44 protein-coding genes (1 of these 44 running past the window's edge) are annotated in these 57,671 nt (G+C 72.7%); 22 read left to right on the top strand and 22 right to left on the bottom strand.

Features of this window, described 5'->3' with window-relative positions:
• A protein-coding gene (locus ACFPZN_RS01545) for a hypothetical protein (RefSeq protein ID WP_378279326.1) crosses the window boundary here: on the bottom strand, positions 1-155 show its 5' end (the start). The gene continues 850 nt to the left of window position 1, outside the view; the window shows 155 of its 1,005 coding nt (coding positions 1-155); its start codon is at positions 153-155; its stop codon lies beyond the left edge, outside the window.
• A gap of 528 nt (positions 156-683) precedes the next feature.
• On the opposite strand from ACFPZN_RS01545, the gene ACFPZN_RS01540 reads away from it, so the two are divergent.
• From ACFPZN_RS01540 to ACFPZN_RS01520, 5 genes are all read left to right on the top strand, one after another.
• Positions 684-8,228: a SpvB/TcaC N-terminal domain-containing protein gene (locus tag ACFPZN_RS01540; protein WP_378279324.1), complete on the top strand. Its 7,545-nt coding sequence runs from the start codon at positions 684-686 to the stop codon at positions 8,226-8,228.
• An 18-nt stretch (positions 8,229-8,246) separates the two neighbouring features.
• Positions 8,247-14,870 carry a neuraminidase-like domain-containing protein gene (locus tag ACFPZN_RS01535; protein ID WP_378279322.1) on the top strand — a complete coding sequence of 2,208 codons (6,624 nt, stop codon included), beginning with the start codon at positions 8,247-8,249 and terminating at the stop codon, positions 14,868-14,870.
• Complete coding sequence (locus ACFPZN_RS01530; RefSeq protein WP_378279320.1) at positions 14,770-17,994, top strand: Tc toxin subunit A-related protein; 3,225 nt, start codon at positions 14,770-14,772, stop codon at positions 17,992-17,994. The genes ACFPZN_RS01535 and ACFPZN_RS01530 overlap by 101 nt, the downstream gene beginning before the upstream one ends.
• A gap of 76 nt (positions 17,995-18,070) precedes the next feature.
• Entirely contained in the window at positions 18,071-20,287 is a 2,217-nt protein-coding gene (locus tag ACFPZN_RS01525) for a hypothetical protein (protein WP_378279319.1), read from the top strand.
• A gap of 111 nt (positions 20,288-20,398) precedes the next feature.
• On the top strand, positions 20,399-21,868 hold the full coding sequence (locus ACFPZN_RS01520; RefSeq protein ID WP_378279318.1) for a tetratricopeptide repeat protein: 1,470 nt from the start codon (positions 20,399-20,401) through the stop codon (positions 21,866-21,868).
• A 51-nt stretch (positions 21,869-21,919) separates the two neighbouring features.
• Here the strand turns inward: ACFPZN_RS01520 and ACFPZN_RS01515 are convergent, their stop codons facing one another.
• Entirely contained in the window at positions 21,920-22,585 is a 666-nt protein-coding gene (locus ACFPZN_RS01515) for an NADPH-dependent F420 reductase (protein ID WP_378279316.1), read from the bottom strand.
• Between the two features lie 92 nt (positions 22,586-22,677).
• Here ACFPZN_RS01515 and ACFPZN_RS01510 point away from each other — a divergent pair, with 92 nt between their 5' ends.
• Positions 22,678-23,061, top strand: coding sequence for a winged helix-turn-helix transcriptional regulator (locus ACFPZN_RS01510; RefSeq protein WP_378279314.1), 384 nt, complete (start codon positions 22,678-22,680; stop codon positions 23,059-23,061).
• Here ACFPZN_RS01510 and ACFPZN_RS01505 read toward each other — a convergent pair.
• Entirely contained in the window at positions 23,051-24,226 is a 1,176-nt protein-coding gene (locus ACFPZN_RS01505; RefSeq protein WP_378279312.1) for a cytochrome P450, read from the bottom strand. The genes ACFPZN_RS01510 and ACFPZN_RS01505 overlap by 11 nt on opposite strands.
• 124 nt (positions 24,227-24,350) lie before the next feature.
• Here ACFPZN_RS01505 and ACFPZN_RS01500 point away from each other — a divergent pair, with 124 nt between their 5' ends.
• The 4 genes from ACFPZN_RS01500 to ACFPZN_RS01485 all read left to right on the top strand — a co-directional run bounded on the left by ACFPZN_RS01500 (position 24,351) and on the right by ACFPZN_RS01485 (position 28,151).
• Positions 24,351-25,166 (top strand): aminoglycoside 3'-phosphotransferase, encoded by an 816-nt coding sequence (locus ACFPZN_RS01500; RefSeq protein WP_378279310.1) that lies wholly within the window; start codon positions 24,351-24,353, stop codon positions 25,164-25,166.
• Positions 25,167-25,298: 132 nt separating this feature from the next.
• The gene (locus ACFPZN_RS01495; protein ID WP_378279309.1) at positions 25,299-26,957 is read left to right on the top strand and encodes an MFS transporter; all 1,659 of its coding nucleotides are present in this window, start codon (positions 25,299-25,301) and stop codon (positions 26,955-26,957) included.
• Positions 26,958-27,034: 77 nt separating this feature from the next.
• Positions 27,035-27,289, top strand: coding sequence for a tautomerase family protein (locus ACFPZN_RS01490; RefSeq protein ID WP_378279307.1), 255 nt, complete (start codon positions 27,035-27,037; stop codon positions 27,287-27,289).
• A 19-nt stretch (positions 27,290-27,308) separates the two neighbouring features.
• Positions 27,309-28,151 carry an alpha/beta hydrolase gene (locus ACFPZN_RS01485; RefSeq protein WP_378279305.1) on the top strand — a complete coding sequence of 281 codons (843 nt, stop codon included), beginning with the start codon at positions 27,309-27,311 and terminating at the stop codon, positions 28,149-28,151.
• Positions 28,152-28,222: 71 nt separating this feature from the next.
• Here the strand turns inward: ACFPZN_RS01485 and ACFPZN_RS01480 are convergent, their stop codons facing one another.
• A complete protein-coding gene (locus ACFPZN_RS01480; RefSeq protein ID WP_378279303.1) occupies positions 28,223-29,017 on the bottom strand; it encodes an SDR family NAD(P)-dependent oxidoreductase in 795 nt (264 codons plus the stop codon).
• 132 nt (positions 29,018-29,149) lie between these two features.
• Between ACFPZN_RS01480 and ACFPZN_RS01475 the strand changes: the two genes are divergently transcribed.
• Positions 29,150-29,968, top strand: coding sequence for an enoyl-CoA hydratase/isomerase family protein (locus ACFPZN_RS01475; RefSeq protein ID WP_378279301.1), 819 nt, complete (start codon positions 29,150-29,152; stop codon positions 29,966-29,968).
• A gap of 37 nt (positions 29,969-30,005) precedes the next feature.
• Here the strand turns inward: ACFPZN_RS01475 and ACFPZN_RS01470 are convergent, their stop codons facing one another.
• Both ACFPZN_RS01470 and ACFPZN_RS01465 read right to left on the bottom strand, forming a co-directional pair.
• A complete protein-coding gene (locus ACFPZN_RS01470; protein WP_378279299.1) occupies positions 30,006-30,785 on the bottom strand; it encodes a 2-keto-4-pentenoate hydratase in 780 nt (259 codons plus the stop codon).
• Positions 30,786-30,848: 63 nt separating this feature from the next.
• Positions 30,849-31,622: a 2-keto-4-pentenoate hydratase gene (locus ACFPZN_RS01465; protein WP_378279297.1), complete on the bottom strand. Its 774-nt coding sequence runs from the start codon at positions 31,620-31,622 to the stop codon at positions 30,849-30,851.
• Between the two features lie 232 nt (positions 31,623-31,854).
• On the opposite strand from ACFPZN_RS01465, the gene ACFPZN_RS01460 reads away from it, so the two are divergent.
• Genes ACFPZN_RS01460 through ACFPZN_RS01435 form a run of 6 tightly spaced genes read left to right on the top strand, consistent with a single transcriptional unit; the run spans position 31,855 to position 38,252 of the window.
• Positions 31,855-33,294 carry an aldehyde dehydrogenase gene (locus ACFPZN_RS01460; RefSeq protein WP_378279295.1) on the top strand — a complete coding sequence of 480 codons (1,440 nt, stop codon included), beginning with the start codon at positions 31,855-31,857 and terminating at the stop codon, positions 33,292-33,294.
• 51 nt (positions 33,295-33,345) lie between these two features.
• Entirely contained in the window at positions 33,346-33,759 is a 414-nt protein-coding gene (locus tag ACFPZN_RS01455) for a RidA family protein (protein ID WP_378279293.1), read from the top strand.
• A 5-nt stretch (positions 33,760-33,764) separates the two neighbouring features.
• Positions 33,765-35,429 carry an amidohydrolase gene (locus tag ACFPZN_RS01450; RefSeq protein ID WP_378279291.1) on the top strand — a complete coding sequence of 555 codons (1,665 nt, stop codon included), beginning with the start codon at positions 33,765-33,767 and terminating at the stop codon, positions 35,427-35,429.
• A gap of 20 nt (positions 35,430-35,449) precedes the next feature.
• Positions 35,450-35,971 carry a 3-hydroxyanthranilate 3,4-dioxygenase gene (locus ACFPZN_RS01445; protein ID WP_378279289.1) on the top strand — a complete coding sequence of 174 codons (522 nt, stop codon included), beginning with the start codon at positions 35,450-35,452 and terminating at the stop codon, positions 35,969-35,971.
• Positions 35,968-37,239, top strand: a complete 1,272-nt coding sequence (locus ACFPZN_RS01440) for an AMP-binding protein (protein ID WP_378279287.1) — start codon at positions 35,968-35,970, stop codon at positions 37,237-37,239. The genes ACFPZN_RS01445 and ACFPZN_RS01440 overlap by 4 nt, the downstream gene beginning before the upstream one ends.
• Positions 37,236-38,252, top strand: a complete 1,017-nt coding sequence (locus ACFPZN_RS01435) for an amidohydrolase family protein (protein WP_378279285.1) — start codon at positions 37,236-37,238, stop codon at positions 38,250-38,252. Before ACFPZN_RS01440 ends, ACFPZN_RS01435 begins: the two co-directional genes overlap by 4 nt.
• Here the strand turns inward: ACFPZN_RS01435 and ACFPZN_RS01430 are convergent.
• The 4 genes from ACFPZN_RS01430 to ACFPZN_RS01415 are packed head-to-tail and all read right to left on the bottom strand — an operon-like array spanning position 38,211 to position 42,699.
• Positions 38,211-39,026, bottom strand: coding sequence for an IclR family transcriptional regulator (locus ACFPZN_RS01430; protein WP_378279283.1), 816 nt, complete (start codon positions 39,024-39,026; stop codon positions 38,211-38,213). The genes ACFPZN_RS01435 and ACFPZN_RS01430 overlap by 42 nt on opposite strands.
• Positions 39,019-40,503: an MFS transporter gene (locus tag ACFPZN_RS01425; RefSeq protein WP_378279281.1), complete on the bottom strand. Its 1,485-nt coding sequence runs from the start codon at positions 40,501-40,503 to the stop codon at positions 39,019-39,021. Before ACFPZN_RS01425 ends, ACFPZN_RS01430 begins: the two co-directional genes overlap by 8 nt.
• 4 nt (positions 40,504-40,507) lie before the next feature.
• Positions 40,508-41,497: an NADPH:quinone oxidoreductase family protein gene (locus ACFPZN_RS01420; protein WP_378279279.1), complete on the bottom strand. Its 990-nt coding sequence runs from the start codon at positions 41,495-41,497 to the stop codon at positions 40,508-40,510.
• Complete coding sequence (locus tag ACFPZN_RS01415) at positions 41,494-42,699, bottom strand: CaiB/BaiF CoA transferase family protein (protein ID WP_378279277.1); 1,206 nt, start codon at positions 42,697-42,699, stop codon at positions 41,494-41,496. The genes ACFPZN_RS01420 and ACFPZN_RS01415 overlap by 4 nt, the downstream gene beginning before the upstream one ends.
• Before the next feature lie 139 nt (positions 42,700-42,838).
• Here ACFPZN_RS01415 and ACFPZN_RS01410 point away from each other — a divergent pair, with 139 nt between their 5' ends.
• Positions 42,839-43,717: an alpha/beta fold hydrolase gene (locus tag ACFPZN_RS01410; protein WP_378279275.1), complete on the top strand. Its 879-nt coding sequence runs from the start codon at positions 42,839-42,841 to the stop codon at positions 43,715-43,717.
• Here the strand turns inward: ACFPZN_RS01410 and ACFPZN_RS01405 are convergent.
• Together ACFPZN_RS01405 and ACFPZN_RS01400 are read right to left on the bottom strand one after the other, a co-directional pair.
• Positions 43,686-44,171 carry an HIT family protein gene (locus ACFPZN_RS01405; RefSeq protein ID WP_378279273.1) on the bottom strand — a complete coding sequence of 162 codons (486 nt, stop codon included), beginning with the start codon at positions 44,169-44,171 and terminating at the stop codon, positions 43,686-43,688. The genes ACFPZN_RS01410 and ACFPZN_RS01405 overlap by 32 nt on opposite strands.
• 8 nt (positions 44,172-44,179) lie before the next feature.
• On the bottom strand, positions 44,180-44,842 hold the full coding sequence (locus ACFPZN_RS01400; RefSeq protein ID WP_378279271.1) for a TetR/AcrR family transcriptional regulator: 663 nt from the start codon (positions 44,840-44,842) through the stop codon (positions 44,180-44,182).
• Between the two features lie 173 nt (positions 44,843-45,015).
• On the opposite strand from ACFPZN_RS01400, the gene ACFPZN_RS01395 reads away from it, so the two are divergent.
• Together ACFPZN_RS01395 and ACFPZN_RS01390 are read left to right on the top strand one after the other, a co-directional pair.
• Positions 45,016-46,164, top strand: a complete 1,149-nt coding sequence (locus ACFPZN_RS01395) for a sulfotransferase family protein (protein WP_378279269.1) — start codon at positions 45,016-45,018, stop codon at positions 46,162-46,164.
• A gap of 11 nt (positions 46,165-46,175) precedes the next feature.
• Positions 46,176-47,213 (top strand): hypothetical protein, encoded by a 1,038-nt coding sequence (locus ACFPZN_RS01390; RefSeq protein WP_378279267.1) that lies wholly within the window; start codon positions 46,176-46,178, stop codon positions 47,211-47,213.
• 119 nt (positions 47,214-47,332) lie between these two features.
• Here the strand turns inward: ACFPZN_RS01390 and ACFPZN_RS01385 are convergent, their stop codons facing one another.
• The 7 genes from ACFPZN_RS01385 to ACFPZN_RS01355 are packed head-to-tail and all read right to left on the bottom strand — an operon-like array spanning position 47,333 to position 54,227.
• Positions 47,333-48,400, bottom strand: a complete 1,068-nt coding sequence (locus ACFPZN_RS01385) for an ABC transporter substrate-binding protein (protein ID WP_378279266.1) — start codon at positions 48,398-48,400, stop codon at positions 47,333-47,335.
• 34 nt (positions 48,401-48,434) lie between these two features.
• Positions 48,435-49,274, bottom strand: a complete 840-nt coding sequence (locus tag ACFPZN_RS01380; RefSeq protein WP_378279264.1) for an ABC transporter permease — start codon at positions 49,272-49,274, stop codon at positions 48,435-48,437.
• Complete coding sequence (locus tag ACFPZN_RS01375) at positions 49,271-50,074, bottom strand: ABC transporter ATP-binding protein (RefSeq protein WP_378279262.1); 804 nt, start codon at positions 50,072-50,074, stop codon at positions 49,271-49,273. Before ACFPZN_RS01375 ends, ACFPZN_RS01380 begins: the two co-directional genes overlap by 4 nt.
• A gap of 1 nt (position 50,075) precedes the next feature.
• Positions 50,076-51,089, bottom strand: coding sequence for a dipeptidase (locus ACFPZN_RS01370; protein ID WP_378279260.1), 1,014 nt, complete (start codon positions 51,087-51,089; stop codon positions 50,076-50,078).
• Between the two features lie 17 nt (positions 51,090-51,106).
• Positions 51,107-51,772, bottom strand: a complete 666-nt coding sequence (locus ACFPZN_RS01365) for a hypothetical protein (protein ID WP_378279259.1) — start codon at positions 51,770-51,772, stop codon at positions 51,107-51,109.
• Entirely contained in the window at positions 51,772-52,509 is a 738-nt protein-coding gene (locus ACFPZN_RS01360) for an IclR family transcriptional regulator (RefSeq protein WP_378279257.1), read from the bottom strand. The genes ACFPZN_RS01365 and ACFPZN_RS01360 overlap by 1 nt, the downstream gene beginning before the upstream one ends.
• The gene (locus ACFPZN_RS01355) at positions 52,506-54,227 is read right to left on the bottom strand and encodes a hypothetical protein (RefSeq protein WP_378279255.1); all 1,722 of its coding nucleotides are present in this window, start codon (positions 54,225-54,227) and stop codon (positions 52,506-52,508) included. The genes ACFPZN_RS01360 and ACFPZN_RS01355 overlap by 4 nt, the downstream gene beginning before the upstream one ends.
• Positions 54,228-54,389: 162 nt before the next feature.
• Between ACFPZN_RS01355 and ACFPZN_RS01350 the strand changes: the two genes are divergently transcribed.
• The gene (locus ACFPZN_RS01350) at positions 54,390-54,938 is read left to right on the top strand and encodes a GbsR/MarR family transcriptional regulator (protein WP_378279253.1); all 549 of its coding nucleotides are present in this window, start codon (positions 54,390-54,392) and stop codon (positions 54,936-54,938) included.
• Complete coding sequence (locus ACFPZN_RS01345; RefSeq protein ID WP_378279252.1) at positions 54,935-55,279, top strand: hypothetical protein; 345 nt, start codon at positions 54,935-54,937, stop codon at positions 55,277-55,279. The genes ACFPZN_RS01350 and ACFPZN_RS01345 overlap by 4 nt, the downstream gene beginning before the upstream one ends.
• Before the next feature lie 15 nt (positions 55,280-55,294).
• Here the strand turns inward: ACFPZN_RS01345 and ACFPZN_RS01340 are convergent, their stop codons facing one another.
• Genes ACFPZN_RS01340 through ACFPZN_RS01330 form a run of 3 tightly spaced genes read right to left on the bottom strand, consistent with a single transcriptional unit; the run spans position 55,295 to position 57,485 of the window.
• The gene (locus ACFPZN_RS01340; RefSeq protein WP_378279250.1) at positions 55,295-55,972 is read right to left on the bottom strand and encodes a haloacid dehalogenase type II; all 678 of its coding nucleotides are present in this window, start codon (positions 55,970-55,972) and stop codon (positions 55,295-55,297) included.
• Positions 55,973-56,013: 41 nt separating this feature from the next.
• Positions 56,014-56,586 carry a CGNR zinc finger domain-containing protein gene (locus ACFPZN_RS01335; RefSeq protein WP_378279247.1) on the bottom strand — a complete coding sequence of 191 codons (573 nt, stop codon included), beginning with the start codon at positions 56,584-56,586 and terminating at the stop codon, positions 56,014-56,016.
• 41 nt (positions 56,587-56,627) lie between these two features.
• Positions 56,628-57,485: an AraC family transcriptional regulator gene (locus ACFPZN_RS01330; RefSeq protein ID WP_378279245.1), complete on the bottom strand. Its 858-nt coding sequence runs from the start codon at positions 57,483-57,485 to the stop codon at positions 56,628-56,630.
• Positions 57,486-57,671: the final 186 nt, after the last annotated feature.

Here is a 57,671-nt window from a genome sequence, read left to right as displayed (position 1 = left end):
AGGCCGCCCATGGCGATCGCGAAGTTCGACTTTCCCAAGGGCGTGCGCGTTGGCCGCGCGTCCGGCGGCTTGCCGGCCGCCATGGCGAGCGGGGCCGCCATCACCAGCGACGCGGCCAGGCCGAAGGCCGCGAGCGTCGTGCTGAAAGAACGCATGATTCGTTCTTCCTCCGGTTCGGATCCTCGTGAGGCAGGCAAGCCTGCACGGGGACGCCGGACTCCGGCTCGTCCACCACGCGGTGCCTTACGGCCACGAGGACGAGGTTCGGCCGCCCCATGCCGAAACGATGGGCCCTCCTTGGGGCGGTCCCGCGGTACGCGCCGGCTCGACCGGCCCCGCCGGAAGGCCGGATGACCGCAGCCCTCTTGCGATAAATGTCCGGAAATCAGGTGGCCACATGGTGTCATATCCGGTCGGCGGCTTTACAGGGCAGGTAAAGCGGCCCATAGTGAGCGGCAGGGCGGTCGGGGATTGGGGTTGAGATCATCAACGCACACCTTCCTCATGTGAAAGACGGCCGGGCCGAAAGTCCCGCATACGCGGAAATATCCGCGCCACCTGCGCTGTCCTCGCCCGCGCAGTACCCGCCCGAACAGCACTCGCCCGCACAATCGCCGACCATTTCGCTCCCCAAGGGCGGGGGCGCCATTCGTGGCATCGGCGAGAAATTCGCGGCCAATCCGGTGACCGGGGCGGGGGCGGCGACCGTTCCCATCGCCACCAGCCCGGGTCGTTCCGGCCTCGGACCGCGACTCTCCCTCTCCTATGACTCGGGGGCGGGAAACGGCCCGTTCGGCTTCGGCTGGTCGCTCGGCCTCCCGCAGATCTCCCGCCAGACGGACAAGGGGCTGCCGCAGTACCGTGACGCCGAGGAGTCGGACGTCTTCCTGCTCTCCGGCACCGAAGACCTCGTCCCGGTGCTCGATTCGGACGGTGGCCGTTTCGCGGACGAGACCACCGCGCCGGGGCACGCCGTTCATCGGTACCGTCCGCGCGTCGAAGGGCTCTGGGCCCGTATCGAGCGCTGGACCCGCAACTCCGACGGCGACGTGCATTGGCGCACGTTCACCAAGGACAACGTCCTCAGCGTTTACGGAAAGGACCGGCGGTCCCGTATCGCCGACCCGGCGGACCCGCACCGGATCTTCGCGTGGTTGATCTGTGAAACCCGCGACGACAAGGGCGACGGCGTCGTCTACGAGTACAAGCAAGACGACGGCGTCGGCGTGGACCCGGCCCATTCCCACGAGGGCAACCGCGGCGCTCTCGACGATCCGCGCCGGACGACCAACCGCTATGTCAAGCGCATCCGCTACGGCAATCGGAGGTCACTGCTCGACGATTCCGGCGGCCGCCCGGACGTGCTCACCGACGGCCAGGTCGAGAACGCCGGGTGGATGTTCGAGGTGGTCTTCGACTACGGCGAGCACGACGCCGTCCGCCCGACACCGGGCGACAGCGGTCCATGGGGCCATCGCGAAGACGCGTTCTCCTCCTACCGCGCCGGCTTCGAAGTGCGCACCAGCCGCCTTTGCCGGCGCGTGCTGATGTTCCATCATTTCGAGCACGAGGACGGCGTCGGCGACGACTGCCTCGTGCGCTCCACCGACCTCTCCTTCTCCCCTGAACGGACTCCCGCGAGCGCGCGCGAGCCCGTGTACGCCTTTCTGCGCGCCGTCACCCAGACCGGCTATCAGCGAAAGGGCGAAGGGTACCTCCGGCGCAGCATGCCGGCGGTCGAGTACGAATACACCCAGGCCGTCGTGCAGCACACGGTGCACGACGTCGACCCCTCGGATCTGGAGAATCTGCCGATCGGGCTGGACGGCTCGGTCTACCAGTGGACCGACCTGCACGGCGAGGGCATCCCCGGAGTCTTCAGTGAGCAGGGCGACGCCTGGTTCTACAAGGCCAACCTCAGCCCGATCAGCTCACGGCAGGTCGAACTCGCGCCGATGGAACGTGCGGCGAGCAAGCCCAACGTCGCCATGGCCACGGGACAGGCGCAGTTCATGGACCTGGCCGGTGACGGCCGGCCCGACGTGGTGGTACTGGACGGTCCCATGGCCGGCTGGTACGAACACGACGGCGATCGGGGGTGGGATCCCTTCCGCCCGTTCGCGTTTCGCCTCAACCGCGATACGCGCGATCCCAACCTGAGGTTCGTCGACCTGACCGGCGACGGCAATGCCGATGTGCTGATCACCGAGGACGACGCCTTCGTCTGGCACGATTCCCTGGGCGAGCAGGGCTTCGGCCCGGCCCGCCGGGTCCCCCGGGCGCTCGACGAGGAAACGGGTCCGCGCCTGGTCTTCGCCGATGGCACCCAGTCCATCTATCTGGGCGACATGTCCGGCGACGGCCTCACCGATCTGGTGCGCATCCGCGAGGGCGAGGTCTGCTACTGGCCGAACCTCGGCTACGGCCGCTTCGGCGCCAAGGTCACCATGGACAACGCGCCCCGTTTCGACCGTCCGGACCAGTTCGACCACGCCCGTATCAGAGTGGGCGACATCGACGGCAGCGGCACCACCGACATCGTCTACCTGGGCGGCGACGGTGTGCGGCTCTACTTCAACCAGTCCGGGAACGGCTGGAGCGAGCCCCGGTCTTTGGACGCGTTTCCGCAGGTGGACAATCTCGCCGCGGTCACGCTCGCCGACCTTCTCGGCAACGGCACCGCCTGCCTGGTGTGGTCGTCGCGCCTGCCGGGCGATACGCGGCGCCGCATGCGCTATGTCAATCTCATGGGCGAGCACAAGCCGCATCTGCTCGTCGGGACGGTCAACAACCTCGGCGCCCGGACACGGATCGACTACACCTCGTCCGTCAAGTTCTATCTCCAGGACAAGTACGCGGGTAAGCCGTGGATCACCAAGCTTCCGTTTCCGGTGCACGTGGTCGAACGGATCGAGACCACCGACGCCGTCAGCGGCAATCGCTTCGTCACCCGCTACGCCTACCATCACGGCCATTTCGACGGGGTCGAACGCGAGTTCCACGGCTTCGGCATGGTCGAGAAATGGGACACCGAGAAGTTCGGGTTCCGCTCGGGCAGCAACGAGGACCCCGCCACCGATCTGCCGCCGGTGCTCACCCGCACCTGGTTCCATACCGGCGCCCATGTCGATACCGACCGGATGAGCGGCCATTTCGCCGGCGAGTACTACCGGGAGGACGCCCCTGCCCCCGGCGCCTCCGGACCGGGCACGGCAGAGCAGGCCGCCATGCTGCTCGCCGACACCCTGCTGCCCGACACCGTGCTCCGGCCGGACGGATCCCGGTCTCCGTGGCCGCTGAGCGCGGAGGAGGAGCGGGAAGCGTGCCGGGCGCTGCGCGGTTCGGTGCTGCGGGAGGAGATCTACGCCCTCGACGGCACCGAGGCGGCCGACCGGCCGTATCTCGTCAGCGAGCGCAACCACACCGTGGAACTGCTGCAGCCGCGCGTCGCCGGCAACCGGCATGCCGTCTTCTTCACCCACCCCCGGGAAAGCGTCGAGTTCCATTACGAGCGAGCCCTGTACGGACCGGACGGCGACCGGTTCGCCGACCCCCGGGTCACCCACGCCGTGACGCTGGACGTGGACGTGTTCGGGAACGTGCGGCGCGCGGTGTCGATCGCCTACGGCCGCCGGGTCGCCGACCCTGATCCGGTCCTCACCGACGACGACCGCGCGAAGCAGCGGCGCCCCCTGCTCACCTGCACCGAGACCGACTACACCAACCCGGTCCACACGCCGGGCGCGCACCGCGTCCCGCTGCCGTGCGCGAGCCGGACCTACGAGCTGCTCCAGATGACGCCGGCGGCACCGGGCCTCGGCGAGACCGGCCGTCCGGTCACCCCGCTGTTCACCTTCGACGAGCTGCGCACACGCCTGGACGAGGCCGCGGCGCCCGGCCGGGAACTGCCGTACGAGGACGTGGACCACGCGGGCATCACCGCCTCCGGTCCGCACCGGCGGCTGATCGAGCACGTGCGCACCCGGTACCGCGCGGACGATCTGACCGGTCTGCTGGGCGCCGGCGAGGTCCAGCCGCGGGCGCTGCCCGGCGAGTCTTACCGCCTGGCCTACACCCCCGGCCTGCTCACCGGCGTGTACCACCGTGACGGGCAGGAGCTGCTGCCCGCCGATCCCGCCGACCTGTTGAACGGTGAAGGCGGGTACGTCCGGCTCGACGGCGACCCGGGCTGGTGGATCCCGTCCGGCCGCGTCTTCCACCACCCGGACGGACCCGCGACGCCCGATCAGGAGCAGCCGTTCGCCGCGCAAGAGCTGTCCTTCGCCCGCGAGCACTTCTTCCTCCCGCACCGGTTCGTCGACGCCTTCGGTGAGGCCACCGTGGTGGGCTACGACGCCCACAGCCTGCAGGTCGCCCGCACCCGCGACCCGGTGGGCAACACCGTCCGCGCCGAACACGACTACCGGGTCCTCGCCCCGCGGCGGGTCACCGACGCGAACGGCAACCGCGGCGAGGCCGCGTTCGACTGCCTGGGGATGGTCGCCGCGACCGCCGTCATGGGGAAGGCCGCGCAGAATCTGGGCGACTCCCTGGCCGCGTTCGCCGCCGACCCGGAGTTCACCGACCCCGATCTGCCGGCGCTGCAGGCCTTCGTGGCCGATCCGCACGGCCGGTCGGCCGCATTGCTCGACTCCGCGAGCACCCGGGTGGTGTACGACCTGCACCGTTTCGCGCGCTGCGGGCAGCCGCCGTTCGCCGCGGTGCTGACCAGGGAGGTCCACGCCGACCAGCCCGCACCCCCCGGCGGGGTGCGCATCCAGGTCGTCATCGTCTACTCCGACGGTTTCGGACGGCAGGTGCAGACCAAGATCCCGGCCGAGCCGGGCGACGCGCCGGTGCGTGACGCCGACCTCCCAGTGGAGGCGGGCGATCCGCCGCGGCCCACCGGCGACGTCCGGCCCGGCCCGTTGCGGGACGGCGGCGCCGTGACCCCGGTCGCCCGCAGGTGGGTGGGCCAGGGCCGCACCGTCTACGACAACAAGGGCAACCCGGTCCGCCAGTACGAACCGTTCTTCTCCTCCACCCATCTGTGCGAGGAGGAGAGGGAGCTGACCGACACCGGGGTCTCACCGCTGTTCTGCCACGACCCGGTGGGGCGTGTCGTCGTCACGCTGCGGCCCGACGACACCTACGAGAAGGTCGTCTTCGACCCGTGGCGGCAGGCGAACTGGGACGCCAATGACACCGTACGGCTCGATCCCCGGACCGACCCGGACATCGCCGCCCTCGTCCGCGGCCACTTCGCCGACCGTCCCGCCACCTGGCAGACCTGGTTCGACCAGCGCATCGGCGGAGCGCACGGGACGACACCGGCCGACCGGGCGGCCGCCCGGAACGCCGCCGAGAAGGCGGCCGATCACGCGGCGACGCCCGGACTCTCCTTCTCCGACAGCCTCGGACGGGCGTTCCTGACCGTGGCGGACAACGGGCCGGGCGGCCACCTCCCCTCTCGGGTGCACCTGGACATCGAAGGCAACCGGCGCGCGGTCATCGACGCCCGCGGCATCGCGGTGATGCGCGGCGACTTCGACATGCTGGGAAACCCCCTGCACACCCGCAGCCCGGACTCCGGCGAACGGTGGACGCTCCCCGACGTGACCGGCAAGCCGATCCGGTCCTGGGACAGCCGCGGCTTCCGGCGGCGCATGACCTACGACGGGCTGCGCCGGCCCCTGGCCGTCTTCGTGGCCGACACGGCGGACGAGCGCTGCGTCCAGCGGACCGTCTACGGCGAGGCCGCCGGTGAGGGCGCGAACCACCGAGGCCGCGTGCACAAGGTCTTCGACGGCGCGGGCGTCCTGGTCAGCGAGGCGTACGACTTCAAGGGCAACCTGCTGCGCGGCACCCGCAGGCTGCCGGCCGACCACCGGTCCGAGATCGACTGGCCGGAGGAGTCCGATCCCGCCACCGAGGCCCTCCTGGATGAGGAGGCGTTCACCGACGCCACCGTTCACGACGCGCTCAACCGCCCGGTCCAGGACGTGGCTCCGCATTCGAACCGGCCGGGAACGACCGTCAGCGTCACCCGCCCCGGCTACAACGAGGCCGGGCTGCTCGAACGGCTGGACGCCTGGCTCGACCGGCCGGACGAGCCGGACACGCCGCTCGATCCGGGCGGCGCCACCCAGCACGTCGTCGGGAACATCGACTACAACGCGCGCGGCCAGCGCGTGCTCGTCGAGTACGGCAACGGCGTCCGGACCGCCTACGCCTACGACCCGCTCACGTTCCGCCTGCGCCGCCTCACCACGCGGCGCGGCGGCGACCTCCTGCAGGACCTGACGTACGACCACGACCCGGTCGGCAACATCACCGGCATCCGCGACGGCGCCAACGACCTGATCTTCCACGATCAGCAGGTCGTGGCCCCCGGCGGCGAGTACCGCTACGACGCCGTCTACCGGCTCGTCGCGGCCCGCGGCCGGGAACACCGCGGCGGAGACGGGCAGGTCGGCCACGACCCCGCGGCCTGGACCGTGCGGACCCTGCCCAACGACGGCCAGGCCCTGCGCAACTACATCGAGACCTACACCTACGACGACGTCGGCAACATCCTCGGCATGCGCCACCACGAGGGCCCCAACCTCGACTCACCCGGCCCGGTCGTCTGGCACCGCCGCTACCAGTACGCCGTCGACGGCAACCGCCTGATGGCCACCAGCCTCCCGGGCGACCCGAAGGACCTGCCCGACCACGTGACCGCGCCCGGATACAGCGCCAGGTACCGGCACGACGCCCACGGCAACATGACCGCGCTGCCTCACCTGGAGTCGCTCGAGTGGGACGAGGACGACCGGCTGCGCGGCGTGGACCTCGGGGGCGGCGCACGGGCCTTCTACGCCCACGACGCCGCCCGGCAGCGCGTGCGCAAGGTCTGCGAGAAGGCACCCGGGCTGGTCGAAGAGCGGATCTACCTGGGCGGCTTCGAGGTGTTCCGGGTCCGGACCGCCGGCTCCCTCACGCTGGAACGCGAGACGCTCCATCTGATGGACGACGCCTCGCGCGTCGCGACGATCGAGAGCCGCACGCAGCTCGCCGGCGCGGATCCGTCGCCGGCGCGGCTCGTCCGCTTCCAGCTCGGCGACCACCTCGGCTCGGCCGTCCTGGAACTCGACGCCGACGCCCGGATCATCTCCTACGAGGAGTACCACCCGTACGGCACCACCGCCTACCTCGCGTCCCGGAACCGGCTCGAAACATCGAAGCGGTACCGATATACGGGCCGGGAGCGCGACGAGGAGACCGGTCTCCACTATCACGGCGAACGCTTCTACGCCTCATGGCTCGCGCGCTGGACGAGCTGCGATCCCCTGGACCTGGTCGACGGCACGAATGTTTTCGCGTACGTGAACGGTCGCCCCACCGGCATGGTCGATCCGGACGGAACCGCCGCGAAAAAGGCGACCACAGCACCAGGGGATTCTCGGAGCAAATACCGAGACGACTTCAAGCGGCGGCGCACCGACAACCCCAAGACACGGAACCGGCCTGGCGCGAAGGCCGGCGAAGAGTCGTGGAAGACGCCCAAGAACGAGAAGGGATGGTACAAGCAGGAACAACGAAGGACGAAAAGCAATTCACCCAGAAAGTGGCGGAATCCTCCTGGCGTGGAGGTCGGCCATCCGTACGACAAGCCGCACCATTCCCATGGGAACAAGGGCGGGCCCGGCCGACCGGAGACCGCCCAGGACAATGCGAACAAGAACCAGATCAGCCAGGGGCGGCCGAGTCCCGAGAAGGTGCTCCCGCTGCCGAAGTCCCAGGTTCCGGACAAGAGCGGGCCGCTGGTCAACGTTCCGCCGGAGAAGCAGTCGAAACCGCTGATCAACGAGCCGCCGAAGATCGACTCGGCGCCGCTGGTCAATGTGCCTCCGGCCACGGAGTCGGCACCCCTGGTCAACGTGCCTCCGGCCACGCCGGCACAACCGCTGGTCAACGTGCCGCCGGCGCCCGAGAGCCCGACGGTGCTGCGCACGAATCCCTCCGGCATGACGCCCGAGCAGATCGAGCGGGTGAAGCGGATGGACGTGCCGATCGAGAGCGACATGAAATTCCTGGACCACGTCGAGAAGGCCGTGGTGACCGCCGTGGTGATCGTCGGCGCGGTGGCGGCATTCGCGGCGGGAATGCGCGGCGGAGGGTCGCTCTCTCCGCAATACAATCCGGCGGTCATCCCGTTCGGGGCGAAAACACCTGACGGTGCTTAGCGGAAGGGGGCGGGTCTCGTGACGGCGTCCGGTGCGGCGGGGGCGAGGTTCCACATCGGCGGGACGGTGCGCGACGACGCGGGGGCTCCCGTCACCGCGGGCGTCGCCGTGGAGGTCGTCGACCTGCGGCTGGGCGGCGAGCATCCGATCGGCACGGCCGAGGTGCGGCCGGACGGCGCGTTCGCGCTGGCCTACGATCCGGAGCCGGTCCGGTCGGGTCCCGGAGCGAGCCTGGACCTCGTCGTGCGGGTCGTCCGGACGTCCGCCGACGGCCCCGCGGCGGAACGTCGCGTGCTCGCCCGCTCCGCGCCGCTCTTCGACGCGGGCCCGCACGAGCGGGTCGACGTCGTGCTCCCGGCGGAGGCGGTGCCCGTCCTCGACGAGCACAGCCGCCTCGTCGGCGACATCGCCCGCGGGCTGGCCGGCGCGGGCGGGCCCGCGATCGGGCCGGCCGGGTTCGTGGAGAACGCCGAACGCCGGGACGTGACGTTCGCGGCCGCCAAGAGCGGATGGGACGCCCGTGCCGTCGCCATGGCCTCGCTCGCCGACCGCGAGGCCGCGAGCACCGGTGTCCCCGCGCCGCTGCACTACGCGCTCTACCGGGCCGGGTTGCCCGCGGGCCCGCGGCTGTGGGCGCTCGCACCGGCCGAGGTGATCGAGACCGTCTGGGCGCGCGCCGCCGAGCACGGGATCATCGCACCGGAGCTGATGGCGGAGGTCCCCGCGAGCCTCGACGCGATCCGCGAGCTCGCCGGGCGGGCCGTCCTCGACCTTCCGGGCGGGGCCGGCGACGGGCGCCTGGACGACCTGCTGCGCGCGGCCCTGCCCGACGAGGCCGACCGGCACCGCTTCGCCCAGATCTACCGCGAGCACCGCGCCGCGCCCGAGGCGCTGTGGTCGCGGGTGCGCGAGGAGCTTCCGGGCAGCGCCGCCCGCCTGGAACTCGACGGCGCGCTGGCCGGCCTGACGCGCAACAACGCCCCGCTGATCGCCAGGCTCCACGACGGTCCGGGCCCGTCGCGGGTCGGCGATCTCGCGGCGGCCGGCTACCACCGGGCGGAGCGATGGCGGCGGGACCTCACCGCCGGCGTGCCGGTTCCCGACGACGTCCCGGGCGAGGACGAGGACGCCCGGCGGGACGCCTACGCGGCGCTGCTGGCCGAGGAGCTGCGGCTGCGCCATCCCACCGCGGTGCTGGGCGCCGAGGTGGCCGAGGGGACGATCCCGGTGGGCGGCCCGGCGGGGACCGATCGCGCGGTGGCCGGCTTCCTCGCCGAGCACCACGACCGGTTCGAGCTGGCCGTGCACCCCATCGACGACTACCTCGGCGCGCAGGCGATCGATCTCGCTCCGCCCGTCCGGGACGAGGTCGCCGCCCTGCAGCGGATCGTCGCCGTCGCCCCGACCCCGGAGGCGGTACGCGGGCTGCGCACGCTCGGCCTCGGCTCCGCGCGTGCGGTGGCCCTGCACGGTGAGGCGGCGTTCGTCGCGCGGTTCGGGTCCGCGCTCGGCGGCGCGGAGGTCGCCCGGGAGACCTTCCGGCGCAGCGATCAGGTCCACAGCGCGGCCCTCGCCACGGCCACCAGCCATCTGGTGGGCAGGGCGGCGCCGGAGGTGTTCGCGGTGCCGCGCGGTGGACCGGCCGCGGCGTCCGGTCCGGGTGCCCGGGCCCGCGCCGCGGCCGAACCGGCGGGCCTGGCGGCCGTGCGCAGGCTGCCGACCCTGGAGACGCTGTTCGGGCCGGGCGACGCCGGCGCCTGCGAGCATTGCGAGTCGGTCCTGAGCCCGGCCGCCTACCTGGTCGATCTGCTCGAGTTCCTCGACGTCGAACCGGCCGCGGCGGGCGGCCGCAGTCCGCTCGAGGTCCTGCTGGCGCGCCGCCCCGACCTGCAGCACATCGCGCTGAGCTGCGAGAACACCGAGGTCGAGCTACCGTACGTCGATCTGGTGAACGAGATCCTGGAGCACGTCGTCGTGCACGCCTCGATCGAGGGGTACGAGGGCCATGACGTGGAGCCGGGCACCAGTACGGCCGAGCTGCTCGCGTCACCGCGGTTCGTGGACGAGGCCGCCTACGCCGCGCTGCGGGCCGCGTCCTATCCGCTCCTGCTGCCGTGGGACCAGCGCCTGGCCGCCCTGCGGGCCTACCTGGCGCGGGCGGAGGTGACGCTCCACGGCGCGGTGGCCGTGCTCGCCGCCGACGACGCCGGCGGCCGGTCGTGGAGCGACGTCGTACGCGAACGGGTGGGTGTCGGACCCGCCGAGCGGGACCTGCTGTGCGGCCCCGCGGTGACGGCGCAGGCGCTCTTCGGCGACGACCCGGCGCGGGTGACGGAGGCGCAGCTGGTGAACGGCGTGGGCAACGCCCGCCGGCTCGCCCGCCGCCTCGGCCTCACCCCGGCGGAGCTCGTGAGCCTGGTCCGGACGCGGTTCGTCAATCCCGACGCCGGCCTGCTGGTTCTGCTCAGCACCCTCGGCGTCGGGCTTCCCGCGATCCAGGGTCTGCACGCCGGGACGATCTCGCCGGCGGAGTTCCGGGCGAAGCTGCGCCCGGACCTGGACACCGCGCCGTTCGGCGGGGACGTCGTCGCGTGGCTCGCGGCCCGGCACGACCGGATCATGAACATCGTCGTCCTCACCGATCCCGGTGGAGGTGAGCCGCCGGCCGGGGATTCGACCGGCGGCTTCGCGTCGCTGGAGCTGAGACGGGCGCTGCCCGACCCGGCCCGCAACCGGCTGCGGGCGGTCGATCTGCTGGCGATCGCGCGGTTCGTGCGCCTGCGGTCCCGGCTCGGCTGGAGCATCGAGCGCACCGATGACGTGGTCGCCGCGCTCTGGCCGGAGGCGATCCCGGTCACGGCGTCCGGCGCCGAGGTCCGGCGCGGCCTCGACACCGGCTTCGACACCGTCCTGGTCCGGCTCGGGCACCTGCTGACCGCGGTGGACCTGCTCGGGCTGGACGTCGAGGAGGACCTGCCCTGGCTGCTCGGCTGCTTCGCGCCACTGGGCGAACGCGGACCCGATGCCCCGTACCGCAGGCTGTTCCTCACCGCCACGCTGCTCGGGACGGATCCGGTGTTCGGTCCCGGCGCGGACGGCAGCCCGCCGGCGCGTCCGGGCGCCCTGCTGCTCGATCACGCCCCGGCGCTGCGGGCGGCGCTCAAGCTCACCGCCGACGAGTTCGCCGCCGTCGTCCGCGCGGCAGACGCCGGACCGGCGACGCCGCTGTCGGTCGCCTCGATCAGCCTCCTGTTCCGCTACGGCTACCTGGCCCGCGTCCTGCGGGTGGGGGTGACCGACCTGGTCGGCCTGATCGAGGCGACCGGCTGGCGGCCTTTCACCCCGCTGGACGGGCCCGATCCCGATTTCCTGAAGCTGATACGCCTCGTGCTGTCGATCCGGGAGTCCGGGCTCCCCGTCGCGCGCCTCGCGGCGCTGGCGCTCGGCACCGGCGGCGGCCCGGACGCGGCGATCATGCCGGTCCTCCGCTCGGTCCGCACCGGGCTCGCCGACCCTCGCGCACCGGGCGGCGGGCAGTGGAGCGAGGCGGCGTTGCGGACCGTGCTGACGTCGGTGTTCGCGCCGGAGGTCAGCGACGCGTTCCTCGGCCTGCTCGCGGGGGTCTCGACGTACACGACCGCCTACCACCAGGACCAGGCGTCTCTGGCGGGGCAGGTGCTGGCGGCCGCGCCGCGGCTCTCCTACGACGCGGCCCGGTCGCTGCTGATCCATCGCGGCGTCCTGACCCCGGAGACCGCCGCCGAGGTGACGGCCCTGCCGGACCTGCCGGCGGGCCTGGCCGAGGCCGTCGCGCGGCTGGTCAACGCCGGGCAGGCCGAATACCTGCCGCTGCTGCGCGCCCACCCGGTCCTGGAGAGGCGCTGGCGGGTCTGGGCCGCCACGCCCGACGACCCCGCCGATCCGGGCGGCGAGGCCCGGCGGGCGGCCTTGGGAACCGCGCTGCTGGAGGAGTTGCGCCCCGCCCTGCGAAGCCGGCGGCTCGGGGAGGTGCTCGGCGCCGCGACCGGCACGGATCCCGAGGAGATCGCGGCCTTCGTCGGGGATGCCGCCGCCATGCCGGGGGCGGCGGCGCCGCGGTCGGTGGGCGACGACCTGGCCGCCGTGACCGCCACCGGCCTGAGCGCGCGTTTCTGGGCGGGCCCGGTGGCGGACCCGTCCGCCGGCCCTCCGACACGGACCGCGCTCGCGCCGGAGATCCACTACGGGCCGGGAGCGGCCGGTCTTCGTGAGGCGGCCGGAATACCCGCCGGAGCGCTCAGCGGGGCGTGGGCCGCGTTCGTCGACCCGGCGGTCTCGGGCGCCTACACGCTGTCGATCGAGTCGGACGGCTCCGCGGTCACCCTCCAGGTCGACGGCCGGACGGTGGCCCTGCGCCGCGAGGGCGCGATCTGGACGACGGCGGCGCCGGTCGATCTCGTCGCCGGCCGGCCGGTGCGGCTCGCGCTGACCGCCAACGAGCTGACCGCGAGACTGAGCCTGCGGTGGCGGGCCGAGGGGGTCGCCCAGGTGGTGCTGCCCGGCGCCGTGTGCTGTCCCGCGGACGCCGTCGCGGCGTTCACCGGCGGCTACCGGCGGCTGCTGGCGGCCCTCGAACTGGCGGCCGCGTTCGGGCTCTCGCTCCGCGAGCTGCGCTTCTTCGCGCGCTCACCGGAGCATCGGATCGGCGACGCCGGCTGGCTGTCGGCGGTGCCCGCCGCCGCCGGCGCCGCGGCCTCGGCGACGCTGGTGCGGGCCGTCGCCGATCTCGCCCGGTACCGGCGGCTGTGCGAGCGCTGGGCGGTCACCGGGACTGCGATCATCGATCTGCTCGACGCCTCCGTGCCGGGCCCGCCGTCCGAGGCGGTCGCGGCGCTCGCCGGCGTCACCCCGCCGATCGTGGACGACGCCGCCGCGCATCTGGGCATGGACGCCGCGGCGCTGCGCGGGCTCGACGGGCTGTGGCGGGTGGCCGACGTGCTGGATCTGGTGCGCGGGCTCGCACTTCCGGTGAGCACTCTCGCCAGGACCATCCGGACCACACCGTCGGCGCAGGACGTACGCGACGTCCGGGACGGCCTCCGCGCGCGCTACGACGACGCCGCGTGGGCGGAGGCGGTGCGCCCGATCCACGACGAGCTGCGCCGCGCCGCCCGCGACGCCCTGGTCGAGCGGGTCCTGCACCTGGAGAACCCCGACCCCGACCTGACCGTCGACCAGGTCACCGGCGGGTTCACCTCTCCCGAGCAGCTCTACGAGAAACTGCTCATCGACGTGCGGATGGACCCCTGCATGACGACGTCCCGCATCGCCCAGGCGATCTCGACGGTGCAGCTGTTCGTCGCGCGGTTCCTGCTCAACCTCGAGCCCGACGTCGTCCCGGAGTCGGTCGATCCGCAGCGCTGGGAGGCGATGAAGCGCTACCGGGTCTGGGAGGCCAACCGCAGGGTGTTCCTCTTCCCGGAGAACTGGCTCGACCCCGATCTGCGCGACGACAAGTCGCCGTTCTTCCGCGAGCTGGAGTCCGAGCTGCTCCAGTCCGACATCACCGACCAGGCGGCCGCCACCGCGCTGGGGCACTACCTGGAGCGGCTCGACGAGGTGGCCAACCTGGAGATCGCCGGCATGCACGTCGACGAGCGCGTCGCCGCGGGCACCGGAGTGCCCGACCCGGTGGTGCACGTCATCGGGCGCACCTCCGGGGCGAAACGCGCCTACTTCCACCGGACGCTCGACGGGACCTGGCGGCCGTGGGAGCGGGTCAACGTCGACGTCCCGGACGATCCGGTGCTCCCGGTCATCTGGAAGGGCCGCTTCCTGCTGTTCTGGCTGAAGGTGTCCAAGCAGCCCGACGGCAGGCAACCCGGCCAGTTCGCCGCGAACGCGCCTGGGGAGACCCGGCTGGGGGATCTGGCCCTGCGGGACCTGACCCTGCGCTCGACGGCGTCCCTGACCGTGAGCCTGTTCTGGAGCGAGTACTACAACGGCCGGTGGCAGTCGCCGCGCACGTCCGACCCCGACCGGCCGATCGACCTGGGTGCCGAGTTCAGCGTGATCGGCGATCCGCTGACGCTGCGCCTGGCCTCGGCCATCGAGCACGACGACGCCGGGGTCCGGGAAAGTCTCGGCATCATCGTGCTCAACCCCAGTCCGGGCGGAACGGGCAACTCCCATTTCCGCCTCTACACCACGCACAGCCTGCCGGTCCGCAAGCAGGACGACACCGCCGGCTCACCGGGTTTCCCCGCCGCCCGGAAGTTCTCCGGCTCGGGCCCGCTCGTCGTCAACTACAACGACGACCCGTTCCATCCTCTGACGGTGCTGCGCGCCAGCCAGTCGCCCTACCTGGCCATCGGGCCGATGCACCGGCTGACGGATCCGCACCGGGCACCGTTCTTCTTCCAGGACCGCAGGCACGTCTTCTACGTCCATCCCGACCCGACCGATCCGGTGCGGCCCAACACTTTCGGACTCTTCCCGGGGCCGCTGGCCGCGCCGCCGGTGTTCCCTTCTCTCCAGTCTCTCCAGGCCGAGAGGATCCGCCATGGCCGACACGACGTCCTTCGTGTTCCAGAACCACTTCCACCCCTACGTGGGGATGCTGGTGGAACGGCTCAACCAGGAGTCGGTGGACGGCCTGCTTGACCTGGCGGTCCAGCAGGTCTCCGAGCCGTTCTTCGACCGGATCTACGATCCGAACGACCCGGCCGCACCCGGTGAGGACGCCAGTTTCAAGGTCACCTCGTTCCCGAAGAACATCGACGTCGGCGAGGCCGGCCCGTACTCGGTCTACAACTGGGAGCTGTTCTTCCACGCGCCGGTGACCATCGCGGTGCACCTGAGCAAGAACCAGCGCTTCGCCGAAGCGCAGCGATGGTTCCATCACGTCTTCGACCCGACCGACACCGGATCCGGCTCCGCCACACCCGTCCCCGACCGGTTCTGGAAGTTCGTCCGGTTCCGTAATCCGCGACCGGGCGACATGCCGCGGGTCGACGAGCTGGTGGCCGTGCTGAGCCGTCCGCCCTCCGAGCTCGGCCCCGAGGAGCGGATCCTGCTGGCCTCGGCCGCGCTGAGCTACGAGGCGCTGCGCCGCGAGCCCTTCCGGCCGCACCGGGTGGCCCGGACCCGCGTGGTGGCCTACCAGTACTACGTGGTGATGAAGTACCTGGAGAACCTCATCGCCTGGGGCGACAGCCTCTTCCGGCTCGACAGCGCGGAATCGATCAACGAGGCGACCCAGCTGTACGTGCTGGCCGGGAACATCCTCGGCCCCCGCCCGGCGGAGGTGCCCCGGCACCGGTCCGCGCCGCGCATGACCTACCGCCGGCTCAAGGACGCCGGAATGGGCGCGTTCGGGAACGCGCTCGTCGAACTGGAGAACCAGCTGCCGTTCGCCCGGACGACCGCACCGGGCGCGGCCGGCGCCGGGGCGGGCGGCACGGCGCTGCTGGGCATCGGGCGCACCCTCTACTTCTGCGTTCCGCGCAACGATCAGCTGGTCGGCTACTGGGACACGGTCGCCGACCGGCTGTTCAAGATCCGCCACTGCCAGGACATCACCGGGGCGGTGCGCAGGCTCTCGCTCTTCGCGCCCGCCCTCGACCCGGGGCTCATGTCCCGGGCCACCGCGGCGGGCGTCGACATCGCCGGAGCGGTCGCCGGCACCAGGGCGCCGGCCTCGCCGGTGCGGGCCGCGCTGCTGGTCCAGAAGGCGCTGGAGATCACGGCGGAGGTCAGGTCGGCCGGCGCCGCGCTGCTGGCCGCGATGGACCGGCGCGACGGTGAGGAGCTCGCGCGGCTGCGGCAGGGCCACGAGATCAGCATGGCGCGGCTCACCCGCGACGTCCGCTTCCTCGGCTGGAAGGAGGCCGAGGCGAACACCGAGGCGCTGCTGCGCGGGCGCGCCATCACCTTCGCCCGCTACCGCCATTTCCAGCTGCTGCTCGGCCGTCCCGAGTCCGAGGTCGACAAGCTGCGCGACGTCGGCCTGACCCGCACACCGGTGACCGAGGCGAACTTCTCCGACGTGCACGAGCGGCTGGTCGGCCGGTACGCCACCGCGATCGCCCAGGAGAGCCGGCCGGCGCCGCGCCTGGCGCGGGACGGCGACCCGCAGGTCCAGGCCGGCGCGGAGAGCCAGGGATCACTGGACCTGATCGCCAACGAGTACGCCGAACTGAACATCCACATGCCGGCGGCGCGGGACAAGCAGCGCGAGGCCACCGACATCGACATCATGTACGGAGTGCTCGGCATGCTGCCGAACATGGGCGTCGACATCGAGCCGCTCGGCGTCGGCGGTCACGTGGAGTTCGGCGGACCGCTGCTGTCGGCGGTCGGGCGGACACTCGCCTCGGCCGCCCGCGGAGCCGCCGAGCAGGACGCCTACGAGGGCGGCCGGGCGGCCAAGATCGCCGGGTACCAGCGCAGGGACCTCGACTTCGTCCAGCAGAGCAACCAGGCCGCGCTGGAACTGATGCAGAACGGACGCCAGCTCATCGCCGCGCTCGTGCACGAGCAGGTCGCACGGCGCGACCACGACGCCGTCGGGGAGCAGATCAACCGGGCCCAGGAGGTGGACGCGTTCCTGGCCTCGAAGGACACCAACACCGAGCTGTACACGTGGCTGCGCGGCGAGGTCGCGCGCGGCTTCGCCGAGTGCTACCGGACGGCGGTCGACGTGGCGCGCGCCGCCGAGCAGGCCGTGAAGCGGGAGCTCATGCGTCCCGAGATCGACGACACGACCTTCATCGGATTCTCGCACTGGGACACCGGCCGCCGCGGACTGCAGGCCGGGGAGCGGCTCCACCACGACCTCACCCGGCTGCAGCTGGCCTACCTGGAGAACAACCGGCGCGAACTCGAACTGACCACCCATGTCTCGCTGCGCATGCTCGACCCGCTGGCCCTGCTCGAGCTGCGCTCGCGCGGGTCGTGCCAGTTCACCGTCCCGGAATGGCTGTACGACCTGGAGGTGCCCGGACACCATTTCCGGCGCGTCCGCACGGTGGCGCTCAGCCTGCCCGCCGTGACCGGTCCCTACACCTCGGTCGCGGCCACGCTGTCGCTGCGGCGCAGCTCCATCCGGCGCGACCCGGGGCTGCTCGCCGACCGGTACACCCGGGTGCCGGGCGAGGATCCGCGGTTCCTGGACTACCCCGGCGCGCTGGAGTCGGTGGTGACCAGTACCGCCGTCCGCGACGCCGGGCTGTTCGACCCCGGCGCGCGCGACGACCGCTACCTGCCGTTCGAGGGGGCGGGCGCCGTCAGCGAATGGACGCTGAGCCTGCCCGCGGACCTGCGCACGTTCGACTACACGACCATCTCCGACGCCGTCCTGCACATCGGTTACACCGCCCGCGCGGGGGTACGGGCCGACGCCGTGGCCGCCGATCTGCGCGAGCGCTTCGCGGCCGCCACGGAGCGGACCCTCGCGCGGTCGTTCAGCCTGCGGCACGACTTCCCTGCGGCCTGGGCGGCGTTCCTGGGCGGCGGCGACGGCCTGTCGCCGCGGATCGACAGGAGCTGGTTCCCCTACTTCACCCGGTCCGCCACGATCACGCTGAACGCGGTCGAACTGTACGGGATCACCGGGGACGATCTCGTGCGGGGGCCGTCGCCCGTGGGGGCCGACGCGCTGGCGGCGCTCAACGCCGAGCTCGCCGCGGAGGGCGGTTTCACTCTGGTCGTCCCCGCCGACGACGCCGTCGTGCGTCGCGACCGGACCGCCGACCCCCATCTCATCGTCCGCTACACGATCCGTTGACCCGCGTGAGAGAGGGCCGGTCCACGATGAGCGTCAAGCTTCCCTGGATGACGGCTCCACGCGGCGGGACGCCCTGATGGCACCCGCCGCATGGACGGGGTTCGGGAGTCCGGGCGAGGTGACCTGGGCGCGGCCGGCCGGCGACGGCGCCACCATCGCCGTCGGTACCGCGGGCGGCCATCTCTACCTGCGCAGGCGCCAGGAGGCCGGGTGGCGCTGGGAGCGCATCGGAACCCCGCCCGGCGCGCTCGAAGTGCTCGACACCGCCCTGCTCGCCGTCGAGGGGTCGACCGCGAGCACACCGATCGCGGTCGGCGACGACTTCCGGGTCTGGCTGCACCGGCCGGGGACGGCGGCCACACCGTGGATCGGCCTCGACGGCCCGCACCTGGACGAGGGCCTGCCGTTCTACGCGGACTGTGGCGACATCGCCGTCAGCACGTCGCGCGACGGCGCGGAACTCCGGCACATGCTCGTGGTCAGCAGCGCTTCAGGACGGCCATGGATACGCCAGGGCATCCAACCCGGCGTCGCCTGGCTCCGGATCGCGTCGGACGAAGACAACGCGATCGCCGTGGAACTCGCGACGGCGTTCGCGTCCGTCGCGCCCGAGCAGGAGCCGCAACCGCATATCTTCGCCGTGGCCCAAGACCCCGAGAGCTCCGCGTCCCGCCTCCGGGTCGCCGTTCTCGAGAACTCCCTCTGGACCTGGATCGATCTGGGCGGCCCGGGTCCGGGCGTCGGACTGAGCATCGAAGGACTCTCGGCGACCAGCATTCGAGACGGCGGCGGCCGGCTCCAGGCGTGCGCCATCGTCCGGCAGACGCTCACCGGCAACGTCGGCATGGTCATCGGCTCGGGCCGGAGCTGGCGGTGGGGCAATCTCCTGCGGCCGCCCGTTCCGGACGAACTCGCGGCGGCCGTGGTCGCGGCGAAGGGCCCGGATCCCAGGCCCGGCGACGAGCCCGTCATCGTGGCCCGCGCGGGCCACGGCATCTGGACGCGCTCGCTGACCGGCGGCTGGACGAACCTGGGAACCACACCGCAAGACGTCGCCGTCGTCGACCCGACGGCCGCCTTCGACATCACCGCACCGGACGGGCGGCGACGCGTGTGGGCCACCGGCGTGTCCTGGGAGTCCGATCTGTGGACGTTCGAATCGGACGACACCGGCGTGCGGTGGGAGAAGCACGGCTGCCCCGGTTCGGTGGTCTCGGTCGTCGGGGCTCATAACGGGCCCCCGGGCGTCGCCGGGAGTAGCGGGGACCGCCTGGCCGTGGCGTACGTCGTCGACGAGCACGGTGCGCTGTGGAGCTGCGAGCAGTGGGGAAACCCTGTCGACGGCTTCTTCCCCTCGTCCTCTTCCTGGACCTCGCACGGCGTGCCCGCGGCCGGCGTCACCATCGCCGAGAGTGTCGGGGTCTACCCTCTGACCGACTTCGACCCGGAGCCGTCTCGGGCTTTCGTGGTCGGCAGCGATGGGCATCTGTGGGCGAGGGCGGTCGACGGGGTCGAGTGGACCTGGGTCGACCATGGCGCACCCACCGGCAGGTCGGTCAAGAGCGGCGTGGCGCCGATCAACACCGATATGGACCACGGCCCGACCGTGCACGTGATGGCCGACGACGGGCGGCTCTGGCTGCACGCCGGGTCCGCCGGCTTCTGGCGCTGGAGCGATCTCGGCGCGCCGCCGGGTCAGCTGATCTTCCGGGCCGTGGGCGCGGCCACGCCCCTGAGCGCGGAGGGACTGGTGCCCGCGGCCGCCGTGATCACCGGGGACGGGCACCTCTGGATCCACGTCACGGACGTCGACTCGACCGAGTGGAGCGACCTGGGCACCCCGGCCCCGGACGAGAAGGTCATCGCCGGGATCGGTGTCGAGGTCGTGACGGAGCCGCCCGACGCCATGGCCTTGGACATCGTGGTCGTCGGCTCACCGAGCGGGCAGGTGTGGAGCTGCCGATGGGCGCGGTTCGGAACTTCGAGCTGGACGGCGCACGGGCGTCCGGGCGACGCGCGCATCCGCGGCGGTATCGGGACCGTGCCCGATGCCACGAGCCCTTCGGGCTTTCTTGTCTCGGTCATCGGGAACGACCAGCAGGTCTGGGCGGCCTCTTCGGCGGCGCCGGGCGGAGCGTGGACGCGCTGGGACCCCCGGTCCACCGCGACCACGATCGTCGGCGGGAAGGCCGCCGTGCTCCTGGACATGCCGTGCGGGGTGCTGCTGGACGGCCGGCGGCGGGTCAACCTCGTGACCCCCGGGGCGCGGCCGGCGGACGGCGCGGGGTCCTGATGGCGGCCCCCGGATCAGAACGATCACACCGGGGTCTTGGTGGTGCCGGGGCGATGCCTCAGAGTCGGAAGGGACGGTTCGCCGCTTGCGCGGCCCGACCCAGGGAGTGCGATGCCCCCGATGGACGGCGAGTACGACGACCTGCACCGGCGCGCGGAGGCCGGCGACCCGGCCGCGATGAACGAGCTCGGCGTCCTGTTCAGCGGGGCGGGGCGGCAGGCCGAGGCCGAGGAGTGGTACCGGCGGGCCGCGGACGCGGGGAATCCGGTGGCGATGGACAACCTGGGCGTCAAGCTCGCGGAGGCGGGGCGCGTCCACGAGGCGGAGCAGTGGTGGCGCCGCGCGGCGGCGGCGGGCGACGCCGGCGCCATGAACAATCTGGGCATCCTGTTCAAGCGGCAGCGCCGGAACGTGGACGCCGAGGAGTGGTACCGGCGGGCCGCAGGCGCGGGCGAGGTCAACGCCCTCTACAACCTGGGCCTGCTCTGCAAGGAGGTGGGACGGGTCAAGGAGGCGGAGCTGCTGTGGCGCCGTGCCGCGGAGACCGGCCACGCCGAGGCCCTCGCCCAGCTGAGCGAGCTGTCCGAACAGGACGCGGACCTCTCCGGCCTCCGCGAGCGCGCCGAGGCCGGCGAGGTCGGGGCGATGACGGACCTGGGGATCGTGCTCACCGAGGCGGATCGCCTGGAGGAGGCCGAGCACTGGCTGGTCCGCGGGGTCAACGGCGGTGACGCCGACGCCCCGTTCAACCTGGGCGTGCTGTACGCGCGAACGGGTCGTACCGATCAGGCGCTGGAGTGGCTGGTGAGATCCGCCGAAGGCGGTAACCCGCACGCCTGCAACGGAGTCGGGCGGATTCAGGCCGAGATCGGCGAGACCGCGTCGGCCGTGGACTGGTTCAGAGCGGCGGCCGATGGCGGTGACACGGCGGCCATGGACAACCTGGCGGCCCTGCTGGACGAGCAGGGGCCGGGAGCGGAGAGCCGCGAGCTGAGGCAGCGGGCCGACCATGTGCGCAGAGCGCACAACAACGCTTCGCTCATGGAGCATATGGGGCGGACCGCCGAGGCCGAGGAGCTCCACCGGCGTGACGCGCGCCGTGGCGACAGCGACGCCATGTGCATGCTCGGGCGCCTGCTCAAGCGCATCGGGCGGCCGGAGGACGCCGAGCGGTGGCTGCGCCGCGCCGCGTTCACCGGAAGCGTCGGCGCGGCCAACGAGCTGGCGCTGACGCTGAAGCAGACGGGGCGGCTGGACGAGGCGGAGGAGTGGTACCGGCGCGCGCTGTCCTCCCAGGACGTCGACGTCATGTACAACCTGGCCATCCTGCTGCAGACCAAGGGACGGCGTGAGGAAGCCGAGCGGTGGTACCGCCGGGCCGCGGAGGGCGGCCACGATGACGCCATGTACAACCTGGCGAACCTGCTGGAGAAGATGGGACGGTCGCAGGAGGCCGAGTCCTGCTATCAGCGGCTGGCGGAGGCGGGAGACCGTGACGCCATGGGCAGGCTCAGCCAGCTCCTGGACGGGCAGGGGCGAGCGGCCGAGGCCCAGCACTGGCTTCGGCTCGCCCAAGGATGAACGGGACGGGGCCGTGACCTCGACGTCACGGCCCCTCTCCGGCCGGTGGGATCAGTCCTTGGCCGCTCGTGCCGCCGCGACGAGCGCCGGGTCGACGTCGGGCACGGCGAACCTCGGGTTGTGCCCCGCCGCGACGACCCTCGTGACGAAGCCGGCGGCCTCCTCCAGCTGCCGGGAGCCGGCGAGTCCTCCGACGACGGCGGTCCTGGCGCCGAGCTTGCCGATCAGCACGGCGGTGAGGTCGAGCGCGCCCTGGTCGTCGCCGCTGATCGCGACGACCGGCGCCGTCTCCGCGGGTCCCGCGTACGGCCACGACGCCCCGGCGAACAGGTGGAGCGCCTTGACCACGTGGGCACCGGGAGCGGCGAGCGCCACCACTTCGGCGGCGGACCCCGACCGGGGCAGCACCTCGCCCGTGGCGAAGTCGACCGGGTTGGTGCAGTCGATCACGGTCGTGCCGGCCAGCGTCCCCCGGGTGCCGCCGATGAGCGAGACGGCGTCCTCCAGTCCGCTCCAGGCGACCGCGACCACGACCACGTCGGCCCGGCCCGCGAAGCCGGCCGGGTCGACGGCCTCGGCCGCCGGTCCGATCTGGTCGGCGGCCCGGCGGGCGCGCGCCGGGTCGCGCCCCGTCACCAGCAACGGATCGCCGGCGGGGGCCCAGGCCCGGCCGAGCGTCACCGCGAGGTTCCCCGTCCCCAGGATTCCAATGTTCACAGTGCTCTCCCTCGTTCCGAAACGTGCTCCCCGGGACGCTACGGACGCCCTTCCTACCGTTCGGTAGGCGGCCGGATGGGAGAATGGACCGCGTGATCGAAGGTCCGTGCCAGACATTCGTGTCCGACTGCCACGTGCGCGTGGCGGCCGAACTCATCAGCCACGCCTGGGATCCCGTCGTGCTGTCGGCGCTGCGCCTGGGGCCCACCCGCCGCAAGGAACTGCTCGTGCGCATCGCGGGCGTCAGCGACAAGGTCCTGACGCAGGCTCTGCGGCGCCTCCAGGCGCGAGGGCTCGTCGCCCGGGCCCCCGAGACCGGGCGATCGTCGGCGCAGGCCGCCGTCTACCGGCTCTCCCCGCTGGGCGAGTCGTTCGCCAACGGGCCGCTGGTCCAGCTGGCACGGTGGGCGGCCGACAACCAGGCCGCACTCGCGGACGCCTCGGATCGTCGGCCGAGCCTGGGGCTCACCACGTGACGGGGACGGCCGTGGGGCCGGCGTCGGTCTGACCGCGGACCCAGACCAGGTCCTCGACGTCGCCCCGCAGCCGGAGGCCGGGCAGCCGCCGGGCGAGAGCGCTGAACGCGGCGGTGAGCTCGATCCGGGCGAGGGACGCGCCGAGGCAGTGGTGCGGCCCCCGCCCGAACGACACGTGCGCGCCGGCGGAGTCGCGGCCGGGTGTGAAGCGGTCCGGGTCGGCGAAGCGCCGGGGGTCGTGGTTGGCGGCCTCCAGCCGGACCAGCACCAGGTCGCCCGGCTCGATCGACGCGCCTCCCAGGTCGGCCTTCTCGTGGGCCCAGCGCGGGAACGGCTCGGCGATCAGACCGGCCAGGCGCCGCAGCACCTCCTCCACGACCGCGTCCAGTTCGGGCGAGTCGGCGAGCCCGTCCAGCCGGTCCTCGGTGACGAGCTGGATCACGCCGACGGAGATGGCGTTGCGCGAGGTCTGGTGGCCCGCCGCGATGATCGAGATCACCATGCCGATCAGCTCGCCGTCGCCGAGCCGCCCGTCCTGCGCGTCCCGCACCCCGATCAGGGCGCTGAGCAGGTCGTCCCCGAGCACACGGCGTTTCGCGGCGACCAGGTCGGCCGCGTACCGGGTCAGGTCGTCCCAGGCCTGCGCCGCGGCGGCCGCCGCCTCCTCGTCGGCGGTGAAGTCGCCGGAGAGCACCTCGACCAGCGTCTCGAAGCGGTCGCGCTCCTCGATCGCCACGCCGAGCAGGTCACCGATCACCTGGGTCGCCAGCGGGGCGGCGAGTCCCGCGACCAGGTCCGCGGGCGGCCCCGCGGCGGCGAAGGCGGCGACCTGCTCGTCCGCCAGGCGCTCGATGTGGGGACGCATCGCCGTGATCGCCCTCGGGGTGAACGCCTTGGAGACGAGCCGGCGCAGCCGCGTGTGGGAATCGCCGTCCTGGAACAGCGTGTCGTTGCCCGTGGACTCCAGGCCCGGCGGCGCCAGCCTGAACCGCGTGTCGGTCAGCACCCCCACCGCGTCGTCGTAGGACGTGACCAGCCACGCCCTCTGTCCTTCCGGGGTGACCACCCGGGCGACCGGCGCGTCGGCGCGCAGTCGCGCGTACGCCGGAGGCGGCCGCAGAGGGCCGGGCCTTTCGAACGGCAGGGTCGGATCGGTGGCGGACATGGCTGAGGCCTTCCTCGGTGGCTGCGTCGGACATGTCCAGTGAAAACTGTGACGTCGCGACAAGGTCAAACCACCCGGAAAACACTTTGTCGGCAGGCGCGTACCCTGGCAGGGTCGTGATCCTATGACCAGCCGCCCCGCCTTCTCCGAGGTTCCGACCGGGCCGGTGCCCGTCCCCGACGTGGTCACGGCGCTCGCCGGAGACGCCACCGTCACGCCGGTGTGGCGCAACGAGCTCGGCGGCCTGACCTTCCGCCTCGAGAACGACGGCGAAGGCACCCGATACGTCAAGTGGGTCGCCGCCGGCACCCCCGAGATCGACCTGCCCGGCGAAGCCGAGCGGCTGGCCTGGGCACGGCGCTGGGCGCGCGTCCCGCCGGTCGTCGACCACGGCACCGACGCCGAGGGCGCGTGGCTGGTCACCGCGGCCGTCCCCGGCCGATCGGCGGTGGAGCCCCGCTGGAAGGACGCGCCCGCGACCGCGGCGGCCGCGATCGGCCGCGGGCTGCGGCTGCTCCACGACGCCCTTCCGCCGGAATCGTGCCCGTTCGACTGGAGCGTCGAGCGGCGGCTCGTACGCGCCGACGAGCGCGTCGCCGAGGGCGAGGGGCCGGCCGAGTGGTCCCCCGAGCACCGGCACCTCGGCCTCGACGAGGCCCGCGCGCGGCTCGGCGACCCGCCCGCCATCGACCGTCTCGTGGTCTGCCACGGGGACGCCTGCACCCCCAACACCCTGCTCCACGACGACGGCGCCTTCGCCGCGCACGTCGACCTGGGGTCGCTCGGGGTGGCCGACAGGTGGGCCGACCTGGCGGTCGCGACCTGGAGCCTGGGCTGGGACTACGGCCCGGGCTTCGACGGCGTCCTGTACGACGCGTACGGGATCGTCCCCGACCCGGAGCGCATCGCCTACTACCGCCTGCTCTACGACCTGGCGTGACCGGCTCCGCGACCGCGGCCCGGCGCCGTTCCCGCTGAGCGGGATTCGGCACGTGACCTGCCTCACCACCCCTCCTAGCGTGTCCCCATCAATCGACCGGTGAAGGGCCACCCGGTCTCTCAGGGAGACGCAATGAAAAAAGAGGAACTCAGGGTCGTCGCGGCGTCCTCGGTCGGGACGGCGTTCGAGTGGTACGACTTCTTCCTGTACGGCTCGCTGGTCCCCGTGATCGGCAGCAAGTTCTTCGGCGAGTACGGCGAGGCGGCGCAGACGGTCTTCGCGCTCCTCACCTTCGCCGTCGGCTTCCTCGTCCGCCCGCTGGGCGCGGTGATCTTCGCACGGCTGGGGGACCTGGTCGGGCGCAAGGCCGTGTTCCTCCTGACGCTGATCATCATGGGGGTGTCCACGGTCGCGGTCGGGCTGCTGCCGACCTCCGAGGAGATCGGCGTCCTGGCGCCGGCGCTGCTCCTGATCTGCCGGATCGCGCAGGGGCTGGCGGTGAGCGGCGAGTTCGGCGCGGCGGTCACCTACGTGTCCGAGTACGCCCCCAATGATCAGCGCGGCTTCTACGTGGGCTGGCTCACCGGGACGACCGCGCTCGCCTTCAGCCTGTCGCTCGCCGCCCAGCTCGCCGTGCAGGCGGCGGTCGGCGTCGAGGCGTTCGACGCGTGGGGCTGGCGGATCCCGTTCATCATCTCCGTCATCCCGCTCGCCCTGTCGGTCTGGATCCGCCTCAAGCTGCACGAGAGCCCCCTGTTCCTCAAGATGAAGGAAGAGGGGACCCACTCCAAGGCCCCGCTGCGCGAGGCGTTCCGGGACCGGCGGCACCGCCGGATGATCGTCGTCGTGTTCGTCATGGCCGCCACGCAGTCGTTCATCGGCTACCTGTCGACCGTGTACGTGCTCACGACCATGCGGACCGGCTTCCAGCTCGACTCGCGCACCGTGAGCGCCGTCTTCATGGTCGTCTTCCTGCTGGGCTTCTTCCTGTGCGTCTTCTTCAGCTGGCTGTCGGACCGCATCGGCAGGCGGAAGGTCATGATCACGGGCCTGGTCCTGGCGGTCGTCACCGTCTTCCCGGTCTTCGGCGGCCTCACGAACGCGGCCAATCCCACCCTCGCCGCGGCTCAGGACGACGTCGCGGTCACCATCCGGGCCAACCCCGACGACTGCTCCTTCCAGTTCAACCCCGCGGGGACCGCGGACTACACCTCCGCCTGCGACCGGGCGCGCGAGGTCCTGCAGGGCAACTCCGTCGAGTTCCAGCGGGAGGACACCCGCGGCGCCACCGAGATCGTGGTCGACGGCGAGACGATCACGGCGGGTCCCACGCTGGAGAAGGACCTCGCCGCGGCCATCCAGAAGGCGGGCTATCCGGCCGAGGGCGCCGCGATCAAGGTGGACTCCGTCACCGACTTCCTGTCCTGGCCCGTGCTCACCGTCGCCGGGCTGCTGCTCCTCCTCGTGGCCTACGCGCAGATGGCCCAGGGGCCCGCGGCGGTCACGATGGCGGAGGTGTTCCCCACCCGCATCCGCGCCACCGCGATGTCCCTCCCCTACCAGGTGGGCGTGGGGTTGTTCGGCGGCTTCCTGCCGGCCACGATGGTCGCGATCGGCACCGAGGCCGGAAGCCTCACGACGGCCCTGTGGTACCCGGTCATCGCCATGGCGATCGGCTCGGTCATCCTGGTCTTCACCCTTCCCGAGACACGGGGCACCGACCTGTCCCGCGTCGGCGAGGAGGAGGAACCGGACGCGCGCGAGGGCGAGAGCGCCGGAACCCTGACCTGACCCATCTCACGGGTGGTGTGCGCTCCGGCCGCGGTGCCGGGGCGTACACCACGCTCTCGATTCCCAAGGATGCCTTGATGCCCATCATCGACGTGTCGTTGCTCGCCGGGCGCTCGGAAGGAGATCTCCGGCGGCTCATGCGCGCACTGCACGAGACGACCGTGGAGGTTCTCGGCGCACCGCCGGAGTCCGTCCGGGTGCTGATACGGGAGATCCCCCCTGCGCACTGGAGCTCCGGCGGCGTCACCATGGCGGAGAAGGCCGCCGACGCTCGCGAGAAGGCCGCCGACGGCGAAGAAGAAAAGGAAGACGGCGACGCGTATGGGAGATAGGGAAGAGGGAGGCGGCGGCATGCCGATCCGGTTCTTGCTGGTGCACGGCGCCTGGCACGGCGGGGCGCACTGGGGCCGGCTCGCCGAGATCCTGACGGGACGGGGGCACGACGTCCACGCCCCGGATCTTCCGGGCCACGGCATGTCGGCGCGCTTCCCCGCGTCCTATTTCGACAAGGACCAGCGGGATCTGGAACGCGCCCCTTCACCGATCAGGAACGTGACCCTGCAGGCGACCGCCGACGCGGTCGTCGCGGCGCTGGAGGCGCTGCGGCGACGGGCCGGGCGGGAGCGCGTCGTCCTGGTCGCGCACAGCATGGGGGGCGCGGTCGCCACGCGCGCGGTGCAGGAGGCCGCGCACCTGGTCGACCACGTGGTGTACGTGTCGGCGTACGTGCCGACGCTGCTGGGGAGCGCCGGCGCGTACCTGGCGCTGCCGGAGGCGTCCGGAGCCTCGGGCGGCGGCCTCTACCTGGGCGATCCCGGCGAGACCGGTGCCGTTCGGATCAACCCGAGGTCAACGGACAGGGCCTATCTGGAGGAACTCCAGGCGAGCTACTACACCGGCGTGCCCGCCGAGGAGTTCCTGGCGTACGCGCACGCGCTCACCCCGGATCAGCCGATCGATTTCCTGACCGGGCAGGTGGGCGCGACGGCGGACGGCTGGGGCCGCGTGCCGCGGACGTTCGTGCGATGCCTGCGGGACCGGGCGCTGCCTTTGGCGCTCCAGGACCGGCTGATCCATGACGCGGACGAACTGACCCCGGGCACCACGTTCCGGCAGGTGAGCCTGGACACCGGTCATGCGCCGTTCGCGTCGCTGCCCGGCGAACTGGCCGATCTGCTCGTCCAGGCGGGCTGAGGCCCGGACCGGCGCCGCGCCGGGCGGCCCTCCCTGATCAGGCTCGCATCGGGAAGGCCGCCCGGCGGTTCTCATCGGGCGCGGAACCGGGTGGTGCTCCACCCGCCGCAGACGGGCAGGGTCACGCCGGTGATGAACGAGGCGTCGTCGGAGGCCAGGAACGCGAAGGCGTTGGCGATGTCGCGGGGCAGGCCGACCCGCGGGATCGGACGGGACCGCGTCACCATGTCGTCGAACAGGCCGGCGCGGATCCGCTCGGCGGTGGCCGGAGTCTCGACCAGGCCCGGCGCGACCGCGTTCACGCGAATGTTCCGGGGACCGTAATCGGCCGCCATCTGCCGGGTGAGGCTGCTGACGGCGCCTTTCGCCGCCGAATAGGGAGCCGATCCGCCGACGCCCACGACCCCGAAAGCCGATGAGGTGTTGATGATGGATCCGCCCGCCTCTCCGAATTGCAGAACGGCCTGCCGCGACATGCGGAACGCGGTCGTCAGATTCATCGAGACGAAGAAGTCGAAATCCTCGTCGGTGGTGGACCCGGCAGGGCCGTCGCCCGCCTTCCCGGCGATGTTCGCGAGCACGTCCGGCGTGCCGAACCGCGTGGAGCACGCCTCGAACACCCGCTCCGCCGCGCCCTCCGCCGTCAGGTCCTGGACGTGGCCGGCGATGTCGAGCCCCAGGTCGCGGGCCTGCTCGCCGAGGGATTCCAGTCCGGCGGCGTCCAGGTCGACCGCGAGCACCCGGGCGCCGCGGGCGGCGAACAGCACCGCGGTCTCGCGCCCGATCCCGGACGCGGCGCCCGTCACGATGGCGGTCTTTCCGGCCAGCTGCGCGGCGACCGGACGGCTCGCCTCCGAATAGTCCATGCGTCCTCCGTCTCACGAGCCATGATGGCCCTCAAAGGGTACGGCAACCGGGCGCGGCGCCCTTATCCGCGTTTTCCATTCAGTGAGAATGGCCGGTGGCCGCCGGAACGCCCGCGTGCCAAAGTCGCCGGCATGAGCGAAACGAATCGCGAATCCGGCGCGGATCCGCGCGCCATTCCCGACGTCCCCGGCCTGGTCGTGTCGTTTCCCGGTCCGGGCGTGGCCCTGGTGGAGATCGACCGCCCGCATCGCCGCAACGCGCTGGACCGCGCCCTCCTGGACGGCCTCCCGGCCGTCCTGGGGCAGTTGAACGGCCGGGACGAGGTGCGCGTCATCGTGCTCTCCGGGCGCGGCGGGGCCTTCTGCGCCGGAGGGGACCTCGCCGTCATCGGGGACATGAGCGGCGAGTCGCCGGAGCAGGCCGCCGCCCGCATGGCCCGCGAGTTCGCGTCGGCGTCGCGGCTGCTGGGCTCCCCGAAGATCACCATCGCCGCGGTCGGCGGGCCCGCGGTCGGCGCGGGGCTCGCCCTGGCGCTGGCCTGCGACATCCGCGTGGGCGGCGGCGGGGCGGTGTTCGCGGCGCCGTTCATCAGGATGGCGCTGGTGCCCGACTTCGGGGTGTCCTGGCTGCTGGCCCGGACGATCGGGCCCTCCGCGGCGATCGACGTCGCGGTGACCGGCCGCAAGGTCGCCGCCGAGGAGGCGCTGCGCCGGGGCATGCTGACGGAGATCGCGGCCGATCCCCTCGGCGCCGCCCTGGAGAAGGCCGCCGCGATCGCCGCCGCGGTCCCGCGCATCGCCGCCGCGACCAAGACGCTCATCCGGGACGCCCTGACCACGGACTTCGACGCGGCGCTGGAGGCGGAGATCGGGCATCAGCTCGACGCCGTCCGCTCGGAGGAGTTCCGCCGGCACTGGTCGGCGTGGTCGGCGGCCGTCCGGGGGACGTGACGCCCCCCGGCGGCCCGGTCGCGCGGCGGCCCCCTGCTCATTCGCCGGTGACGGTCACCGCGCCCAGATGCCCGAACTCCGCCACGATGTGGTCACCGGCGCCCAGCGGGACCGCGTCGGTGAGGCCACCGGTGTAGACGCACCACCCGGCCTCCAGGGTGATGCCCCTGGAGGCCAGGGTGTTGGCCGCCAGGGCCAGCGCCTCCGCCGGGTGCCCCTGGACGGCGGCGCCGGTCGCCGTGTGCACGACCTCGCCGTTGACGTGCAGCACGCAGGGTTCCAGGGCCAGGTCCAGCCCGCGGGGCTGCAGCGCGAGGCTCCCGGCGACGACCCGTCCGGAGGAGGCGTTGTCGGCGACCACGTCGGCCAGCCTGAAGCGGAAGCCGGTGTACCTGCTGTCGATGACCTCGATGCCGGCGTGCACGGACTCGACCGCGGCCAGCGCCCGGGTGGCGGTCACCCCCGGACCCGCCAGGGGCTCGCCCAGCACGAACACGATCTCCGGCTCGACCCGTGGATGGATGAGGGAGTCCAGCGGGACGGGAACACCGCCGCCGAGGACCATCGCGTCCGTCAGCCACGCCGTGAGCGGGGAGTCGACGCCCATCCGCTCCTGCTTGGCCCGGGAGGTCAGGCCGAGCTTGACGCCGACGATGTGCTCGCCCCTCATGAGCCGGCGGGCGAGTGTCTCGTCCTGGATCCGGTACGCCAGTTCGAGGTCCAGCTCGGCCCAGTCGTCGGTGAAGCGGGCGAGGTGCTCGCGCCGGTTCTCCGCGTCCAGAAGCCGGTGCGCCGCCGCCGGGACGGTCCATTCCATGGCTCGTTCGCCTCCATCGGTCGTGGTGGGTGCTACAGGTGATCGCGGGCGGGTCCGGCCCGCTCAGGCCCTCGGACCGGCGAGATGCACGGTGACGACGCCGAGGCGGGTGAAGGCGGCCGTGACCGTCTGGCCGCCCCCGGCCCGGACGGCGGGGGTGAGGGGCCCGGAGAAGACGACCGAGCCCGCGGGCAGGGCCGTGCCGGCGTCTCCGAGAGCGTTGGCCAGCCAGGTGACGGCGTTGAGGGGCGACCCGTGCACGGCGGCGCCCGCTCCGGTCGCGGCGATCCGCCCGCCCTGGTACAGGACGCAGCCTTCCAGGCGCGGCTGGAAAGCGGTGAGGGGCACCTGCCGCGATCCCAGGACGAGGCCGCCCGCCGAGGCATTGTCGGCGATCTCGTCCTCGGGGCGGCGGCCCTCGCCGTCCTCCAGCCGCGAATCGCGGATCTCCAGGGCGGGCAGGGCGTGCGCGATCGCCGACGAGACGTCCGCGACGTTCAGGCCGGGGCCCTGGAGCGGCCGTCCGAGGACGAACGCGATCCCGGGCGCGACCTGGGGGGCGAGGTATCCGCCGGCTTGGACCGGCCGCGACTCCGGGTGGAACACCGTGGACATGAGATGGCCGTACGCCGGCCCGCCCTCGGGTCCCGCGGCGATCTTCCAGCCGCGGACGGTCGCCCCCTGCCGCTCCCAGTGCCGCACCAGCTCGCGCTGGACGGCGTAGGCGTCCACTTCGCTCACGCTTTCGCCAGAGGCCGCCGGCGGTGGCGCGGGGCTGCCGCCGGCGTGGGCGCGCAGCAGCGCCCGCGCGAATTCTTCCCGTCGTCCTTCGTCCACGCTTTCCTCCCCGATTCCGAGATCGGGGATCAACCTCCGCCGAGCCCGTCCGGCCGGGCAAGGCGCCGTTCCCGGTCAGTGGGAATCGCCTGGGAGGCGCCGCGGAACCGGCTCGCGGGCGGCTCGGCGAACCACCGGCCGGGCGATTCCCGGTGAGTGGAAGTCCATCGTTGATGGGCTCGGCGCCGCGCGGTGACAGTGGGTCCAGTCGAGCAGACCAGCGCGGGAGGACATGGTGGAGTCATTCGGGCACATCGTCGGCGGGCACGAGGTCCCGTCCGTCGATGGCGCCACTTTCCAGTCGGTGGACCCTGGTGAGCGCGAGCCGTGGGCCACGGTGGCCCTCGGGTCGGCCGCCGACGCGGACCGGGCGGTCGCCGCCGCCAGGACCGCGTTCGACGAGGGGCCCTGGCCGGAGATGGGCTATCCGGAGCGCGCGGAGGTCCTGCACCGCCTCGCCGACCTCATCGAGGCCAACGCGGAGGCCCTCGCGCTCGCCGACACCGCCGACATGGGCAAGCCGATCTCCGAGACCCGCGGCCACGACGTCCCGAGGGCGGCCCAGAACTTCCGCTTCTTCGCCGACCACGCCGCGATCACGGCGGCCGAGGCGTTCCCCATGGCGTCGGGTTACCACGCCTTCGCCCAGTACGGCCCGGCGGGCGTGGTCGCGGCGATCGCGCCGTGGAACTTCCCGCTCATGCTGGCGTCCTGGAAGGTCGCGCCCGCTCTGGCGTGGGGCAACACGGTCGTCCTCAAGCCGGCGGAGCAGAGCCCCGCGTCGGCGACCCTGCTCGCCCGCCTCGCCCTGGAGGCCGGGATCCCCCCGGGCGTGTTCAACGTGGTGCACGGGTACGGACCCGGTTCCGTGGGGCAGGCGCTGACCGAGTCACCGGGCGTCGACAGGATCACGTTCACCGGCGAGTCGAACACCGGGCGGGCCATCTCGGCGGCGGCGGCGCGCAACCTCACCCCGCTCAGCCTGGAGATGGGCGGCAAGGGCGCCAACATCGTCTTCGCCGACGCCGATCTGGACCAGGCGGTGGAGTGGTCGATCAAGGCCGTCTACACCAACAGCGGCCAGGTCTGCCTGGCCGGGAGCAGGCTGTACGTCCAGCGGGACATCTACCAGGAGTTCCTGGACCGCTTCCGCGCCGCCGCCGAGGCGCTGGTCGTCGGGGATCCCAGGGACGAGGCGACGCGGATCGGCCCGCTGTCCTCGCGGGAGCACCACGAGAAGGTGACCGGGTACCTGGACCTCGCCGTCCGGGACGGCGCGCGGGTCCTCACCGGCGGCCGGGGCCCCGGCTGGACGGTGCTCCCGAGCGTGATCGTCGGGGCCGGGCAGCGCGACCGCGTCACCCAGGAGGAGATCTTCGGCCCCGTGGTGGTCGTCCTCCCCTTCGACGACGAGAATGGTGCGGTCCAAGCGGCCAACGACACTCCGTACGGGTTGAACGCGATGCTCTTCACCAAGGACCTGTCCCGCGCGCACCGGGTCTCGCGGGCGCTTCGCGTGGGGACCGTCTGGACGAACTGCTTTTTCGTACGCGATCTGCGCGCGCCGTTCGGCGGGGCGGGCGACTCCGGTGTCGGCCGCGAGGGCGGCGCCTACAGCCGCGAGTTCTTCACCGAGCCCAAGGCCGTGGTCATGCGGATCGACCCGGCCTGACCGGCTCGCGGTCCACCTTTTGCCGGGGTCCATCTTTATCGAGGAGTTGACATGAGCATTCGTCCTGTAACGACGCGAAGTGCGCCCACGGTCGGTTTCTCCACGGGCACGGCGGCGCCGCTCTCGCAGGCCGTCGTCCACGGTGACACCATCTACTGCTCGGGCACGGGTCCGCTCGATCCGGAGACCCGCACGATCGTCTCCGACGTCTTCGAGGAGCAGGCCGAACAGACCCTGCGCAATCTGCTCGCCGTGGTGGAGGCGGCCGGCGGCAGCAGGGAGAGCATTCTCAAGTGCAACTGCTATCTGCGCTCCGCCGAGTACTTCCCGGCGTTCAACGGCGTGTACCGCCGCTTCTTCGAGAAGAATCCGCATTTCCCGGCCCGCACGACGGTGATCGCGACTCCGCACCGCGACGGCGTTCTCGTCGAGGTCGAGTGCGTCGCGGCCGTGACGGGCGGATGACCGCCATGCCCGATGATCCGCGGGATCTGCTCCTGGTCAACGGGAGGGTGCTGACCCTGGACCGGGACGGCTCGGTCGCGGCCGCGCTCCTGGTCCGGGGCGGCGCGGTGGGGGCGGTCGGTGACGAGGAAGAGGTCCGGCGGGCGGCGCGCGGCGGCGCGCGGGTGCTGGACCTGCGGGGCAGGACCGTCCTGCCCGGCTTGATCGACACCCACTGCCACTTCGAGCAGGCCGGCATGGACGGCGACACCGTCTCCTTCCGCGGCGCGGGCACCATGGACGAGGCGCTGCGGCGGGTGCGCGCGATGGCGGACTCGCTGGACGCCGGCGCCTGGGTGCGCGGGCAGGTGTGGAACCCCGTCCTGCAACTGCGCGAGGGCCGAGTCCCCACGCGCGCCGAACTCGACGCCGCCGGGGACGGGCGGCCCGTCTACCTGCCGATGGGGCACAGCACGTGCGTCAACAGCGCGGCCCTGCGCCTGGCGGGCATCGACGAGGACACCCCCGACCCCGACGGCGGCACGCTGGGCCGCGATCCCGGCACCGGCAGGCTCTCCGGCTACCTGTGGGAGGAGGCCCAGAACCTGGTGGCGCGGGTCGTCCCCGAGTGGACGCCGGAGCAGCGCGAGCACCAGCTCGCGGCGGCGATGCGGGCGCTGAACTCCTGGGGGATCACCTCCGTCGTCGCGGGCGCCCTGCCGCGCCGGGACGTGGAGGTCCTGGCCCGTCTCGCCGAGCGGGGCCTGTCGACCGTGAGGGTCGCAGCCATGGTGCTGCCGTCGGGCGAGCTGATCCCCTCGGTGCCGTTCGAGGAGTGGGAGGGCCTGGTCGGGGGCGGTCCGAGGCGGTACGGCGACGGGACGTGGCTGCGCGAACTGGGGGTCAAGCTGCTGATCGACGGCGGCATGACCTTGGGCACGGCCGCCACGCGGGAGCCGCACAAGCCGGACGGCCCCTACGCCGGCGACCTCCTCGTCGACGGTGAGCGGCTGGCCGGGCTCGTGTCCCGGGCACGCCGCGCCGGGTGGCGCACGGGCATCCACACGGTGGGCGACGCGGCCATCGACCTGGCGCTGGACGTCTTCGCCCGCGCACGCGAGGGCGACGGCCTGGCCGGCGGCACCGGGCCCGGGCCCGACATCCTGATCCACGCCAGCCTCATGCAGGCGGACCAGATGAAGCGGGCGCGCGACCTGGACGTGCTGGTCGCGCCCCAGACCCCGTTCCTGTGGAGGAACCGCGACGCCATCGCCGAGCGGATGGGCCCGCGCCGCGCCGAGGAGGCCGTGCCGCTGCGCTCCATGATCGACATCATGGGCCTCGCCCGCGTGGCGGCCGGGACCGACTACCCCATCAACGATCTGAACCCCTTCCAGAACCTCTACGCCATGGTGACGCGCAAGGACCGGCAGGGGCGGCCCAACGGCCCCGGCCAGGCGATCGGACGCGAGGAGGCCCTGCGCCTCTACACCACCTCGGGCGCCGCCCACACGGGCGAGGAGGGCGTCAAGGGCGCCCTGACGGCCGGGAGCCTGGCCGACCTCGTGGTCCTGGACGGGGATCCGCTCGCCGAGGACCCCGAGGCCCTGCTCGGCCTCGGCGCCGACCTGACCATCGCCGGCGGGGACGTCGTCTTCGACCGCCACGGCGAGCTGACCGCCACCGGCTGACCACCGCACGGAGAACGATCATGCTTCCCAGCCAGATGCCGATCATCGATCTCGACGGCGTCGCGCGCGAACTCGCCGAGTCGGGACGCCGCGTGAAGGTGCTGTGGCAGGACAGCGAGTCGCTGGCCTTCATCGCGCGCGGGCGCGAGTACCGCAGCGAGTTCCATCTCAACCCGAGCGACGAGGTCATGTACATGATCCGGGGCTCGATGAACCTGCACTACCGCGAGCCCGACGGGTCGGAGGGGGTCGCGGTGATCCCGGAGGGGTCGTCGATCTTCACCCCGACCGGGGTGGCGCACTCCCCGCGGTTCCCGCCGGACGCGTTCGTCCTGGTGATCGAGCGGCTCCGCCGTCCAGGCGAGCTCGACCGGTTCCGCTGGTTCTGCCCGGGCTGCGGCGGGTTCCTGCACGAGGAGAGCGTCCACATCGCCGACTACCGGGTCGATCCGGTCGCCGGCGCCTACGCGCGCTTCTACGGCAGCGTCGAGGCCCGGACGTGCAAGGCCTGCGGGACCGTCATGCCGGACGAGCGGCTGTGACCGCCGCCGAGGCGGCCGTCGGGTCCATCGGCGGCGCGCTCATCACGGCGCTGCGCAGGTTCCCCGGCCGGGAGGCGCTCGTCTGCGGCCCCGAGCGGCTCACCTACGCGCAGGTCGCGGACACCGTCGCCCGCCTCCGCCGGGCGATGGAGGAGGCCGGGCTCCGGCCGGGCGACACGGTCGCGCAGATCACGCGGAACCGTCCGGCGCAGTGGCTGGTGACCGCGGCGTGCTACCTGGCCGGGTTCCGCTCGGCCTGCCTGCCGCTCCAGGGGCTGCCCGCGGCGGTGCTCCGCGACCGGCTGGCGGCCGCCGCGCCGGCGCTGGTGGTCGTGGACGCCTCGCGCGCGGCCGAGATCGCCGGATGGGGCGCCCTCGGCGAGGAGGTCGTCTGGGTCTCGGACGGCGAGCTGGAGGGGTGGCGCGAGCTCGGGCGCATGGCCGGGGAGCAGCCGCCGTGCGGGCTGGGCGATCCCGCCCCGCCGTCCGCGGTCGTCCGCCTGGGCTACACCTCCGGCACGACCACCGGCACGGCGAAGGCGGTCCTGCTGTCCAGCGGCGCGCTGTGCTCGGTCGCCCTGATGAACCTGGCCCAGGCGGACTGGCCGGCGGCGCCGCGCGTGCTCTGCGCGGAGCCGGTCGCGGGCGGGTTCGGCAGCATGGTGGTGCCGACGCTGGTGCGCGGCGGGACGTTCGTCATGCTGGAGACCTTCACCGCTGACGGCTTCCTGGCCGCCGCGGCCGCGCACCGTCCGAACGTCCTCCTGATGATGCCGCCCGCGCTGCGGTCGGTCCTGGCGCATCCGGGCGCGGACCGGGTCGACTGGAGCACGGTCGACCTGATGATCTACAGCGGCGCCACGCTCGCGCCCGCGGAGATCGACCGGGCGCACGCGCTGTTCGGGCAGGTGCTGTGCGGGATCTTCGGCCAGGTGGAATGCCCCAAGACCATCGCCCTGCTCGCGCCGCACGATCACGTGTCCGGGGTGGCGGGTCGCGGCTCGTCCCTGGGGCTGCCCTACGCCGGCATGACCGTCCAGATCCAGGACCGGTCGGGCGCACCCTGCCCGGCGGGCGAGGCCGGAGAGCTGTGCGTCAAGGGCCCGGCCGTGATGGACGGCTACCAGGGACGGCACGACGCGGACCAGCCCTTCCGCGACGGGTGGCTGCGAACCGGCGACGTGTGCCGGATGGACGAGCACGGCTACCTCCACTACCTCAACCGGCTCGAGAACGTACTCGACGGACAGGACGGCGGAACCGCATGACGGCCGAGGAGACCGGCGGGCTGATCGACGTGCACAGCCACGCGACGCCCACCGCCCTGCTGGACTGGCTGGCCGGTCAAGGGCTGGCGGACGTGACCGAGGTCGAGACCGGGACGGTGCGGCTGGCCCCCGAGGTCTCAGGGGTCGCGGAGGGCACGCCCATCCCGCTGCACCGCTCCCAGTACGACGTCGACCACCGCTTGGCGGACATGGACCGCATGGGCGTGTGGCGGCAGGCGGTCTCGCTGCCCCCGTTCGTCACCTGCTCCGGCGCCGCCGACACCGGCCTCGCCCGCGAGGTCGTCGCCCGCGGGAACGACGCGCTGGCGGCCTTCACGGCCCGGGGCGGCGGGCGGCTCCTCCCCCTCGGCACGGTCCCGCTGGGCGTCCCCGAGAGCGTCGAGGAGGCCCGGCGGTGCCTGGACGAACTCGGCTGCGCGGGCATCGCGATCGGCTCGCACGGCGCGGGCCGCGAGCTCGACGACCCCGTCCACGAGCCGCTGTGGGAGCTGCTGGCGGAACGCCGCACGTTCGTGTTCCTGCACCCCAACGCCGTGTCCGGTGGCGCCAGGCTGCACGCGTACTGGCTGCCCCAGCTGGTCGGCTACCCCGCGGAGACGGCGCTGGCGGCCAGCCGCCTGATCTTCGGCGGGGTGCTGGAACGGCACGCCCTCACCCTGTGCCTGGCGCACGGGGGCGGCTGCCTGCCGGCCCTGGAGGGCCGTCTCGACCTCGGCTGGCACCGCAAGGCCGTCGCCCGCACCGTGCCGCTGCCGCCCAGCGCCTACCTGGGCCGCCTGTACCTCGACACGGCGACGTTCTCCGCGCGCCTCCTGGAGCGGCTGATCGAGGACTTCGGCGCCGACCGCGTCCTGCTCGGCACCGACTACCCCTTCGAGCTGGCCGACACCGAACCCGCCGCCACCCTGGACGCGCTGGCGATCGGCCCCGCCGACCGGGCCCGGGTGGGCTCAGCCAACGCGCGGCAGCTTCTCGGCCACCGGGACCTCTGACTCGTCCCCGGCCCGGTAGTGGTTCTTCGCCAGTTCCCGGGAGATGGACATCGCCGCCACCCGCAGCGCGGGCTCGACGGTCGACAGGGACCGCGCCCGGGAGTGCATGACGACCGACAGCGCCGCCACGACCTGCCGGTCCCGGTCGAAGATCGGCGCCGCGACGGACACGGTGCCCAGGGTCATCTCCTCGACGCACCGGGCGATGCCCGAGCTGCGGACGTCGCGGAGGGAGCGCATGAGGAGCCCCGGCATGATGACCGTGTGCGGGGTGTACCGGCGCATTCCGGCGCGCAGCACGGACTCCTGGAAGCCGGGGTTCGCGTAGCCGAGGAGCACCTTGCCCACGCCCGTCGCGTACAGGGGCAGCCGGCCGCCCACACGGGAGGCGACGGGCACCGAGCGCCTGCCCCAGACGCGTTCGATGTAGAGCGCCTCTCCCCCGTCCAGGACGGCCAGTTGCACGTTCTCGGACGTCGCCTCGTACAGGTCGTGCATGAAGGGCAGTGAGACGTCGCGGAGGGTGGTGGGCCGGGGGCACAGCGAGCCCAGCTCCCACAGGCGCAGGCCGATGCGGTACGCGCCGTCCTTCTCGCGCTCGAGGGCGCCGAGGTCGACCAGCTCGGTGACCATCCGGTGGACGGTGGACACCGGCAGGCCCGTGGCCTGGCTGAGCTGCACGAGCCGCATCGACGGCTGCTGCAGGGTGAAGGCGTTGAGGAGGGAGAAGACGCGGCTGGAGACGGACTTGTTCGGCCCATTGCCCTCAGGCATGGTCCACCTCCGAGGCAGAGGACCGAGTATCGGCCTGCGCGAGTCGTGGGTTTGAGTCTATCTCGAAAGGGCGGCCCGAGCCTGGTGCTTCTCGTCCGTCCCGGTGGCGGCGCAGGTCGGCGGCCATCACCGCGCACAGCACGACGGCGGTGGCGGTCATCGCGATCCCGAGGTCGGTGATTCCGGCCGGGGCGTCCGGGGACCGGGGCGCCAGCGCCCCGACGAGCCCGACCGCCGCGATCGCCCCGAGGTAGCGGCACGACTGGAAGAGGCCGCCCGCGACGCCCGCCAGGCGGTCCGGGGCGCGCTCGTGCATCAGCCACTGGAGCCCCAGATTGCACAGGCCGTACGGCAGTCCCAGCAGGACGCCGTCCGCGACCAGCAGCGCCACGGGGGTGCCGGGCGTGAACGCGATGATCCCGCCGAGCCCGGCCACCAGCGTCAGCGATCCGGCCATCAGCGCGTGCCGCAGCCGGACCCGGCGCAGGAGGGCGGGGGCGAGCACGGTCACCAGGGCGCCCGTCGCCGCGATGGGGAGTATCAGCAGGCCCGCCTGGCCGGTGGTGAAATGCCGCGTCTCCTGGAACCAGTGCGGCAGTCCGTAGAAGGCCCCGTAGTAGGCGAGATTGAACAGGATGAACAGCACGTAGACCCCGGTCAGACCGCCGGCTCCGGCGAGCGCGCGCAGGTCGATGAACGGCGTCCGGGCGCGGAGTTCCCAGACGACGAACAGCGCCGTCGCGACGGCGAACAGGAGCAGCCCCCGGAGGAACCCGCCCGTGGGCAGCGTCAGCATCATGTCCAGCAGGCCGACCACCGCCGCCGCGAAGAGCGCGATGCCCGGCGCGTCGATGCCGCCGAGCGCCCGCCGCCGCGACGGGCGTCCGGAGGACGGGCGTCCCGCCGATCGGGCGTCCCGGTCGAACAGCAGGGCCGCGGACACCAGCGCGGCGGCCGTCAGCGGCAGATTGACCCAGAAGATCCACGTCCAGCCGCCGGCCGCGACCAGGACGCCGCCGAGGACCGGGCCCACGGCACCGCTGATCGTGTTGACCGCGGCGATGCCGGTCAGCGCGCGCCCGCCGCCGAACCCCGGCCGCCTGAGCATGACCATCGCGCAGGGGAAGGCGGTGGCCCCGCCCACGGCCTGCAACGCCCTGCACGCCACCAGCGCGCCCAGCGTCGGGGAGAACGGGGCCGCGGCGGCGGCCAGCGCCGCCACCGCCATCCCGCCCATGAACACCCGGCGCGGACCGGCGGCGTCGGCGATCCGCCCCATCACCGGCTGGGCGACGCACGCGGTCAGGTAGAACGCCGTCACGATCCAGGTCACCGACGCGAGTCCGGTGCCGTAGTGCCGCTGCACCGGCACGAGCGCCACGGCCACCATCGAGGAGTTCAGGGGAGCCAGCAGCGTCCCCGCCATCAACGTGGCCAGCACGGCCCGGCGGCGGGGCGTGCCCGCGGCTGCGGTCACGCCGCTACTCCGCCCGCCCGGAGACCCGCAGCAGCATCTTGCCGCGCACCCGCCCGGCGGCCAGCTCCGTCAGCGCCGCCGCGCCCTCGTCCAGAGGGACGACCCCGTGGACGCGGGGGCGCAGTTCACCGCGCCGCGCCCAGTCGAAGATCTGCGCCAGGTTCCGCTCGTGGGCCTCCCGCTCGCGCCGGACGAACTCGCCGAAGAAGACGCCGACCACGGAGGCGCCCTTGACGAGGGGAATGTTCAGCGGGAGCGCCGGCACCGTCCCCGCCGCGAAGCCGACCACCAGATGGCGGCCCTCCCAGGCCAGCGCCCGCACCGCCGCCAGGGCGACGTCACCGCCGACCGGGTCGAAGACCACATCGGCGCCGCGGCCGCCGGTGGCGTCCTTGATCCGCTCCTTGATGCCGCCGTCCCCGTACGACAGGGTCGTCTCCGCCCCCTGGGCGCGGGCCGCCCCGGCCCGCTCGTCCGACGAGGCGCAGGCGATGACCCTGGCGCCGAGCAGCCGGCCGACGTCCACCGCCGCGGAGCCCACCCCGCCCGCCGCGCCCAGGACGGCCAGGGTCTCCCCCGCCCTGAGCCCCGCCCGCTGCACGAGCGCGTGGTACGCGGTCGCGTAGGCGACGAGGACGGTGGCGGCCTGCCGGTCCGGCACGTCCTCGGGCAGCCGCGTCACCCGGTCCGCCCGCACGATGATCGTCTCCCGGGCGCAGCCGAACTCCTCGTTGCCCGCGACCCGGTCGCCCACGGCCACCGACGCCACGCCGCCGCCCACGGCGGTCACCACGCCGGAGTACTCGCTGCCCGGCGAGAAGGGCGGGTCCGGCCTGACCACGTGCCGGCCGGCGACGATCAGGGTGTCGTGGAAGTTGAGGCCGACGTAGGCCACCGCGACCGCGACCTCGCCGGGTCCCGGGCGGGGCTCGGGCAGGTCGGCGACCGTCAGCAGGTCGGGCGTGCCGAGACGGTCGCAGATCAGCGCCTTCATGACCGCGGCGCCCCGTTCTCGCGGGACGCGACGACGCCCGAGGCGATCAGGTCGTCGATCTCCGCGTCGCCGAAGCCCGCCTCGCGCAGCGCCGGGCGGGTGTGCTCGCCCAGTTCCGGCGGAGGGGTGCGCAGTTCGGGCAGCCGGCCGTCGTAGCGGATCGGATGGTTGAGCACCGTCGCATGGGTGTCGCCCACGGGCATCTCCATGAGCAGCCCCTCCTCCGCCACCTGCGGGTCGTTCCGGACGTCGTCGTAGGTGGCGACCCTCTCGATCCAGAATCCGCGGGGCTCCAGGCGTTCGGCCAGATCCCGGTAGGTCCAGCCGGCCAGGGTCCGGGCGAGGAGCGCGGTGTACTCCTCGCGCCGGGTGCGGCGCGCCTCCTGGTCGAAGGCCGCCAGTTCGGCGGAGCCGAGGGCGGCGGCGAAGTCGTCCATGGCGCCGCTCAGCGCGATGACCGCGTGCGCGTCGAGGAGGCGGTAGACGCCGTAGGGAGGGTCGATGAACCAGGCGGCGAGGGAGCCGGGGCGGCGGACGTCGTCCTGGCCCTTGCCGCCCGAGTAGTACAGGGCCAGCGACTCCGCCTGCAGGTCCAGCCCGGCGCCCAGGAGGCTGGACTGGACGCGGGTGCCGCGCCCGGTCGCGAGCTTGCGGACGTACGCGGCCAGGACGCCCATCGCCAGCAGCGCCGCGCCGTGGTGGTCCGCGACGGGCGTGCCGGCGGCCGTGGCTCCCTCGCGGGCGTCACCGGTGACCGAGATCAGCCCCGAACGGGCCTGCACGAGCAGGTCGACGCCGGGCTTGCCCGCCATCGGCCCGGACGAGCCCCAGCCCGTCGCCGAGGCGTAGATGATGTCCGGCTTGATCTCACGCACCGCCTCGTACCCCAGCCCCAGCTTCTCCAGGGCCCCGCCGCGGTAGTTCTCCATGAGGACGTCGCACGTCCCGATGAGCGGCCGGAGGACGCGGAGCGCGTCCGGGTGCTTCAGGTCGACGGCGATGGACTTCTTGTTCCGGTTGACGGAAAGGAAGGTCACGCTCGTGTCGCCGAGGCGGATTCCGGCGCTCCCGGCCCGGCGTTCCCAGGCTCCGCCGAAGGGTTCGACCTTGGTGACGTCCGCGCCCAGATCCGCGAGGTACTGCGAGGCGGCGGGCCCCTGCACGAAATGCGAGAAACTGAGGACCTTCATTCCCTCGATCATGCCGGCTTCCTCGTTCCTGACGATTAACGGCTTCGCTGGGACCAGTCAGCCGCACCGCCCGCCCGTGTTCAATCGGCGATTTCCACTGAGCGGGAATCGCGGTGCTTCTCCGGGGCCGCGGCGCCCTCATACTCGGCTCATGCCCCATCGCGACTCCCCCCTCGGGCCCCCGCGGCGGCTCCGCGTCCCCGGCGCCGTGCTGAACTGCGCGGTCACCGGAGCCGGCGAGCCCCTCCTGCTGCTGCACGGCTGGCCGCAGACCGGCCACGCGTGGCGGTCGGTGGTCCCGCTGCTGAGCGACAGGTTCACCGTGGTCACGCCCGACCTTCCGGGCTTCGGCGCCAGTTCGCGGATGGACGGCGGATACGACAAGAAGAACGTGGCCCGGATACTCCACCGGCTCATGGCCCGGCTGGGCCACGACCGCTATCACGTCGTCGGCCACGACGTCGGCGGGCAGGTCGCCTACCCGCTCGCGGCGCTGTTCCCGAATTCGGTCAGGACCGTCACCTTCGTCGAGGCGGGCATTCCCGGGCTCGGCGACAGCGATACCGCCGCCGATCCGCTGCGCGGAGGGTCCTGGCATTTCGGCTTCAACATGGTTCCGGACCTGCCCGAGCTGCTATTGGCGGGACGCGAGCGCGCCTACCTGGAATTCCTCTTCCTGCGCGATTCGATCGGCCTCCACGTCACCGACGCGATCGACGCCGCGGCACTCGACGTCTACGCGCGGGCGCTGTCGGCGCCCGGGGCGGTCCGGTCGACGATGGGCTACTACCGCGCGCTGCCGACCGACATCGAGGACAACCGCCGCCTGAGCCGCGAGGCCCGGCTCGACCAGCCCGTCGCCGTCGTCGGCGCCGTCCACGGCATCGCGCTGAGCTGGCTGGCCTCCGTCGAGCAGGCGGCGAACGACGTCAGCGGCCATCTGGTCGAGGAAGCGGGCCACTACCTGCCCGAGGAACAGCCCGAACGGCTCGCGGCCCTCATATCCGCGATCGCCGGAACGGAGAAGTGACCGGCCACCCCCGCGCCTCGAGGTACCGCCGGACCTCGACGGCGATCTCGTCGCGCCGGGTGATGTTGAGATCGTGCTCCTCCGACCGTCCGAGCATGGTGAACACCCGGGGCCCGCGCCGTTCCTCAGGCAGGTCGTCCATCCGCGCGATGATGTGGAAGTGGACATGGGCGAAGCCCTCGGCCTCGGCGAACTGGGCGACGTAGGTCTTGACGCACCCGGTCACCGCGTGCAGAGCCCGCGACAACCGCACCTGCCACTCCCCGAGAACAGCGGCTTCGGCATCGGTCAGCTCGGCCACGGCGGTCACGTGCCGGAGCGGCATCAGGACCAGCCAGCCGGGCGTGCCCGTGCCGAACGCGTGCGCCGCCCGCCAGTACCGGTCGGCCGCGATGAGCTCGCGCGGCGGCAGCGAGCCGAGGCGCGCGTTGTCGTCGCAGACCGAACATCCCACTGAGAGCGTCACCCTTGTTCGGATCCGGGGTCGGGGCGCCGGTCGTCGCGGATCGCGTCCACGAGCACGCCGATGACCCAGGAGATGGTGCGGGTCGCCTGATCGTCGTCGAGGTTCCACGCGGTGATCAGGCGCTCGTAGGAGGGCAGGTGCCACAGGACGTCGAGGGCGGCCGCCGCCATCCGCCGTTCGGTCTCGGACCAGTCCGGTGCCGACGGGGCGACGGCGCGGACGAGGGCGTCACGGCGGCGCTCGTCCTCGGCCACCAGTGCCGGCTGCCGCGGGTACTCCCCGGTCCAGCGTGAGACGGCGAAGGAGGACAGCGCCGCGAACGCGCGTGCGGCGACGTCGGGGAGGCCGTCCAGGTCGAGCCCGGCGTAGGAGACGCCGGCCTCCTCCTCGAGACGCCGCATGACGGCGCCGTGCAGGTCCCGCTCCGTCGGGAAGTAGCGGTAGACGGTGCGCTCGCCGACGCCGGCGCGTTCGGCGACGGCCTTGAACGTCAGCCCGCGCCAGTCCCACGTCGCGAAGCCGTGCACCAGTTCCGAGGCCGCGGCGAGGATCCGCTCACGGGTCTCGGCGGCCTGCCGGCGCCGGACCGGGCTGTCGTAGCTCCGCCGCGGCCGTGCCGGCTCACTCCCGTCCTTGTCGGGTATTGCCGGGACGCTCATATTGATGGCATCCTACTGCCACCATATTCACGGCAGCGCACTGCCACGAAATTCCGGCCTCCCCCTCGCCCTCGAGTTCAACCGGCCCGGCACCCACCCGCCATCCGAACCACAGCAGTGCCCCGGACGCCGCCCATCGCAGATCGGGGCACACGGCTGAAGGGACCCACCCCATGGCCCCGCACCACGACCTGATCGAGGCTGCCCGAACCCAGACCGGACTCGACGACTTCGGCGACGACTCCTTCCGCGAAGGGCTGGAACGGCTCGTACGCTCGCTGCACGCGGAGGCCCGCCTCCACACCGCGGGCCAGGAGACCCTCCGCGGCCTCATCGTCAACCTGCTCGCACAGCGGCTGCAGGTCGAGGACTGGTACCGGCGCCACCCGGAGATCGACGACGAGCCGGTCGAACGGCCGCTGATCGGCCTCGGGCTGCCGCGCACCGGGTCGACGGCCCTGTCCTTCCTGCTGGCCGAGGACCCCGGCGCCCGGTCGCTCAGCCGGTGGGAGGCGGAGAAGCCGTGCCCGCCGCCCTCGACCGTCTCCGGTTCCGACGCCAGGATCGAGCGCAGCCGGGCCGTGGTGGAGCGGGAGAAGCGGGAGGAGAAGCGCCGCCGGGCGCTCGTCCCGGCCAGCGCGACCGGCCCCACGGAATGCCTGTCCCTGCTGGCGCTCGACTTCAAGTCCCAGATGTTCCAGGGCCTGGCCCTGGTCCCGTCCTACTCCTCGTGGCTGCTCCACGAGGCCGACCTCACCTCGGCCTACCGGTACGAGCGCCGCGTCCTGAAGCTCCTCCAGTGGGGCCGCCCACCGAGGCCGTGGCGGCTCAAGTCGCCGGCGCACCTGCTGTTCCTGGACCACCTCGACCGGGCGTTCCCCGACGCCCGGTTCGTGATGACGCACCGGGACCCCACCGAGGTCATCGTGTCGGCGGCCGACCTCTGCGCCGAGATCACCCGCAGATACAGCGACGACGTCGACCCGCACTACCTCGGCGCGCTCAACGTCGAGCACTGGTCGGTCGGGATGGAGCGGGCGCTGGCGTTCCGCGACCGCGACACCGGCGGCCGGTTCCACGACATCGACTTCCGCGCCATGCAGAGCGACCCGATCGGCGAGGTCAGGCGGCTGTACGCCTGGCTCGGCGAGCCGGTCACCGAGGCGTTCGAGACCGGCATGGACCGGTGGTGGCAGGAGAACGCGGCGCGGCGCGAGCCCAACGTCCACCCCGAACCCGCCGCGTTCGGGATCGATCCCGACCGGGTCCGTCCGCTGTTCGCCGGCTACACCGCGCGCGCCGCGCGCTGGACGGCCCGCTGAAAGGAGCACCCATGACCATCGACCTCACCGGCGGTATCGGCCCCGACCGCGAGACGGTGTTCGCCGAGCGCCCCGACGACCCCGAGATGCGCGATTCGGTCAGCATGTGGATCTCCGACGACCGGGGCGATCTCGGCATCCCCCGGGTGGGGATCGAAGCCGTCGCCTCGTCGTGGGAGGCGCACGGCGTGCAGCTCAACGTGGCCTTCCGCGACGGGACGGTGTACCGCCTGCGCGACTCCGGGAAGACCCATCCCGCGATCGACGCCGACGGGCGGCCCGCCGTCCTGGGCGGCGGCCCGCTGGCGTTCCGGTGCGTGGAGCCGTTCAAGACCTGGACCGCCACGTTCCGGGGCACGGCGGTACGGACGTCCACCGAGAACCTCATCGCCGGCGATGTCGACGGGCCGCCGGTCGAGGTCGAGTTCCACGTCGAGGCCACCATGGCGGTGCCGCCGTGGATCCAGGGTTCGCTCCTGCCCGACGCTGCGGAACGGCTCGAGTCGTCGGTCGAGGGGGACCTCATGGGCGGCCCGCGCTACGAGCAGCTGTTCCGCGCGAAGGGAACGCTGCGCGCCGGCGCCGACGAGCACGCCTTCACCGGCAGCGGGCTGCGGATCCGGCGCCAGGGGGTCCGGCACCTCGGCGGGTTCTGGGGGCACTGCTGGCAGTCCGCGGTGTTCCCCAGCGGCCGGGCGTTCGGCTACATCGCCTACCCGCCCCGCGAGGACGGGACGCCCACGTTCAACGAGGGCTTCCTCTTCGACGGTGACGGCCCGCTCATCCCGGCCCGAGTCGTCGAGGCGCCCTGGCTCGCCAGGCTGCGGCCCTTCGGTGAGGACGTCTCGGTCGTGTTCGAGACCGAACGGGGGCGGACGCGCATCGAGGGCGAGACGGCGCTGTCGACGTTCGACGTCACCGACCGCGGCCCCGAGATGCCGGACTTCCCGGCACTGCACCAGGCGGGGGTGCGGTACCGCTGGAACGGCGAGGAAACTTACGGGATGCTCGAACGCTCCACCATGCGCAACAAGATCATCTGGCCCTGACCGGAGGGCCGCCGAAACCCGCGCGGCCCTCCCCTTCCGGACGGCCTCAGCCGCCGGCTGGGGCGACGACCTCAGCCGTCGCCCCAGCCCCGAACGGTCGCTCGGGCGTGCAATGGGCACTACCGCCCTCGGGCCTCCTGGCGGGACTTTTCGGGGTCGAAGTCGTTGTACATCGGGACCAGCGAGTAGTCGGTCAAGGCTTGCACGGTCACCCCGCGGGCGTCGGCGTCCTTGATGACGCCGTACTTCAGGTAGGTGTCGAGCGTGTGCTGCAGGTCCTCGTTCTTCTGCAGCCCGTAGCGGCCGGCCGAGCCGGGTCCGGCCGAGATCTCCAGCCGCCGCGCCAGGATCCTGGTCGCGGTGCTGAGGTCGGTCTCCTTCCCGCCCGCCAGTTTGGCGGCCGGGAAGTTCTTCCAGTGCATCTGGATGGCGGCGCGCGGGTTCTCCTGGGAGAAGACCATCCCCTTGAAGAAGGCCCGGAACAGGCCGCCGATCGCCTTCGGGCGCTCCTGGACGTCCCGCTTCCGGCAGACCAGGGCGGACGTGCCGGTCAGCCCGTCGGTTTGCGAGCTCACCTCGACCAGCTCCCGGCCGAGCAGCTCACCGACGATCAGGTTGGAGCTGTCGTAGCCGGAGTAGGCGTCGATGTCGCCGCGTCTCAGCGCCTGGGCGGCCTGGGCGCCGTAGCCGACGGCGAGGACCTGGTCCTTGCTCAGAGGGCTGCCCTCCGTCTTGGCCGCCCCGGTCACCAGCTGCTCGTTGATGCCGCCGCGGAGGTTCACCCCGACGGTCTTGCCGGCCAGGTCGGCCGTCGTGCGGATTCCCGACCCGGCCGGGGCGACGGTGCGGAAGATGTTCCCGTTGACGGTGCCCACGATGACCAGGCCGGGATCGTGGCCGATGGCGGTGACCGCGTTGGCGGTCGAGCCGTAGGTGCAGGTGGCCCGCTCGTTCGCGACGGCCTGGATCGCGGCGACCGCGTTGGCCACCGGCTGCATCTCCACCCGCAGGCCCTCGGCCTTGAAGTACCCCATGGTCTCGGGGACCGTGGCGTAGGAGGCGGTGGCCGGGCTCAGCGTCTGGTCGGCGACGGCGAAGGTGATCTCGGTGCGCCCGTCCCCGGCACCGCACGCGGTGGCCGCGGCGAGCGTCAGGACGGCGGTCAGGAACGCGCGGGCTTTCCTCATGGCGGTCTCTCCAGTGGCGTCGGCGGGACGGGGGTCAGGCCCGGTAGCGGGCCAGGAGGCGGTTGAGCACCGCCATGGACAGCCAGATGGCGATCCCGAAGAAGCCCATGACGATCAGCAGCGCGTAGGTCGCGGCGATCGCCCCGTTCTGGGTGGCGGCCTGGATGGCGAAGCCCAGGCCCTCCCGCGCCGAGACGAACTCGGCCACGATCGCGCCGATCAAGGCGAGGACGGCGGCGGTGTTCAGCGCCGGGAGGATGTAGGAGACCGCGTGCGGGATCCGGAGCTTGAACAGGATCTGCCAGCGGCCGGCGCGCACCGACCGGAACAGGTTGTGCTGGTCCTCGCCCACGCTGGCCAGCCCTACCATCGCGTTGACCAGCAGCGGGAAGAAGGCGAGCAGCGCGGCGAGGAACGCCTTGGGGGCCAGGCCGTAGCCGAATCCCGCGATGACCATCGGGGCGATGGCCACCTTGGGGAAGGTCTGGATCACCACGAGGTACGGGTAGACGGCCTTGTGGACGGGTTCGGAGAAGGTGAAGACGACCGCGAGCACGAACGCCAGCACGGCCGCGACCGCGAGGCCGGCCAGCGTCTCGTAGGCCGTGGCGTAGACGTTCGGCCACAGCGCCCCGGAGGCGACCATGTCGCCCAGCGCGGCGAACACGTCCTGGGGCGGTGCGATGAGGAGCGGCGAGACCCAGGCGCGCTCGGCCGCCAGGTACCACAGCAGCAGGGCGCCGGCGAGGATCGCGACGCCGAGGAGGGAGGCCTGGACGTTGACGTTGCCGAGCGGGGCCCAGGGGCGGGCCGCGGCCGTTCCGGGCGCCTTGGCGGGCGCGACCGGCGGGGTGGAGGTGCGTGCGGAGGTCATTGGCTCTTCACCTGTTCCAAAGAGGCCCGGACGCGCTGGGTCGCCTCGAAGAACCCGGCGGTCGCCCGGACGTCGCGCTGCCGCGGCTGGGGAAGGTCGATGTCGATCACTTCGTGGATGCCGCCCGGCCTGGCCTTCATGACCACGATCCGGTCGGAGAGGTAGACCGCCTCGCTGATGCTGTGCGTGACGAACACGACCGTCTTGGGCTCGCCGCGCCAGACCCGCAGCAGCTCGTCGTTGAGCTCCTCGCGGGTGAACTCGTCGAGCGCGCCGAACGGCTCGTCCATGAGGAGCAGGCGCGGGCCGTCGATGAGGGAGCGGGCGATTGCGGCGCGCTGCTCCATGCCCCCGGACAGCTCGCGCGGGAGGCTGCCGGCGAAGTCCTCCAGCCGCATCGTGGCCAGAAGTTCGTCGGCGCGGCGGCCGGCGGCGGCGCGGTCGCCGCCGCGCAGCTCCACCGGGAGCAGGATGTTCTGGCGGATCGTCCGCCAGGAGAGCAGCGTCGGCTTCTGGAAGGCCACGCTCACCCCCGGCGGGGGCTCGGTGACCGTGGCCCCGTCGATCTCGACGCGGCCGCCGGTCGCGTCCAGCAGCCCGGCGATGATCTTCAGGAGGGTGCTCTTGCCGCAGCCGCTGGGGCCGATGAGGGAGATGAACTCGCCCGGCCGGATGTCCAGCGTGGTCGGGGCGAGCGCCTCCACGGCGGTGCGCCTGCGCCGGTAGGTCATGGCGACGTCGCGGACGGCGACGGCCGCCCCCGTCCGGGTCGCGGTGGTGCCGGGGTCAGCGGTGCCCATCTCATTCTCCTCCGCTCGCGAGGGCCGGCTCCGGGACGGGCGCGGGCGCGGGGACGCCCAGCACCTCGTCGTAGAACCGCAGCCAGTTGCCGCCCATGAGCTGCGCCGTCTCGTCGGCCGAGAAGCCGCGGGCGCGCAGCGCCTCGTCCAGGACGGGGAAGTCGCCGGGGCCGCCGAACCACGCGGGCGGCCCGCTGCTCGGCGCGCCGGTGGCCAGGCCCGCGCCCTGCTGCGGGCGCCGGCTCCAGCGCCCGCTGCGCATCCAGGCGCGGTACTCGTCGGTGCCGCCGACGTTGGCGTCGGTGCCGATGCCGACATGGGCGATGCCCGCGATGTCCACGGTGCGGGCGACCATCTCCGACCACGCGGCGGGCGTCTCGATGAAGCCGCGGGTCAGGTTGTGGTAGGTCGTCACGCCGATGACGCCGCCGCCCTCGGCCATCGCCTCCAGCACCGCGCGGGGCTTGTTGCGGGGATGGTCGGTGATGTCGGAGCAGTTGGCGTGGGTGATGGCGACCGGGCGCCCGGAGGCGGCGATCGCGTCCAGGGAGGTGCGGTTCCCGACGTGCGACAGGTCGATGACCATCCCCGCCCGGTTCATCCGCTCGACCACCTCGTGCCCGAACCGGGTGAGGCCGGAGTCGACCGGCTCGTAGCAGCTGCCGCCGACGTCGTTCTGGATGTTGTAGGTGAGCTGGACGACGCGCACGCCGATCTCGGCGAAGAAGTCGACGTAGGCCAGCCGTCCCTGGAGCATGGAGGAGTTCTGGAAGCCCAGCAGGAGGGCCGTGCGCCCCTCGGCCGCCAGCGCCCGGATGTCGGCGGCCGTGCGGGCGATCCCCACCAGGTCGGCGTTGTCCTCGGCGAAGTGCCGCCACTTCGCGACCGCGTCGAGCGACTCGGTGGCGTCCTCCCAGAAGCCGCAGGTGGTGGTGACCGCGCCGATGCGCGCCCGGCGCAGCGTCACCAGCTGGTCGCGCGTCATGCGCGAGCAGTTGAGTCCGTCGATGTACACGGGGTGTCCTTTCCGGGTCAGAGGATTCCGGACGGGGGCGGAGCCATCCCGGTGTGCAGCCGGGACAGGTCGGTGTCGATGCTCAGCGCCTCGTTGGAGGCGTAGTAGAGGGGCCACCAGACCTCCGCGGGCACCTCGATGCCAGTGCCGATCCGCGAGGGCGAGGGGGACGGGGCGCCGGGGAGCACCTCCACCCGGGCCTGCGAGCCCTCGGCGGTGACGGCCAGGCCGCGGCCGATCGCCGCCGCCCACAGCGATCCGGCTTCGAGCAGGTCGGCGTCGGCCAGTCCGCCGACCGTCACGGGCGCGCCGGGCCCGTCCGCGAACGCGCCCGCCAGCACGAACACCCCCACCAGCAGCGAGCTCTGCCCGCCGGCGTCGAGGCGGCGCGGGCCCGTCCGGCGCGGCGGCGCCCAGACGGGGCGGGCGGCGCGGTCGCCGAACAGCCCGCCGAACCGCGCCAGCGCGTCCTGGCCGAACCGGTCCACGCAGTCCACGACGAAGTCGCGGGCCCCGGAGCAGGCCCCGGCCGGGACGCCGGCCACCATCAGCAGCCGCTCGCACACCAGCCTGATCTCGCGCCGGTGGACGGTGAGCGTCCCGGCCATCGACTCGGGCGGGGTGATGGCGCTGACGTCGGGACTCAGCTCCAGCCCGTGGGTGTCCTCGAGATCGATCGTCATCAGAAGGTCCTTTCCTCGGCGATCAGTTCCGCGGAGGCGTTGCGCGCCATCTCCAGCAGCCGGCGGGTCATCTCCGCCACGACCGCCTCGTCCACCCGGACGGTCGGCGCGATCACGCTGAGCGCCCCCATGCAGTGCCCGCGGACCATCAGCGGCACCGCCACCGCGGTGATGTCGCTGCCCAGCCACTGGCTGCGCACCAGGGCGAACCCGCGTTCGGCGACCTCCGCGCAGGTCTCCGGATCGGCCAGCTCGGCGCCGCCCGCCCGCAGCCGGTCGCGCTCGCGCCCGGACAGGTGGGCGACGATCGCCTTGCCCGAGGCCGAGGTGGTGATGGAGATGCTCGTCTGGAACTTCTGCCGCTGGTAGATCCCGACCGGCTCGGCGCGCTCCACGATGAACAGGCCGCCCTGGTCGAGCACCGCGAACGACACCGCCTCCCCCAGGTCGGCCGCCAGCTGGCGCATCCGCGGCTGGAGGATCTCGGCGATGTCGGCCTGGGCGGACCGCATCCGGGCCAGGACCGAGACATGGTGGCTGAGGTGGTACCGGCCCGCGTCGTCCTGGGCGAGCCAGCCCGCCTCCTTGGCGGTGTGCAGGTACTGGTGCATCGCGCCCCGGCTCCAGCCGAGGCGGTCGGCCATCTCGGCGGCGGTGACCGGCCCGGAGGAGAACCCGACCGCGTCGATGATCTCCAGCATCTTCCGCGCGGTGGTGAGCACCTTGGTCCCGGTCATCGACGGCCCCCCGCCCACCAGTGGCGGGCGTCCGGATCGCCCAGCGCCTCCCGCGGCGGCGCGTACTCGAAGATCAGGCCGCGCAGCAGCCGCCGCTGGGCGTCCAGGGTCTTCTCCAGGCCGAAGCAGAACGCGTTGAGGACGTGGATCAGGTAGACGGGGATCAGCTCGTCGTCCCGGTAGTCGACCCGCGCCAGCGCGTACGGGCTGTCGGCGAGGTTCTGCACGAGGGCTGTGGCGCGGAGGGCGGAGGGGTGCGCCAGCAGCAGTTCGCCGACCGGCCGGTCCGCGGGCGCCCCGTCCAGCAGGGCGGCCAGCGCGCCGACCTCGTCCACCGGGTTGGTCGCCAGGTCGTAGGTGTCGGCGGGGATCTCCCGCGCGTGGCCGGAGCGGGGCTCCTCCGAGGCGCGCGACTTGTACCAGACGCGGTTGCGCAGGTCGCCGCGGTTGCGGGGGTAGTCCGTCGTCCAGGGCACGGTGGCGTGGATCGCGTCCCGCAACCGCGCCACCGACCAGGTGGGGTCGGGCCGCATCGACTCGTCCACCACCAGTTCCCCGAGGCGCGGCTCCCAGGCTTCGCGGTCGAGCTCCAGCGCGGTCGAGCGGAACAGCTCGACCGCCTCGGGGCCGGTTCCCGATGGACGCGCCGCCGCCACGGCGCCCAGCGTGAGCCCCGTCCCGTCGGCGTGGGCGCGGGCTCGCCGCGCCCGCAGTTCCCGCCGCATCTGGCGGAGCTCCCCGGCGACCATCGGGCCGCGGGGGAACAGCCGGTAGGGGGTCAGGTCCTCCTCCTTGGACGTGATGAGGCGGCCGAGGAGATCGTCGAAGAGGTCCAGCTCGGGCGCGTCCGCCGGCCACGCGAGGCTCATGGCGCGGGCGGTGGCCTCCTCGTAGAGCCCGATCCATCGGGAGACCAGCCGCGGGCGGTTCATGAAGAACAGCACCAGCCCCAGGGCCGAGCCGTTGCCGACGGCGACGCGCCGCTTCAGGCCGGGTGCCAGGCGGGCCGCGCCCGCGTCCCGCAGCCGGGCCAGCGACTCGACCAGGTCGAAGGAGATCTCCCGCATCATGTAGGCCGCGAGCATCTGCGCGTGGTACGGGAGCGCCAGGGGGTGGTCCGGCCCGTAGGCGCTGAAGTCGACGGTGCCGAAGGTGCCGTTGCCGTCCAGGCCGGTGTTCCGCAGCAGGTAGCCCGCCTCCAGCAGCCGCTCCTCGTCGGGCTGGCGCCCCGCCGCCAGGCTGTCCCGCACCTCGTCGAACGCCCGCAGGCTGCGGTTGGCGCGGAACCAGATCAACGTGCGGTCGGCGGCGCGGCCCGCGTAGAGTTTCGGCATCTCGCGGCGGGTCTGCTCGACCCGTTCGTCGTCGGGCTCGCCCTCCATGAGCGCGCCCAGGACGTCCCAGCTCGACCCGATGATCCGCGGTGTCCGGTTGACCATGCGGGGCTCGGCGGAGAAGGCGGCCACCGAGAGCACGTGCCCGCCCGCGTCGATGCGGTAGACCAGGGTCCCGTCCCCCTCCGGGGTCAGGTCCGCGCGCACCAGGCTGATCTCCCAGCGCTCGCGGTTCATCCGGTCCATCAGAGTCCGGGTGGCGCTGAGCGGGTTGGCGGGCAGAGCGGCCAGCCACCGCGGGTGCATCACCTCCGCCGGGGGGCGGGGCGCCGGTTCTCCCGGGGCGGGGTGGTGCGCCGCGCGTTGCGTCGCCTCGAACGACATTGATCCCCAATCCATCAATATTGGACGGCGTCCGTTATTTGGTAACGGGCACCGTAGATAGGGATTCCATCCGACGTCAAGAGGCGATTTCGGTGCGCGCGGCCACCAACGGAAATGACACGGATTTGTGTCATCTCAGCCATCACCGCTATCCTCGCGGGTGTGCCGAGTGACGCCGAGTTGATCTTCGCCGACCATGTCGGCCGCTTCTACGCACGCCAGTACGGCTTCCCGCCGATGGCCGGGCGCCTTCTGGGGTACCTGTTCGTCTGCGATCCGCCGCAGCAGACGATCGACGAGCTGGCCGAGGCGCTGCTGGCGAGCCGGAGCGCCATCACCGGAGCGGTCAAGCTGCTGGAGGGCTACCGGATGGCGCGCCGCACGCGTGCCGCCGGCGAGCGGATGGACCGGGTGAGCGTGGATCCGGCGACCCAGCAGCCGCAGAACTTCGAATCGGCCATTCACCGGGAGCATGCGGCGCTGTTCCGGGAGGGGCTGGCCCTGCTGGCCCACGCTCCCCCGGAACGCCGCGCGCCGCTCGAGGAGATGGTCGCCCTCGCCGAATTCCTCAGCGAACGACTGCCCGCGCTGGCGGCCGAGTGGCACGCCCATCGCGACGAGCTTCGGGCGACGGGCAGGCTTCCCGTCGCGACCGCGGCGTCCAGACGGTCCGGTGCGGCCGATCAGAGCAAGGGAGAGCACCCGTCATGACCGACCCCGACCTGTCCGCCCTGCGGGATCGAGCCGACTCCGGCGACGCGTCCGCGGTCGACGAGTTGATCGAACTGGCCACCGACCGCGGTGACCTGGAGGAGCTCCGCCGCTTCTCCGACCTGGGCAACGCGACCGCCACCGACCTGCTCATCGAACTCGCCACCGAGCGGGACGACATGGCCGAGCTGCGGCGCCTTTCCGACCAGGGCAACGCCACCGCGACCGACCAGCTCATCGAACTCGCCACCGAACACGACGACATGGCCGAACTGCGACGCCTGGCCGACCAGGGCAACACCACCGCCGCCGACCAGCTCCTGGAACTCACCGCCGAATAGCGGATTCCAGGAGAGTCAGGAGGCGGTGTTGGCGGCGACGATCGCTCTGGCGGTGTCGAGCAGGTCGTCGCCCGTGACGTCGGGCAGCGGCACGGTGTCCAGGCGCCGCCCCTCGCCACGGGAGATCCAGGCGGTGCGCATTCCGGCCTGATGGGCACCGAGCAGGTCCCAGCCGTGTGCCGCGACCATGCAGGCGTCGGACGCGTCGACGCCGATCCGGCGCAGCCCGTTGTCGTAGACCGCGCGGGCCGGCTTGTAGGCCTCGCAGGTGTCGCTTCCGACGACATGGGCGAACCGGTCGCGCAGTCCCGCCTCGGTGAGTGCTCGTTCGGCGGTCGCGGTGGGGCTGTTGGTGATGGTGGCGATGCGGAGGCCGGCGTCGGCGAGGGCGGCCAGCGCCTGCGACGCCTCCGGGAACGGCGGCAGGCAGCCCGCCGCCGCGACGGCCTGCTCCACCCCGGCCTCCGCCGGGTGCCCGGCCAGGACGAGGTGGCGGCGGACCGCGGCGCCCAGGTACTCGGTGAAGGGCCGGTAGCGGCCCGCGAGGGTGTCGGCCATCGCCTGGAAGACCGTGTCGTTCAGCAGGCTCAGCGCGGTGGCCGCGTCGTCGGACGGCGGCGGCAGCGCTCGCGAGATCGGGCTCGGGTCGAACAGGGTGCCGTTGAGGTCGAACACGACCCAGTGGATGCGCATGACCTCATCCTGAGGCGTCCCGTCCGCGTCGGCAACACCATCTAGATAGTGTTCCGCTGACGATAGGCCGCCACCTTGGCGCGGTTGCCGCAGCGACTCGCGGAGCACCACCGCCGCGGCCTGCCGCGAGACTGGTCGATGAACAGCATGCGGCAGTCGTCCATGCCGCACACCCGCACGGGCAGTGACGCCGCCCGCCCGGCCGTGACGACGGCGTCGCGCGCGATCTCCGCCAGCGCGGCCGCCACCGGCTCGGGGCTGTGCCGGGTCACCGTGGCGGTCCGCGGGTCGAACCTCGGTGTCGCCACCGGGCACTCCGCCCACTGGTTCACGGTGCGCGCATCAGCCGTGACGTCGCCACCGCCGAGGACGCCGCGCACCAGGCCGTCGATCGCCTCCCGGAGCACGACCGCGGATACGAGATCCCCGCGGGTGAGGGACGCGTCCGCGCCGGTAAGGCCGCACTCCCGCAGCCATTCGCCGAAGCGGTCCGGGGTCGGGATCCGCTCGACGCGCCGGTGTTCCGGGTCGCCGCGACGCCCGAGCGTCGCAACGAAGTCGAGGCAGAGCGCCCCCGCGTCGAACCGGAACTCTTCAAGCCGGGGTCTCGTCACGCTCTAGAAGGTTAGCGGCACCACGCCCGGCAGCGCGACGATCAGCGGCCGGTCGTCTCGCCATCGGGCGCGGTGGTCAGCCGTTCCCTGCGGAAGGCGGTCGGCGTCTGCCCGGTGTAGCCCTGGAAGGCCCGGCTGAAAGCGCTGGCGCTGTCGAACCCCACGGCCGTCGCCACCCCGAGAACGGTGCTGTCGTCCTGCGTCAGGAGCGTCATGGCGTGCAGCAGCCTGCTGTGCAGCAGGTACTGGCGCCAGGTCATGTCGGTGGCGGCGTGGAAACGGCGGCGCAGCGTGCGTTCCGACACGGTGACGGCCCGGCACACGTCCTCGAGCGTCACCGAGTCGAGATGCTCGTCGGTGTGGCGCATGACCGCCGTGATCAGCGGGTCGTTGCTGGCCGGGAGGAAGTAGGGCTGCTCGTGGTCGAGCCGCTCCAGGACCAGGTCGGCCAGCGCCTCGAAGAAGGAGTCGGCGACCGGGGTGCCGGCCCGCCGCCCTATGGGCCAGCGCGACGAATAGATGATCATCTCGCGGAAGACCGGTTCCACCGGCAGCACCCGGACCCGTCCCGCGCCGTCGCGCACCACGGCCGGGTCGAAGAACACCGAGACGGTCCGGGCCTTCTCGAAGGAGGCCTGGTGGGCCACCCCGGCCGGGATCCACACCGCCTGCCGCGAGGGCAGCCGGTAGCGCGCCACCGTGGTCTGGATCTGGACGATCCCCTCGAAGGCGTACTCGAGCTGGTGCAGGTCGTGACGGTGCCAGGGGTGGGGTTGACGTGCGGTGTCGCCCTCGAAGGCGTAGGCGCCCGCGGTCACCCCGGCCCTGTCGCGCATCGAGACCCACTGGGACGTGGCCGCTGGGGGCAGCAAGTCGGCCGTTCGTGCAATGCCGGTCATTCCTCAGGATTGTACTAATGACTCATGGGCCGGTCACTCCCCTGCCCGGCACCCGCCTCCGAGTGAAGGGAAGCGTCGTTGAACCGCGACGACATGATCCTGATCAGTGTCGATGACCACATCATCGAACCGCCCGACATGTTCGTGAACCACCTGCCCGAGCGCTACAAGGCCGACGCGCCGCGC

Source organism: Actinomadura rugatobispora (genome assembly GCF_042656285.1).
GTDB lineage: Bacteria > Actinomycetota > Actinomycetes > Streptosporangiales > Streptosporangiaceae > Spirillospora > Spirillospora rugatobispora.
This window is presented reverse-complemented; position numbering and strand designations above follow the sequence as displayed.

Excerpts from the sequence above, each read along its gene's own strand:
- ACFPZN_RS01480 (WP_378279303.1), bottom strand. The coding sequence starts at position 29,017 with ATGGACTATTCGGAGGCGAGCCGTCCGGTCGCCGCGCAGCTGGCCGGA.
- ACFPZN_RS01340 (WP_378279250.1), bottom strand. The coding sequence starts at position 55,972 with ATGCGCATCCACTGGGTCGTGTTCGACCTCAACGGCACCCTGTTCGAC.
- ACFPZN_RS01470 (WP_378279299.1), bottom strand. The coding sequence starts at position 30,785 with ATGGAATGGACCGTCCCGGCGGCGGCGCACCGGCTTCTGGACGCGGAG.
- ACFPZN_RS01445 (WP_378279289.1), top strand. The coding sequence starts at position 35,450 with ATGCTTCCCAGCCAGATGCCGATCATCGATCTCGACGGCGTCGCGCGC.
- ACFPZN_RS01460 (WP_378279295.1), top strand. The coding sequence starts at position 31,855 with ATGGTGGAGTCATTCGGGCACATCGTCGGCGGGCACGAGGTCCCGTCC.
- ACFPZN_RS01475 (WP_378279301.1), top strand. The coding sequence starts at position 29,150 with ATGAGCGAAACGAATCGCGAATCCGGCGCGGATCCGCGCGCCATTCCC.
- ACFPZN_RS01375 (WP_378279262.1), bottom strand. The coding sequence starts at position 50,074 with ATGGGCACCGCTGACCCCGGCACCACCGCGACCCGGACGGGGGCGGCC.
- ACFPZN_RS01345 (WP_378279252.1), top strand. The coding sequence starts at position 54,935 with ATGACCGACCCCGACCTGTCCGCCCTGCGGGATCGAGCCGACTCCGGC.
- ACFPZN_RS01490 (WP_378279307.1), top strand. The coding sequence starts at position 27,035 with ATGCCCATCATCGACGTGTCGTTGCTCGCCGGGCGCTCGGAAGGAGAT.
- ACFPZN_RS01415 (WP_378279277.1), bottom strand. The coding sequence starts at position 42,699 with ATGATCGAGGGAATGAAGGTCCTCAGTTTCTCGCATTTCGTGCAGGGG.
- ACFPZN_RS01390 (WP_378279267.1), top strand. The coding sequence starts at position 46,176 with ATGACCATCGACCTCACCGGCGGTATCGGCCCCGACCGCGAGACGGTG.
- ACFPZN_RS01395 (WP_378279269.1), top strand. The coding sequence starts at position 45,016 with ATGGCCCCGCACCACGACCTGATCGAGGCTGCCCGAACCCAGACCGGA.
- ACFPZN_RS01495 (WP_378279309.1), top strand. The coding sequence starts at position 25,299 with ATGAAAAAAGAGGAACTCAGGGTCGTCGCGGCGTCCTCGGTCGGGACG.
- ACFPZN_RS01330 (WP_378279245.1), bottom strand. The coding sequence starts at position 57,485 with ATGACCGGCATTGCACGAACGGCCGACTTGCTGCCCCCAGCGGCCACG.
- ACFPZN_RS01505 (WP_378279312.1), bottom strand. The coding sequence starts at position 24,226 with ATGTCCGCCACCGATCCGACCCTGCCGTTCGAAAGGCCCGGCCCTCTG.
- ACFPZN_RS01410 (WP_378279275.1), top strand. The coding sequence starts at position 42,839 with ATGCCCCATCGCGACTCCCCCCTCGGGCCCCCGCGGCGGCTCCGCGTC.
- ACFPZN_RS01400 (WP_378279271.1), bottom strand. The coding sequence starts at position 44,842 with ATGAGCGTCCCGGCAATACCCGACAAGGACGGGAGTGAGCCGGCACGG.
- ACFPZN_RS01435 (WP_378279285.1), top strand. The coding sequence starts at position 37,236 with ATGACGGCCGAGGAGACCGGCGGGCTGATCGACGTGCACAGCCACGCG.
- ACFPZN_RS01430 (WP_378279283.1), bottom strand. The coding sequence starts at position 39,026 with ATGCCTGAGGGCAATGGGCCGAACAAGTCCGTCTCCAGCCGCGTCTTC.
- ACFPZN_RS01520 (WP_378279318.1), top strand. The coding sequence starts at position 20,399 with ATGCCCCCGATGGACGGCGAGTACGACGACCTGCACCGGCGCGCGGAG.
- ACFPZN_RS01380 (WP_378279264.1), bottom strand. The coding sequence starts at position 49,274 with ATGACCTCCGCACGCACCTCCACCCCGCCGGTCGCGCCCGCCAAGGCG.
- ACFPZN_RS01455 (WP_378279293.1), top strand. The coding sequence starts at position 33,346 with ATGAGCATTCGTCCTGTAACGACGCGAAGTGCGCCCACGGTCGGTTTC.
- ACFPZN_RS01355 (WP_378279255.1), bottom strand. The coding sequence starts at position 54,227 with ATGTCGTTCGAGGCGACGCAACGCGCGGCGCACCACCCCGCCCCGGGA.
- ACFPZN_RS01385 (WP_378279266.1), bottom strand. The coding sequence starts at position 48,400 with ATGAGGAAAGCCCGCGCGTTCCTGACCGCCGTCCTGACGCTCGCCGCG.
- ACFPZN_RS01360 (WP_378279257.1), bottom strand. The coding sequence starts at position 52,509 with ATGACCGGGACCAAGGTGCTCACCACCGCGCGGAAGATGCTGGAGATC.
- ACFPZN_RS01450 (WP_378279291.1), top strand. The coding sequence starts at position 33,765 with ATGCCCGATGATCCGCGGGATCTGCTCCTGGTCAACGGGAGGGTGCTG.
- ACFPZN_RS01500 (WP_378279310.1), top strand. The coding sequence starts at position 24,351 with ATGACCAGCCGCCCCGCCTTCTCCGAGGTTCCGACCGGGCCGGTGCCC.
- ACFPZN_RS01525 (WP_378279319.1), top strand. The coding sequence starts at position 18,071 with ATGGCACCCGCCGCATGGACGGGGTTCGGGAGTCCGGGCGAGGTGACC.
- ACFPZN_RS01365 (WP_378279259.1), bottom strand. The coding sequence starts at position 51,772 with ATGACGATCGATCTCGAGGACACCCACGGGCTGGAGCTGAGTCCCGAC.
- ACFPZN_RS01485 (WP_378279305.1), top strand. The coding sequence starts at position 27,309 with ATGCCGATCCGGTTCTTGCTGGTGCACGGCGCCTGGCACGGCGGGGCG.
- ACFPZN_RS01530 (WP_378279320.1), top strand. The coding sequence starts at position 14,770 with ATGGCCGACACGACGTCCTTCGTGTTCCAGAACCACTTCCACCCCTAC.
- ACFPZN_RS01420 (WP_378279279.1), bottom strand. The coding sequence starts at position 41,497 with ATGAAGGCGCTGATCTGCGACCGTCTCGGCACGCCCGACCTGCTGACG.